The 56,232-nt window shown below is 68.8% G+C and carries 50 protein-coding genes and 1 tRNA gene (2 of these 51 running past the window's edge); 24 read left to right on the forward strand and 27 right to left on the reverse strand.

Going from position 1 to position 56,232, the window contains the following annotated elements:
- Together trhP and FHR96_RS07625 are read left to right on the forward strand one after the other, a co-directional pair.
- On the forward strand, positions 1–157 hold the final stretch of the coding sequence (trhP, locus tag FHR96_RS07620; RefSeq protein ID WP_183387071.1) for a prephenate-dependent tRNA uridine(34) hydroxylase TrhP. The gene continues 1,259 nt to the left of window position 1, outside the view; only the last 157 of its 1,416 coding nucleotides appear in the window; its start codon lies off the left edge, out of view; its stop codon occupies positions 155–157.
- 101 nt (positions 158–258) lie between these two features.
- A complete protein-coding gene (locus FHR96_RS07625) occupies positions 259–669 on the forward strand; it encodes an SRPBCC family protein (protein WP_183387072.1) in 411 nt (136 codons plus the stop codon).
- A 73-nt stretch (positions 670–742) separates the two neighbouring features.
- Here the strand turns inward: FHR96_RS07625 and FHR96_RS07630 are convergent, their stop codons facing one another.
- The 9 genes from FHR96_RS07630 to FHR96_RS07670 all read right to left on the reverse strand — a co-directional run bounded on the left by FHR96_RS07630 (position 743) and on the right by FHR96_RS07670 (position 9,625).
- Complete coding sequence (locus FHR96_RS07630) at positions 743–979, reverse strand: DUF2789 domain-containing protein (protein ID WP_183387073.1); 237 nt, start codon at positions 977–979, stop codon at positions 743–745.
- Between the two features lie 107 nt (positions 980–1,086).
- A complete protein-coding gene (locus tag FHR96_RS07635) occupies positions 1,087–2,139 on the reverse strand; it encodes an asparaginase (protein WP_183387074.1) in 1,053 nt (350 codons plus the stop codon).
- An 83-nt stretch (positions 2,140–2,222) separates the two neighbouring features.
- The gene (locus FHR96_RS07640; protein WP_183387075.1) at positions 2,223–3,449 is read right to left on the reverse strand and encodes an MFS transporter; all 1,227 of its coding nucleotides are present in this window, start codon (positions 3,447–3,449) and stop codon (positions 2,223–2,225) included.
- On the reverse strand, positions 3,436–3,972 hold the full coding sequence (locus tag FHR96_RS07645) for a hypothetical protein (protein ID WP_183387076.1): 537 nt from the start codon (positions 3,970–3,972) through the stop codon (positions 3,436–3,438). The genes FHR96_RS07640 and FHR96_RS07645 overlap by 14 nt, the downstream gene beginning before the upstream one ends.
- 3 nt (positions 3,973–3,975) lie before the next feature.
- A complete protein-coding gene (locus FHR96_RS07650) occupies positions 3,976–4,479 on the reverse strand; it encodes a hypothetical protein (RefSeq protein WP_183387077.1) in 504 nt (167 codons plus the stop codon).
- Between the two features lie 57 nt (positions 4,480–4,536).
- A complete protein-coding gene (locus FHR96_RS07655) occupies positions 4,537–5,832 on the reverse strand; it encodes a DEAD/DEAH box helicase (RefSeq protein WP_183387078.1) in 1,296 nt (431 codons plus the stop codon).
- 174 nt (positions 5,833–6,006) lie between these two features.
- Positions 6,007–6,603: a PqiC family protein gene (locus tag FHR96_RS07660; protein WP_183387079.1), complete on the reverse strand. Its 597-nt coding sequence runs from the start codon at positions 6,601–6,603 to the stop codon at positions 6,007–6,009.
- Complete coding sequence (pqiB, locus tag FHR96_RS07665; RefSeq protein WP_183387080.1) at positions 6,600–8,282, reverse strand: intermembrane transport protein PqiB; 1,683 nt, start codon at positions 8,280–8,282, stop codon at positions 6,600–6,602. The genes FHR96_RS07660 and pqiB overlap by 4 nt, the downstream gene beginning before the upstream one ends.
- Complete coding sequence (locus FHR96_RS07670) at positions 8,279–9,625, reverse strand: PqiA/YebS family transporter subunit (protein WP_183387081.1); 1,347 nt, start codon at positions 9,623–9,625, stop codon at positions 8,279–8,281. Before FHR96_RS07670 ends, pqiB begins: the two co-directional genes overlap by 4 nt.
- A 108-nt stretch (positions 9,626–9,733) precedes the next feature.
- On the opposite strand from FHR96_RS07670, the gene FHR96_RS07675 reads away from it, so the two are divergent.
- The 6 genes from FHR96_RS07675 (at position 9,734) to FHR96_RS07700 (ending at position 17,759) form a co-directional block, all read left to right on the forward strand.
- Positions 9,734–10,720: a calcium/sodium antiporter gene (locus tag FHR96_RS07675; RefSeq protein ID WP_183387082.1), complete on the forward strand. Its 987-nt coding sequence runs from the start codon at positions 9,734–9,736 to the stop codon at positions 10,718–10,720.
- A gap of 205 nt (positions 10,721–10,925) precedes the next feature.
- Entirely contained in the window at positions 10,926–12,335 is a 1,410-nt protein-coding gene (locus tag FHR96_RS07680; protein ID WP_183387083.1) for a cytochrome ubiquinol oxidase subunit I, read from the forward strand.
- Positions 12,336–12,338: 3 nt separating this feature from the next.
- Positions 12,339–13,340, forward strand: a complete 1,002-nt coding sequence (gene cydB / locus FHR96_RS07685; protein WP_183387084.1) for a cytochrome d ubiquinol oxidase subunit II — start codon at positions 12,339–12,341, stop codon at positions 13,338–13,340.
- A 4-nt stretch (positions 13,341–13,344) separates the two neighbouring features.
- Positions 13,345–15,009 carry a thiol reductant ABC exporter subunit CydD gene (cydD, locus tag FHR96_RS07690; protein WP_183387085.1) on the forward strand — a complete coding sequence of 555 codons (1,665 nt, stop codon included), beginning with the start codon at positions 13,345–13,347 and terminating at the stop codon, positions 15,007–15,009.
- Complete coding sequence (gene cydC / locus FHR96_RS07695; protein ID WP_183387086.1) at positions 15,002–16,750, forward strand: thiol reductant ABC exporter subunit CydC; 1,749 nt, start codon at positions 15,002–15,004, stop codon at positions 16,748–16,750. Before cydD ends, cydC begins: the two co-directional genes overlap by 8 nt.
- Before the next feature lie 13 nt (positions 16,751–16,763).
- Positions 16,764–17,759: an adenosine deaminase gene (locus FHR96_RS07700; protein ID WP_183387087.1), complete on the forward strand. Its 996-nt coding sequence runs from the start codon at positions 16,764–16,766 to the stop codon at positions 17,757–17,759.
- A 106-nt stretch (positions 17,760–17,865) separates the two neighbouring features.
- Here the strand turns inward: FHR96_RS07700 and guaD are convergent, their stop codons facing one another.
- From guaD to xdhA, 4 genes are all read right to left on the reverse strand, one after another.
- A complete protein-coding gene (gene guaD, locus FHR96_RS07705) occupies positions 17,866–19,191 on the reverse strand; it encodes a guanine deaminase (RefSeq protein ID WP_183387088.1) in 1,326 nt (441 codons plus the stop codon).
- A gap of 202 nt (positions 19,192–19,393) precedes the next feature.
- On the reverse strand, positions 19,394–20,257 hold the full coding sequence (gene xdhC / locus FHR96_RS07710; protein WP_183387089.1) for a xanthine dehydrogenase accessory protein XdhC: 864 nt from the start codon (positions 20,255–20,257) through the stop codon (positions 19,394–19,396).
- A complete protein-coding gene (gene xdhB, locus FHR96_RS07715) occupies positions 20,244–22,700 on the reverse strand; it encodes a xanthine dehydrogenase molybdopterin binding subunit (protein ID WP_183387090.1) in 2,457 nt (818 codons plus the stop codon). Before xdhB ends, xdhC begins: the two co-directional genes overlap by 14 nt.
- Entirely contained in the window at positions 22,684–24,180 is a 1,497-nt protein-coding gene (xdhA, locus tag FHR96_RS07720; RefSeq protein WP_183387091.1) for a xanthine dehydrogenase small subunit, read from the reverse strand. Before xdhA ends, xdhB begins: the two co-directional genes overlap by 17 nt.
- 179 nt (positions 24,181–24,359) lie before the next feature.
- On the opposite strand from xdhA, the gene FHR96_RS07725 reads away from it, so the two are divergent.
- On the forward strand, positions 24,360–25,046 hold the full coding sequence (locus FHR96_RS07725) for a TetR/AcrR family transcriptional regulator (RefSeq protein ID WP_183387092.1): 687 nt from the start codon (positions 24,360–24,362) through the stop codon (positions 25,044–25,046).
- Here FHR96_RS07725 and FHR96_RS07730 read toward each other — a convergent pair.
- Complete coding sequence (locus FHR96_RS07730; protein WP_183387093.1) at positions 25,033–26,406, reverse strand: NCS2 family permease; 1,374 nt, start codon at positions 26,404–26,406, stop codon at positions 25,033–25,035. The two genes, FHR96_RS07725 and FHR96_RS07730, sit on opposite strands and share 14 nt — an antisense overlap.
- A 192-nt stretch (positions 26,407–26,598) precedes the next feature.
- On the opposite strand from FHR96_RS07730, the gene hrpB reads away from it, so the two are divergent.
- Positions 26,599–29,052: an ATP-dependent helicase HrpB gene (hrpB, locus tag FHR96_RS07735; protein ID WP_246392849.1), complete on the forward strand. Its 2,454-nt coding sequence runs from the start codon at positions 26,599–26,601 to the stop codon at positions 29,050–29,052.
- A 15-nt stretch (positions 29,053–29,067) separates the two neighbouring features.
- Here hrpB and FHR96_RS07740 read toward each other — a convergent pair whose 3' ends face one another.
- Entirely contained in the window at positions 29,068–31,779 is a 2,712-nt protein-coding gene (locus tag FHR96_RS07740) for a cation-translocating P-type ATPase (RefSeq protein ID WP_183387094.1), read from the reverse strand.
- Between the two features lie 122 nt (positions 31,780–31,901).
- On the opposite strand from FHR96_RS07740, the gene FHR96_RS07745 reads away from it, so the two are divergent.
- Positions 31,902–32,357 (forward strand): YchJ family protein, encoded by a 456-nt coding sequence (locus FHR96_RS07745; RefSeq protein ID WP_183387095.1) that lies wholly within the window; start codon positions 31,902–31,904, stop codon positions 32,355–32,357.
- A 119-nt stretch (positions 32,358–32,476) separates the two neighbouring features.
- Here FHR96_RS07745 and FHR96_RS07750 read toward each other — a convergent pair whose 3' ends face one another.
- From FHR96_RS07750 to hutI, 6 genes are all read right to left on the reverse strand, one after another.
- Positions 32,477–33,811, reverse strand: a complete 1,335-nt coding sequence (locus tag FHR96_RS07750) for a Na+/H+ antiporter family protein (protein ID WP_183387096.1) — start codon at positions 33,809–33,811, stop codon at positions 32,477–32,479.
- Positions 33,812–33,931: 120 nt separating this feature from the next.
- A complete protein-coding gene (locus tag FHR96_RS07755) occupies positions 33,932–35,278 on the reverse strand; it encodes a Na+/H+ antiporter family protein (RefSeq protein ID WP_183387097.1) in 1,347 nt (448 codons plus the stop codon).
- 89 nt (positions 35,279–35,367) lie between these two features.
- Positions 35,368–36,900, reverse strand: coding sequence for a histidine ammonia-lyase (hutH, locus tag FHR96_RS07760; protein WP_183387098.1), 1,533 nt, complete (start codon positions 36,898–36,900; stop codon positions 35,368–35,370).
- A 180-nt stretch (positions 36,901–37,080) separates the two neighbouring features.
- Positions 37,081–38,754 (reverse strand): urocanate hydratase, encoded by a 1,674-nt coding sequence (gene hutU / locus FHR96_RS07765; RefSeq protein ID WP_183387099.1) that lies wholly within the window; start codon positions 38,752–38,754, stop codon positions 37,081–37,083.
- A 55-nt stretch (positions 38,755–38,809) separates the two neighbouring features.
- Complete coding sequence (hutG, locus tag FHR96_RS07770) at positions 38,810–39,775, reverse strand: formimidoylglutamase (RefSeq protein WP_246392852.1); 966 nt, start codon at positions 39,773–39,775, stop codon at positions 38,810–38,812.
- 7 nt (positions 39,776–39,782) lie between these two features.
- Complete coding sequence (gene hutI, locus FHR96_RS07775) at positions 39,783–40,994, reverse strand: imidazolonepropionase (protein WP_183387100.1); 1,212 nt, start codon at positions 40,992–40,994, stop codon at positions 39,783–39,785.
- Between the two features lie 297 nt (positions 40,995–41,291).
- On the opposite strand from hutI, the gene FHR96_RS07780 reads away from it, so the two are divergent.
- From FHR96_RS07780 to FHR96_RS07790, 3 genes are all read left to right on the forward strand, one after another.
- The gene (locus FHR96_RS07780; RefSeq protein ID WP_183387101.1) at positions 41,292–42,620 is read left to right on the forward strand and encodes a YjiH family protein; all 1,329 of its coding nucleotides are present in this window, start codon (positions 41,292–41,294) and stop codon (positions 42,618–42,620) included.
- A gap of 211 nt (positions 42,621–42,831) precedes the next feature.
- Entirely contained in the window at positions 42,832–43,893 is a 1,062-nt protein-coding gene (locus FHR96_RS07785; RefSeq protein WP_183387102.1) for an HlyD family secretion protein, read from the forward strand.
- A complete protein-coding gene (locus tag FHR96_RS07790) occupies positions 43,883–45,049 on the forward strand; it encodes a DUF2955 domain-containing protein (protein WP_183387103.1) in 1,167 nt (388 codons plus the stop codon). The genes FHR96_RS07785 and FHR96_RS07790 overlap by 11 nt, the downstream gene beginning before the upstream one ends.
- Positions 45,050–45,061: 12 nt before the next feature.
- Here FHR96_RS07790 and hutC read toward each other — a convergent pair whose 3' ends face one another.
- On the reverse strand, positions 45,062–45,772 hold the full coding sequence (gene hutC / locus FHR96_RS07795; protein WP_183387104.1) for a histidine utilization transcriptional repressor HutC: 711 nt from the start codon (positions 45,770–45,772) through the stop codon (positions 45,062–45,064).
- A 206-nt stretch (positions 45,773–45,978) separates the two neighbouring features.
- On the opposite strand from hutC, the gene FHR96_RS07800 reads away from it, so the two are divergent.
- A complete protein-coding gene (locus tag FHR96_RS07800) occupies positions 45,979–46,599 on the forward strand; it encodes a DUF938 domain-containing protein (protein ID WP_183387105.1) in 621 nt (206 codons plus the stop codon).
- Positions 46,600–46,602: 3 nt separating this feature from the next.
- Here the strand turns inward: FHR96_RS07800 and FHR96_RS07805 are convergent, their stop codons facing one another.
- The 3 genes from FHR96_RS07805 to FHR96_RS07815 form a co-directional block, all read right to left on the reverse strand.
- Positions 46,603–46,797 carry a hypothetical protein gene (locus tag FHR96_RS07805; protein WP_183387106.1) on the reverse strand — a complete coding sequence of 65 codons (195 nt, stop codon included), beginning with the start codon at positions 46,795–46,797 and terminating at the stop codon, positions 46,603–46,605.
- Between the two features lie 32 nt (positions 46,798–46,829).
- The gene (locus FHR96_RS07810; RefSeq protein WP_183387107.1) at positions 46,830–47,078 is read right to left on the reverse strand and encodes a hypothetical protein; all 249 of its coding nucleotides are present in this window, start codon (positions 47,076–47,078) and stop codon (positions 46,830–46,832) included.
- Positions 47,079–48,104: 1,026 nt separating this feature from the next.
- A tRNA-Pro gene (locus tag FHR96_RS07815) sits at positions 48,105–48,181 on the reverse strand.
- Between the two features lie 189 nt (positions 48,182–48,370).
- On the opposite strand from FHR96_RS07815, the gene FHR96_RS07820 reads away from it, so the two are divergent.
- Positions 48,371–48,733, forward strand: coding sequence for a CidA/LrgA family protein (locus FHR96_RS07820; RefSeq protein WP_183387108.1), 363 nt, complete (start codon positions 48,371–48,373; stop codon positions 48,731–48,733).
- Positions 48,730–49,461: an LrgB family protein gene (locus FHR96_RS07825; protein ID WP_183387109.1), complete on the forward strand. Its 732-nt coding sequence runs from the start codon at positions 48,730–48,732 to the stop codon at positions 49,459–49,461. Before FHR96_RS07820 ends, FHR96_RS07825 begins: the two co-directional genes overlap by 4 nt.
- Positions 49,462–49,505: 44 nt before the next feature.
- On the opposite strand, the gene FHR96_RS07830 is transcribed toward FHR96_RS07825, so the two are convergent.
- Positions 49,506–49,865 (reverse strand): hypothetical protein, encoded by a 360-nt coding sequence (locus FHR96_RS07830; RefSeq protein WP_183387110.1) that lies wholly within the window; start codon positions 49,863–49,865, stop codon positions 49,506–49,508.
- Positions 49,866–50,066: 201 nt separating this feature from the next.
- On the opposite strand from FHR96_RS07830, the gene FHR96_RS07835 reads away from it, so the two are divergent.
- From FHR96_RS07835 to FHR96_RS07850, 4 genes are all read left to right on the forward strand, one after another.
- Positions 50,067–50,240, forward strand: coding sequence for a DUF2970 domain-containing protein (locus tag FHR96_RS07835; RefSeq protein WP_183387111.1), 174 nt, complete (start codon positions 50,067–50,069; stop codon positions 50,238–50,240).
- A gap of 125 nt (positions 50,241–50,365) precedes the next feature.
- Positions 50,366–51,484, forward strand: a complete 1,119-nt coding sequence (coxB, locus tag FHR96_RS07840; protein ID WP_183387112.1) for a cytochrome c oxidase subunit II — start codon at positions 50,366–50,368, stop codon at positions 51,482–51,484.
- A gap of 45 nt (positions 51,485–51,529) precedes the next feature.
- On the forward strand, positions 51,530–53,161 hold the full coding sequence (ctaD, locus tag FHR96_RS07845; RefSeq protein WP_183387113.1) for a cytochrome c oxidase subunit I: 1,632 nt from the start codon (positions 51,530–51,532) through the stop codon (positions 53,159–53,161).
- An 88-nt stretch (positions 53,162–53,249) separates the two neighbouring features.
- Complete coding sequence (locus tag FHR96_RS07850) at positions 53,250–54,113, forward strand: cytochrome c oxidase subunit 3 (RefSeq protein ID WP_183387114.1); 864 nt, start codon at positions 53,250–53,252, stop codon at positions 54,111–54,113.
- A gap of 27 nt (positions 54,114–54,140) precedes the next feature.
- Here the strand turns inward: FHR96_RS07850 and FHR96_RS07855 are convergent, their stop codons facing one another.
- Positions 54,141–54,335, reverse strand: a complete 195-nt coding sequence (locus tag FHR96_RS07855; protein WP_183387115.1) for a DUF2909 family protein — start codon at positions 54,333–54,335, stop codon at positions 54,141–54,143.
- Here FHR96_RS07855 and FHR96_RS07860 point away from each other — a divergent pair.
- The 3 genes in view from FHR96_RS07860 to FHR96_RS07870 are tightly spaced (at most 9 nt apart) and all read left to right on the forward strand, a layout consistent with a single transcriptional unit that may run on beyond the window.
- Positions 54,325–55,062, forward strand: coding sequence for an SURF1 family protein (locus FHR96_RS07860; protein ID WP_246392854.1), 738 nt, complete (start codon positions 54,325–54,327; stop codon positions 55,060–55,062). The two genes, FHR96_RS07855 and FHR96_RS07860, sit on opposite strands and share 11 nt — an antisense overlap.
- A gap of 4 nt (positions 55,063–55,066) precedes the next feature.
- A complete protein-coding gene (locus FHR96_RS07865; RefSeq protein ID WP_183387117.1) occupies positions 55,067–55,600 on the forward strand; it encodes a hypothetical protein in 534 nt (177 codons plus the stop codon).
- Between the two features lie 9 nt (positions 55,601–55,609).
- Positions 55,610–56,232 carry the 5' portion of a COX15/CtaA family protein gene (locus FHR96_RS07870; protein ID WP_183387118.1) on the forward strand. The gene runs 433 nt beyond the window's last position, so 623 of the gene's 1,056 nt are visible here — the first part of the coding sequence; the start codon lies at positions 55,610–55,612; the stop codon falls past the right edge of the window.

Genomic DNA, 56,232 nt, shown 5'->3' on the forward strand with positions numbered 1-56,232 from the left:
CAACCGGCGCTTCACCCTCGAGCACATCGAGAACAAGCGCGGCGAGTCGGTGGGTGTCGCACCCGGTTCGGGCCATGTGGTGCGGATCCCGGTGCCGGGCGAGGCCATCGCCCCGGAACGTATCGAGTACGCCTTGCTGATGCGTGACCTGGGCTAGCGTGACGAACCCATGCTCGAGGCTGGACAGGGACCGGGGCCGTCGGGGAAGCTGACACGGCAGCCGTGGCTGCCCCGAGGCCCCCAGCACAAGGAACCGGCATGGCCACCATCGAACATCGCGCTACCCTCGAGGCGCCCCCCGAGCGCGTCTTCGCCTTGCTCGAACGGGTCGAGGACTTCGTGGACTACTCGGACCTGATCGAGTCCATCGAGCCGCTCGGCGACGGGCGATACCGCTGGCACGTGCATGCGGTACGCATGGACTGGACCTTCGAGGTGGAGATCACCGAGTGCCGTCCTCCCGAGGTGCTGGCCTGGGAGTCGCGCAGCGGCGTCAAGAACCGCGGTCGCTACCTTCTGACGCCGGTGCCGGAGGGCACGGAAGTGGCGCTGACCCTTGAGTACGAGATCAAGAACCGTCTGGTGGAGAAGGCCGTCAATCGGGCGGTGACGCCGCTGGTCAACCGGGTCAGCCAGCAGATACTGGATCGCGTGGCTGCGCGGCTGTAGCGAACCGGAAGCGAGAACGCCGCCCATGGGGGCGGCGTTCGCGTTTGGCGGCCTTTTTCCAGGCATCGCCTGGTCAGCCTTTGCGCAGCGAGGCATCCAGATGATCGACTACTTCGGCCCAGTCGGCATCGGCTTCGATCGCTTCGCGCAGGAACTCGGCCTGTCCCTCGTTCCAGCAGGGCGCGTCGGGTAGCTCGATGTCCTCGGGGAGCGGAGCATGGCGCTCGATGAAGCGCTGGATGGCCGCCGGGTCCGAGGCCAGGCCGAGCTGTTCGAAGAGTTCGGTGAAGGGATGATCGGGATGTTCCATGGCGAGAACCTGTGTGATCGGACGTGTGTCTCCACTCTAGCCTGCCGCCGGGCCGATGTGGCGATGGCGCTGTCGTGGTGCGTTCAACGCTCGGCCGCCCGCGTGGTTCAAGGGGCCGCGCGCTCGCCGACCAGCGGCGTGAGGAAGCGTCGTCGCCGCTCGTCCTCTCTCAGCGGCTGGGCCAGCAGGTGGACCAGCTTGGTGGCCGCGGCTTCGGGCGTCATGTCGTCGCCGGCCAGCACGCCGGCATCGGCCAGCGGCCGACCGGCGGCATAGTGGCCGATCGTCACGGCGCCGACGGGACACTGGCTGATGGCGGCGAGCAGCTTGCCCTCACCGCAGGCCTGGGCCAGCACGCCGGCCAGGTCCGGATCGTCCGGGAGGTTGCCGCCGCCCCAGACCTCCAGCAGCGCGCCCTTGACCCGCTCGTCCAGCAGCCAGGCCTCGAGCTGCCAGGCGGCGAGCCCGGGCCAGAGGACGATTCGCGGCACGGCGCCCGCGGCGAGCGGCGCGTAGTCGGGCAGTTCGAAGCGCGGTGCGCCGCGCTGTTGGCGTTCGAGGCCGCGTCCGGGGTAGAGCACGGGGTCGTCGTCGACCCACTCGCCGAGCGTCGGATGGTTGGGGCTGGCGAAGGCGTCCGCGGCCTGGGTCTGCCACTTGCGGCAGCGCACGCCTCTCAACAGGCGGCCGGCGAAGCACACTGCGACTTCCTGCAGCCGTGGGTCGGCGGCGAAGCGTAATGCCGACTCGAGGTTGCCCAGGGCGTCGCTGTTCGGGGCCTCCAGCGGTTGCATGGCGCCGGTGAGAACCACCGGACGGTCCAGCCCCTGCAGCTGGTAGGCAAGGCTGGCCGCGGTCCAGGCCAGGGTATCGGTGCCGTGGATCACCACGATGCCGGCGACGTCGGCGTAGTGCTCGGCGATCAGTCGAGCCAGCCCTTGCCAGTCGCGCGGTGTGGCGGCGCTGGAGTCGATGGGCGTCGGCGTGGCGATGACGCGGAAGTGGGGCAAGTTCGCCAGGCGAGACGGAGGCAGGGTGGCCAGGGCGCGGCGCAGGCGATCCTCGATGTCGTGACTCGGGATCAGGCCGTCGGGACTCTCCACCATGCCCAGGGTGCCGCCGGTGTAGATCACCAGCAGCGATGATGCGGAAGACGTCATGTGGGCTCCGGGCAAGAGGGATGACGTCATGATACGGCGTGCATGCCGGCATGCAAGGAGGCTCGCCGGCATGCCGTCTAGGCCTAGCGGACCACCAGTCGACCGGCCTCATCGTTGATCAGGCGACGGTTGCGCCCGGCCAGCAGGGCGAAGGCCATCGCCGCCGCCACCACGGCCAGCAGGGCCAGCGTGATACCGGTCAGTCCGAGTTCCAGGTCGAGCATCACGCCGATGCCCAGCGGGCCCAGCGAGGCCAGGGCATAGCCGCCGCCCTGGACCATGCCCGACAGCTTGCCGGCCAGGCGGGCGTCGGCGGTGCGCAGCACGATCAGCGACAGCGCCAGGCTGAAGCCGCCGCCCTGGCCCAGCCCCAGCAGCACCACGCCGGCCCAGCGCCACTCGGCGGGTCCCTGCAGCAGGACCCAGAAGCCCGCGCCGATCAGGCTCAGCACCAGGATCAGCGCCGGGCGCTGGTCGCGACCCAGGCGCGCCAGCCAGGGCGCGGCGAGCGCGGAGCCGAGTTGTACCATTACCGATACGCCCATCAGCCAGCCGGCCTCGGCCTCGCCATAGCCGCGTTCCACCAGCAGGGTGGGCAGCCAGCCGAAGACGATATAGGCCAGCGATGACTGGCAGCCCATATACAGGGTCACCTGCCAGGCCAGCGGCTGCGTCAGCAGCGCCCGGGTGTTGCCGCTGCGTGGAGGCGCCGGCGGTCGCTGCGCCGGCGTGGGCATCAGCGCTTGCCAGGCGATCAGACCCAGCGCCGCCAGCGCAGCCCAGCTGGTCAGGGCGACGGGCCAGCCGCCTAGTACGCCGGCCAGTGGGATGCTGAGCCCTGCCCCCAGCGCGCCTCCCAGGCACAGTGCCATGGTGTAGACGCCGGTCATCACGTCGGCACTGGCGGGAAGTTCGCGCTTGACCAGCGCCGGCAACAGGGTGCCGGCGACCCCGATGCCGGCCCCCACCAGCAGGGTGCCGGCGAACAGCCAGGCGGGCGTTGCCAGGCCGCGCAGGCCGAGGCCCAGGGCCAGCACCAGCAGCGCCAGCGACAGGGTCCGCTCGGGGCCGACGCGACGCGACAGCCAGGGGGCCAGAGGGGCGAAGAGCCCCAGGCACAGCACCGGCAGGGTGGTCAGGGCACCGATGGCCAGCAGCGGCATGCCGGTGTCGGCTTCGATGCGAGGCAGCAGCGGGGCCAGCGATGACAGTGCGGGCCGCAGGTTGAGCCCGACCAGGACCATCAAGGCGATGAAGACGACGGGATGCGCTGCGCCATCGCGGCGCACGTCGAGGCTAGGAGTCGTCATGCCGTTGCTCCGGGTCACGGGCGTCGCGGCGCCAGCGCGCGGCGAACTCGGCTTCTCCCTCGAGCTCGTCGGCGGCGCCGAAGCGTGGATCGCCCGTCGACGGGGCGTCCTCGGCGCAGGCGCGGCGGCGGATGCCGCTGACGTCCTCGCTGCTGACCAGGTCGAGGGGGCCCAGGGTCGTCGGCTCAGCCACCAGGCGACCCTCGTAGGTCCAGCAGCGTTGGGGCACCTGGGCGACGCGCCATGAATGTCCTCGCCACTCGGCGTGTCCACTGGCCCCGAGGCTAAGCTCGCCATGCGGTACCAGTGCCGCGAACAGTCGGGCGTTGAGCACCACGCCGTTGTCGGTCATTTCCACCGCGCCCCGGTAGTCGCCACGCCGCAGGGCCGACATGGTGGCCTGCGTGTCCCGCCTGTCCGCCGGCGTGATGCGGCCTTCGCCGCACAGGTGAAGCAGGTCGGGATCGACCTGCTTGATCACCCAGAGGCGAATCGGGGGCTTGCCGAACAGCTTCTTCAACATGGTTCAGCTCATATGTCGACGCAGATCGCCCCGCACGCTGTCGATCAGGGTGATGAAGTGGCTGTCGCCAGAGGCATCGACGCGGTCGACCCGAGCGACGCTGGCCAGGCCGCGATCGACCAGCAGCTGGTCGAAGATTTCCAGCGTCATCGATTCGGCCTGGGCATCGGCGGGGGCCTGAGCGCCAGTGGTCAGCGTGAAGCTGGGCAGCAGGGTGCCGCGAACCCGGGTGGCGCCGCCCTCGGCGATCACCCGGCGCACGAACAGCCATCCCTCGCAGGCAAGCGAGTGGCCGTCGTCGTGCTGGCGCAGGAACAGGGTGCGATAGCAGGCGCCCTGGGCGGCGGCCTTCTCGGCCATGCTGCGATAGGCCTCGGTGGTGCGCTGCGCCGAGACGCCGGCGGATTCCAGCTGCTGCCAGGCCGCCCGGTGTTCGCGGTCGAGGCGTGCCTGATGCTGGAAGCGTAGCCAGCGGTGGTAGTCGTGAATCAGCTCTCGAGATTCCATGGCGTTCCCTTGCTCGTGGTGGGGAGTGTCTCCCGGCTACATTCGCATTTGCAGATATTATTCGCCAGACCGGCGACGCCCGCGGCCGCCGCGGCGGCGACGACGCCCCGGGGACTGGCCATCGCGTTCGCCGGCAGCGGCCTGCTGGCGGGGCGGCGTGTTGCTTCGCCCGCGCCCGCCGCGCCCGCGGCCATTTTCGATGGGCTCGGGCTTGGCGTTGGGATCGGGCTCGAAGCCGGGCTCAACGTGCTTGACCAGCTCACGCTTCATGAGTTTCTCGATGTTGCCGAGCAGGCCATGCTCGTCGACGCACACCAGCGATACCGCCTGGCCGTCGTGCCCGGCACGGCCGGTGCGGCCGATACGGTGCACGTAGTCTTCGGCCACGTTGGGCAGCTCGAAGTTGACCACATGGGGCAGCTCGTCGATGTCGAGGCCGCGGGCGGCGATGTCGGTGGCCACCAGCACCTGCAGATCGCCGGACTTGAAGGCGGACAGTGCCCGGGTGCGGGCCGACTGGCTCTTGTTGCCGTGGATCGCCATGGCCGAGATGTCGCGCTTGTCGAGATGCTCGGCCAGGCGGTTGGCGCCGTGCTTGGTTCGAGTGAAGACCAGCACCTGGAACCATTGCCGGCTGCTGATCAGGTGGGCGAGCAGCTCGCGCTTGCGCTCGCGGTCGACCCGGTAGATGGCCTGGTCCACGGTCTCGGCCGGCGTGTTGCGTCGTGCCACCTCGATCAGTGTCGGTTCATCGAGCAGCTTGTTGGCCAGCGCCTGGATCTCCCGGGAGAAGGTCGCCGAGAACAGCAGGTTCTGGCGGGCCTCGGGCAGCAGCTTGAGCACCTTGCGGATATCGTGGATGAAGCCCATGTCGAGCATGCGGTCGGCCTCGTCCAGCACCAGGATCTCCACGCCGGAGAGATCGACGTGCCCCTGCTGCTGAAGGTCGAGCAGGCGGCCCGGGGTGGCTATCAGGATATCCAGCCCGGGGCGGATGGCGTCCACCTGGGGCTGCTGGCCGACGCCGCCGAAGATCACGTGCGAGGTCAGCGGCAGGTGGCGACCGTAGTCGCGCACGCTCTCGCCCACCTGGGCGGCCAGCTCGCGGGTCGGGGTCAGCACCAGGGCGCGTACGCCGCGCTTGGCCGGTCGCCGGCCGTCCTTGAGGCGCTGCAGCATGGGCAGGGTGAAGCCGGCGGTCTTGCCGGTGCCGGTCTGGGCGCTGCCCAGCAGGTCACCGCCCTCGAGGACGGCGGGAATGGCCTGGCGCTGGATGGGGGTCGGGGTGGTGTAGCCCTGGGCGTCGATGGCGCGCAGCAGTTCGGGGCACAGGCCGAGGTCGGAAAAGGTCATGCGGTCTCCGCGGCGACGTCTCGCCCGGCCTCCGCCAGGAATGGTCGGGGCGAGGCGAGACGTGGGAATGGGGTAAGTCGCGGCGGCGGGGCGGCCGCGAGTGCCGCGCATTATGCCACAGCAGCGCTCGCAGCGCAGCCGACGCGAGCGCCGCTGTGGCTTCGCCGGGGGGAGCTAGTCGGCGCGGCGTTCGGCGCGCCTGACCGCCGCGGCAATCGAGGCGGCGACGTCATCCCAACTGTGCCCCAGGGCGCGTACCAGGGCAGGATAGCCGTCGCTGGCAAGCGGCGTGGCGACGCGAAACGCTGCGGTGTCCAGCAGCGTCTGGTCGGCGGCGAGCAGCTGCCAGCGTCCGGCGGCCACCGCCCGGCCGTCGGGCCGACCCTGGAAGCGTTCCACCGTCACCCGCAGTTGCAGGGGACCGGCCTGTGCGCCGGTCTCGCTGTCAAGCAGCACCCGGGTGTCGGGCAGCGCAGCGGCCAGGCGGTCGCGCAGGCCGCGCTCGAGCTGTCGACCCAGCGGCTCGGCCCAGCGGTGACCGCTGGCCTCGCGCAGGGTGATGTCGTCGAGCTGGACGATGATGCCTTCCGCGTCCAGGAACGGTGCCAGGCGCAGCGGGCGCAGCACCAGCACGTGGCTGGCCTCGGCGCCGGCGACGTCCGCGGCGGCGGCTTCCGGCAGGGCGTAGCGGGTCGCCGGCGTGCCGCCCAGGGCACAGCCGGTGAGCCACAGCAGCAGCATGAGGGAAAGCGGGGCACGCAGGGCGGTCATGGCGAAGTCCTTTCCGTCGGGGCTCTGGGTACGGGATCGCTGGCGTCCAGGCTGTCGAACAGCAGGGCGCCGGGAGTGTCGCCGAGACGGCGGGCCGTCGGCTGGAGATCGCGCAGCAGCCGCTCGAGCTGATCGAGGGTCTCTGTCAGGTCGCGGTAGGCCGGGGCGCCGGGCGAGACGCCTTCGAGGGTGTCTCGCAGCGTGGACAAGGTGGCGTTGAGCTCGCCCGGCAAGGCCCGGGTTTCGGGGTCGTCTAGCAGCGTCTGGACGCCTGCGGTGAGCTGGCGGACCTGCTCCAGGGTAGCCTCGGAGGTGGCAAGGTTGCGCTGCAGGCCGGAGAGGATGGGCTCGAGCTCCAGGTCATTGAGCTTGTCGAGCAGGGCGGTGACCTGGGCCTGGATCTGGGCCAGCCCCCCGGAGGTGGTGGGGAACACGGGCCGCTCGGCGAAGGTCTCGGCCTGGTAGTCGTCGGCGCGCTGCGGGTCCAGCCCGAGGTCGACGAACAGCGCCCCGGTCAGCAGGTTGCCGCTCTTCAGCGAGGCGCGCAGGCCACGCCGGAACAGCCGTTCGAAGCGGGCGCGCCAGGCCTCGAGATCCAGCGTCTGGCTGTCGATGCCGAGGCGCTGGGGCTCGATGCGGATCAGCACCGGAATCGCCAGCCGTGCATCGCGGTCGGGCTGGGGAGCGGTGAAGTTCCATGGCACGCTGGCCACGGTGCCGACCCGCACGCCGCGGAACTCGACCGGAGCGCCGCGGGACAGGCCGCGCACCGTATCCTCGATCAACAGCACGTACTCCAGGTAGCGGTCGAAGGTGCCCTGGCGGGCGCTGTCTTCGTCGGCGTAGAGGGTGAAGGTGGTGTCGGGTTCGGCGGTGACGCCGCGGGGCAGGTCTTCGGGCACGCCGAAGGTGACGCCGCCGCTGAACATCGCTTCCAGCGACTCGAGCTTGACGCGCACGCCCTCGGAGTCCAGCCGCAGGTCGACGCCGCTGGTGGTCCAGAAGCGCGTGTTCTCGGTGACCAGTCGGTGGTAGGGGCTCTCGATGAAGATGCGGTGATGCATGCGTCGGGTCTCGACGTCGAAGTCGGCTTCTTCGACGCGTCCCACCGTGAAGCCCTGGTAGGTGACCGGGTCGCCGACGCTGAGCGAATTACCCACCTGGCTGAGCAGGTTGATGCGCAGACCCTCTGCGCCGGGCGGCGCCACCGGGGGCTGTTCGCTGACCGCGAACTCGCGCGCCTCCTCCTCGCTCTTGCCGGGCTCGAGCTGCAGGTAGGCGCCCGACAGCACGGTGTTGAGGCCGCTGATGCCCTCGCGACCGATGCGCGGCTTGACCACCCAGAAGGTACTGTCTTCGACCAGCATCGGTGCGGCCTCGGGTTTCATGCGGGCGGTGATCACCACCTGGGAGAGGTCTTCCGAGAGATTGACCGATTCCACTTGGCCGATCTCCACGTTGCGGGTCTTGATCAGGGTGCTGCCGGCCTCGATGCCGTCGGCGCTCTGCATGGTCAGGGTGATCAGCGGACCACGCCCGAGGTAGCTGTCATAGACCAGCCAGGCGCCGATCAGCAGCGCCACGATCGGCACGATCCAGATCGGTGATAACGGTGCCTGGCGGGTGGCCCGGGCGCGGTGCTCGTCCTCTGGCGCAGCGTCGCGGGGGGTATCGTTCATGCGGTAGCTTCCTCGTCCGCGGTGGAGTCAGGGTCCGGGCCATCCCAGATCAGTCGGGGGTCGAAGGTCATGGCAGCGAGCATGGTCAGCACCACCACGCTGCCGAAGGCCAGGGCCGCGGGGCCGGGTTCGACCGCCATCAGATTGCCGGCGCGGATCAGCGCCACCAGGATGGCGACCACGAAGATGTCGACCATCGACCAGCGGCCGATGAATTCGGTCAGTCGGTACAGCCGGGTGCGCACCGGCGCCCTGAGTTCGTGGGCGCGCGGGGCCACCAGGCACAGCCAGGCCAGCGCCATCAGCTTGCCCAGCGGCACGATGACGCTGGCGACCAGGATGACCAGGGCCACCGGCCAGGAGCCCATCTCGATCAACTCGACGATGCCACCGACGATGGTGTTGGGGCTAGCTCGCCCCAGGCTGACGGTGGTCATGATCGGGTAGACGTTGGCGGGCACGTACAGGACCGCGGCGGCGGCGAGCAGCGCCCAGGTACGCTGCAGGCTGTGGGGGCGCCGGGCATGCAGCGGCTCGCCGCAGCGTTGGCAGTTGCCATGTCCCTTGTCATCGAGCCGGTTGACCAGGCCGCAGGTATGGCAGCCGGTGAGGCCCTGGGGCGCGGCGGTACGGCCGGTCTGGCTGCCCTCCGGGGCGGGAGGCTCCCCGGCCAGGGCGAACCACAGCCAGTCGCGGTCCACCGACTGGGTGGTGGCGAGCAGCAGCACGGCGAAGGCGCCGAAGGCCCAGAAGGAGGGCCCCAGCTCGACATGGGCCAGGCCGGCGATCTTGATCAGGCTGACCAGGGTGCCGATCAGGAAGACGTCGGCCATCATCCAGGGCTCCAGATGGGTCAGCGCACGGGTCAGGCTGCGGCCCCCCGCGGGTGGCGATCCGCGCAGCAGCCCGATCTGCAGCCACGCCACGCCGAGCAGGTAGAGGGCCGGGAGTACCAGGGTGGTCAGCAACACGGCGATGGCCACCACGGGTTCGTGGTGGCCGATCAGGTCGGTGGCGGTCTGGGTTAGTTCGATGCGATTGCCGACGCCGCGCACGCTGAAACCAAGAAAGGGGAACGCCACCGCCATGGCCAGCGTGGCCAGGGCCGCCAGGGCCAGGGCCAGGCTGCGCTGGGCCGGATAGCGGTGGCGGCGCACCTCGGCATGGCCGCAGCGCGGGCATACCGCCTGCTCACCAGAGTGCAGGGGTGGCAGCGCCATCAGCCAATCGCACTCGTGGCAGGCCCGCAGGCGACGACGGGTACTCCGTGTCTCCGGCGGGGCACGGTCGACGTAGGGAGCCTGGGTGGGCAGGGTGAGATGGCGAAAGGCCGGCCTTGGCACGGCGATGGCGTCCTCCTGACGATCAACGGCATTGTCTGAAGTGTGTCACGTTGACGCGGGGGGCACCATAGTCAACCATGCGTGCCTCAATGTTCTGATGGAGACACCATGATGCTTCCCGCCCTGGCGGTGGTGGCAGGTCTGATCCTGCTGGTCTGGAGCGCCGAGCGCTTCGTCGACGGTGCGGCGGCGACGTCTGCGCGACTCGGTCTTTCCCCCTTGTTGATCGGCATGCTGGTCATTGGCTTCGGCACCTCAGCGCCGGAGCTGGTGGTCTCGGCCATCGCCGCCAGCCAGGGCAATCCCGGGCTGGCGCTGGGCAACGCCTACGGCTCGAACATCGCCAACATCGGCATGATCCTGGGCCTGGTGGCGCTGATCTCGCCGCTGGCGGTGCATTCCAGCGTGATCCGCCGCGAACTGCCGGTGCTGGGTGGGGCGACGCTGCTGTCGGCAGTGCTGATGATCGGCGGCATGATCGGCCGGTTGGAGGGCGTACTGCTGCTGGTCGTGCTGGCGGCCTTCATGGTCTATAGCGTCGTCCAGGGGCTGCGCGACGGCAGCGACCCGCTGTCGTCCGACACCGAGACCGACCTGGCCTCTCACCCCATGTCGCTCAAGGTCGCCCTGGCCTGGACGGCGCTTGGGCTGGTGCTGCTGGTGGCAAGCTCCAGGCTGCTGGTGTGGGGGGCGGTGTCCATCGCCCAGAGCCTGGGCGTCAGTGACCTGGTGATCGGCCTGACCGTGGTGGCGGTAGGCACCTCGCTGCCCGAACTGGCGTCTTCGGTCAGTGCCCTGCGCCGGCGCGAGCATGACCTGGTGCTGGGCAACGTGGTGGGGTCGAACCTGTTCAACACCCTGGGCGTGGTGGGGCTCGCCGCGGTGATCGCGCCCATCGAGGCCGGCCGTGAAGTGCTGCTGCGCGACTGGAGCCTGATGACCGCGATGACGGTCATGATGGTGGTCTTCGCCATGGGCTGGCGTGGCCGTCCGGGGCGCATCAACCGCGTCGAGGGCGGTGCCCTGCTGGCCATGTACGTCGCCTATCTCGGTTTCATGGTCCACCTGGTGGTGACCGGCGCCCCGACGGCCTGAGGAGGCGCTGCGACAACGCGACACAGACGGCGGATCGACCGGGGCGCGCTATGATGGCCTCGGCTGCTTGCCTCGGTCGGAAGGGTATCGGCTAGGCTGATGCAGGCAAGGGAAGAATGCGGCTGGGGTGACCGTGCCTCGTCGACAAGAGCACGTTAGTGCCGACGCATTCAGATCATCGATCCGCAGGAACGAGGTGTGCCTCATGGAGCTGGATCCTCTGCTGCTGTCGCGGCTGCAGTTTGCCTTCGTGGTGTCCTTCCACGCCATTTTCCCGGTCTTCACGATCGGGTTGGCGTCCTATCTGGCCGTGCTCAATGGCCTGTTCTATCGCACCGGCAACCAGGCCTGGGAGCGCCTGGCGATCTTCTGGACCCGGGTATTCGCCGTGGTGTTCGGCATGGGCGTGGTGTCGGGCATCGTGATGTCCTTCCAGTTCGGTACCAACTGGAGCAACTTCGCCCTGGCGGCGTCCAACTTCCTGGGCCCGATGCTCAGCTACGAGGTGGTCACCGCCTTCTTCCTGGAGGCCGCCTTCCTCGGCGTGCTGCTGTTCGGCCGTGGCAAGGTGCCGCAGGGCGTGCATCTCTTCGCCTCGATCATGGTCGCCGTCGGCACCTTCATCTCGGCGTTCTGGATCCTCGCCGCCAACAGTTGGATGCAGACCCCGGCGGGCACGGAACTGATCGATGGGCGTTTCCACGTCACCGACTGGAGCGAGGCGATCTTCAATGCCTCCTTCCCCTATCGATTCGCCCACATGGTCCTGGCGTCCTTCCTGACCGGCGGTTTCGTGGTTGCCGGGGTCAGTGCCTGGTACCTGCTGTTCGGCCGGGATCCCGCCGCCAATCGCAAGGCGTTTTCCATGTGCCTGTGGCTGCTGTTGGTGCTGGCGCCGGCCCAGGCGCTGGTGGGGGATGCCCATGGGCTCAATACCCTGGAACACCAGCCCACCAAGGTGGCGGCCATGGAGGGCAACTGGGAGACTCAGTCCCGCACGCCGCTGCTGCTGTTCGCCTGGCCCGACAAGACCGCTCAGGAGAATCGCCTGGAGCTCGGCATTCCGGGGCTCGCCAGCCTGATTCTGACCCATCACCTGGACGGCGAGGTGCCGGGACTCAGCGAGGTGCCGCCGGAGGAGCAGCCGCCGGTATGGCTGGTGTTCTGGTCGTTCCGAGTCATGGTCGCCATGGGCATGGCGATGATCGCCGCGGCCCTGATCGGACTGTGGCTGCGGGCCAAGGGCCGGCTGTATGACCACCGCGGCTTCCTGCAGTTCATGCGGCTGATGACGGTCGCGCCCTTCCTGGCGGTGCTCGCCGGCTGGTTCGTCACCGAGACCGGCCGTGCGCCCTGGCTGGTGTACGGCATCATGACCCAGGCCGAGGCGGTGACGCCGTCGCTGACCGGCGGCATGGCGCTGTTCAGCCTGATTGGCTACGGGCTGGTCTATGCCGTGGTGTTCTACGCCGGGATTCTCTACCTGACCCGGGTGGTGCGCCAGGGCATGCTGCCCGAGCCACCCCACGACGACGAGGTCGAGCGACCCAAGCGGCCGCTGTCCGCCGCCCACGTGCCCTTCGAGGACGCCGCCAACCAGCCGGGAAGGAGCTGAGACATGGAAATCTTCGATCTGACGCTGATCTGGGCCGGCATCATCGGCTTCGGCGTGATCATGTACGTGCTGATGGACGGCTTCGATCTGGGAGTGGGCATCCTGTTTCCCTTTGCCCCCGACGAGGACAGCCGCGATGTGATGATGAACTCGGTGGCGCCGATCTGGGACGGCAACGAGACCTGGCTGGTGCTCGGCGGGGCCGGGCTTCTGGCGGCTTTCCCGGTGGTCTACTCGGTGTTCCTGCCGGCGCTCTACATCGGGGTCTTCCTGATGCTGGCGGGGCTGATCTTCCGGGGCATCGCTTTCGAGTTCCGCTTCAAGTCGCACCGCAATCGCCACTGGTGGAACCGTGCCTTTTGCTGGGGCTCCACGGTGGCCGCCTTCGCCCAGGGGGCGGTGGTCGGTGCCTACATCCAGGGCTTCGCCGTCGAGGACTTCGTCTACGTGGGCGGCGCCCTGGACTGGCTGACGCCCTTCACCGTGCTCACCGGCCTCGGGCTGGTGGCCGGCTATGCGTTGCTCGGCGTCACCTGGTTGATCATGAAGACCGAGGGCCATATCCAGGAGTGGGCCTATCGGCTGGCGCCGCGCCTGCTGATCGCGGTGCTGGCGGTGTTCGCCATCATCAGCCTGTGGACGCCCTTCGTCGACGAGGCGGTGCGCGAGCGCTGGTTCGGCCATCTGTACCTGATCTGGATCTTCCCTGTGCTGGCGCTGCTCTGCGCCTACTGGCTGTGGCGCTCGGTGCAGGCGCGCCGCGAGGGCCAGCCGTTCATCGCCACCCTCGGAGTGTTCGTGTTCACTTACCTGGGGCTGGTGGTCAGCAAATGGCCGGTGATCGTGCCGCCGAACTACACCCTGTGGGACGTTGCCTCGGCGCCGGAATCGCAGCTCTTCCTGCTGCTCGGCATGCTGTTCGTGATTCCCATCGTGCTGGCCTACACCGCCTGGAGCTACTGGGTGTTCCGCGGCAAGGTCCGCGTGGGCGAGGGGTATCACTGAGACGATGGCGCAGGCATCGACATCGCGCGCCTGGCTTGCCGGCCTGGCGCGCGCCGAAAGAGGGCGGCTGGGCCTGGCCGTCGCCTGCGGCCTGGTCGCCGGCGTCAGCACCATGGCCCAACTGGCCCTGCTGGCCTGGCTGGTCACGGCGTTGCTGGTGGAGGGGAGGGAACTCACCTCGCTGGTGACCCCTTTTGCCGTCCTGGCCGGACTGATGGGGCTGCGCGCCCTGGCCCAGTGGGGGCAGGAAGCGGCCGGGCTCGCCGCCAGCCTGCGGCTTCGCCGGCGGGCCCGCGGCGAGCTGCTCGACCAGCTGGCACGGCTCGGTCCGGTCGGGGTCACCGGTCATCACAGCGCCAGTCTGGCCCATCGCGTGGTGGACCAGGTCGAGGCGCTCGACGGCTACGTGGCGCGCTACCTGCCGCAGCGCTATCTCGCCTTGCTGCTGCCGCTGGTGATCCTGGCGGTGGTGGCCTGGCTCGACTGGCTGGCGGCACTCTTCCTGCTGCTGGCTGCGCCCCTGATCCCGCTGTTCATGGCCCTGGTGGGCATGGGCGCCGAGCGGCTCAACGAGGAACAGTTCAATGCCGTGGCGCGGCTGTCGCGCCACTTCATCGACCGGGTGCGCGGCATCGCCACCCTGCAGCTGTTCGGCCGCACCGCGGCGGCCACCGACGAGGTCCACGCCGCCGCCGACGACTATCGCCGGCGTACCCTGCGCCCGCTGCGCCTGGCTTTTCTCTCCTCGGCGGTGCTCGAGTTCTTCGCTGCCGTGTCGATTGCCGTGGTGGCCATCTACGTGGGCTTCGGCCTGCTCGGTTACATCAGCTACGGCCCCGCCGACCAGCTGACGCTGTTCACCGGGCTGCTGGCGCTGCTGCTGGCGCCGGAATTCTTCCAGCCGCTGCGCAGCCTGGCCCAGCATTACCATGATCGGGCCTCGGCGCTGGGCGCCGCCGAGGGCATGGTGGCACTGCTGGAGGAAACCCCGCGGCGCAGCGGCCGTCCCTCCGCGCCGCCCCGTGCGGCGCGGGCGAGGGTCGAACTCGAGGCGATCACGGTGATGCATCCCGAGCGCGGCCGCGTGCTGGGGCCGCTGGACCTGACGCTGGCGCCTGGGGAAATGCTGGCGATCAGCGGGCCCTCGGGGGCCGGCAAGTCGACCCTGCTGCAGCTGCTGGCGGGGTTCCTCGACCCCGATTCCGGTGAGCGACGAACAGCACAGGGAATGGCCGTGGCGTGGATGGACCAGCGTCCGCTGCTGGTTCACGGCAGCCTGGCCGACAACCTGCGCCTGGCGGCCCCCGAGGCCGACGAGCGGGCGATGCGCCGAGCGCTCGATGCCGCCGGGCTCGGTCAACTGGTGGCCGGCCTGCCGGACGGGATCGAGACCCCGGTCGGCGAGCGCGGCGCGGGGCTATCCGGCGGCCAGGCCCAGCGGTTGGCGCTGGCGCGGATCTTCCTCTCCGAGGCAAGCCTTGTGCTGCTCGACGAGCCCACCGAGAGCCTCGATGCCGACAGCGAGGGACATGTGCTGGAGGCGCTCACGGCGCTGGCCGCCGAAGGGCGCAGCCTGGTCATCGCCAGCCACCGAGCCGCGCCGCTGGCGTATGCCGATCGCCACCTGGCACTGCGCGACGGGCGCCTGGAGGAGGTGGCCGATGGCTGAGCGACGCGGCGTGATCGCCACCCTGGCGCCTTGGCTACGCCTGCTCGGTCGGCGCCGCGGGCGGCTGGCGGCCGGTGCCGGCCTCATGTCGCTGGCCCTGGCCGCGGCGCTCGGCCTGCTGGCGCTGTCGGGCTGGTTTATCACCGCGACCGGCCTGGCGGGGCTGGCCCTGGCGGCGGGGGCCGCGCTGACGCTCGACGTCTATGTGCCGGGCGGCGGCATCCGTGGCTTCGCGGTGACTCGCACCGTGGCGCGCTACCTGGAACGGCTCTACAACCACGACACCATCCTGCGCCTGCTGGCCGACCTGCGCGGGCGCATGTTCGCCGTGCTGGCCGGACTCGACGGTCGCTCGTTGGCGCAGCGTCGGGCCAGCGACTGGCTGAATCGGCTCACTGCCGATATCGACACCCTGGACAGCCTGTTCCTGCGCCTGCTGGCCCCGGCGGCGGTGGCGCTGCTGGCAATCCTCGCGCTGGCCGGGTTCCTGGCGCTGTGGTCGCCGGCGGCGGGGCTGTCGGTGGCGAGCGTGCTCGGCGTTGCCTGGAGTTGGCTGACATGGGGCCAGGCGCGCCTGGGCCTTGCCGCCAGTCGGCGTCGGATCGCCGAACTGGAACGGCTGCGTGGCCGGCTGATTGAGCAGCTCCAGGGGCTCGCCGAGCTGGAGACCTACGGCAGCCTGGCGGCCCGGCGGCGGCATCTCGAGACCATCGAGGCACGCTTGTACGATGACCAGCGCCGATTGGGTCACTTCGCGGCACTGGGCTCGGCGCTGGCCGGGCTGGCCGTGGGACTCGGCTGGCTCTCGGCGCTGTGGCTGGGTGCCCTGGCCTGGCAGGCCGGAGCGCTGTCCGGCCCGCTGATGGTGATGATGCCGCTGGCAGTGATGGCGCTGAGCGAGGCGCTGGCCGCGCTCCCCATGGCCTTTACCCAGTTCGGGGCGACCCTGGCCGCCGCCGAGCGCCTCAATGCGCTGGACGATGCCCGGCGCGACGCCGCGCCCCAGACCGGGACGAGCCTGCCCGACGGGGCGCTGGCGCTATCCCTCGAGGAGGTCTCGCTGCGCTATCCTGGGGCCCTGAGCCCGGTGTTCGATGGCTTTTCCCTGGCCCTGGCACCCGGGGAACGAGTCGCGGTGCACGGCGTGTCGGGCAGCGGCAAGTCGAGCCTGGCGGCGCTGGCCACCGGCCAACTGGTGCCGGACGCGGGAGCCGTGGGGCTGGGCGGCCTGCCGCTGGCGGACATCGCTGCGCAGGATTTGGCCGACCGGGTGGCCTGCCTGACCCAGCACACCGAGCTGTTCGACGACAGCCTGGCCGCCAACCTGCGGCTCGCCGCGCCCGAGGCCGAGACATCCCGGCTGTGGGCCGTGCTCGCCACCGTGGAGTTGGCCGACTGGGCACAGGCCCTGCCTCGAGGACTCGATACCCGGGTGGGTGAGGGCGGTCGTCGCCTCTCCGGCGGCCAGGCGCGACGCCTCGCGCTGGCCCGGCTGCTGCTGCGCGGCCCGGGGCTGGTGATCCTCGACGAGCCGTTCGCCGGCCTCGACTCGGCACTCGCGGCGCGCATCGCCGAGCGGCTCGATGCCTGGCTCGCGGGGCGCAGCGTGCTCTACCTGGTGCACGAGCGTACGACCCAGGCGTGTCTGCCGGGCGTGTGCCGTTGGCAAGCGTTGGCGAACGGCGCCGAACCGGCCTTTGCGCCGCCGCCGGGAATCTTTCAGGATGGTGCAAAGCACTGACACGAGGTGAGCCATGCGGGATTTCCTCAAGGCCCTGCCCAAGGCCGAACTGCACCTGCATATCGAGGGCACCCTGGAGCCTGAACTGATGATGGCGCTGGCCGAGCGCAACGGCGTGCGCCTGCCCTACGCCTCGGTGGAAGAGGTGCGCGCCGCCTACGATTTCAGCGATCTGCAGTCCTTTCTGGACCTCTACTTCCAGGGCATGAGCGTGCTGCGTACCGCCCAGGACTTCGAGGACCTGGCGATGGACTACTTCCGCCGAGCCGCCGACGAGGGCGTGGTCCACGTGGAGCTGCACGTGGACCCTCAGGCGCACCTGGCGCGCGGCGTCGAGCTGGCCACGGTGATGGAGGGGCTGGGGCGTGCCCGGCGGCGCGCCGAACGCGAGCTCGACCTGTCCACGGCGATGATCCTGGCCTTCCTGCGTGACCGGCCCGCCGAGGAAGCGCTGGACCTGCTCGAGCGGGCCGCACCCTATTGGGAGACGCTGGACGCGGTGGGGCTCGACAGCGCCGAGGTCGGCAATCCGCCGGCCAAGTTCGCCGAGGCGTTCCGCCGCGCCAGCGCCCTCGGCCTGGCACGGGTCGCCCACGCCGGCGAGGAGGGCCCTCCGGACTATATCCGCGAGGCGCTGGACGTGCTCGACGTCTGCCGCGTCGACCATGGCGTGCGCTGCCTGGAGGACCCGACCCTGGTCGCCCGGCTGCGTGACGAGGCGATGGTGCTGACCGTCTGCCCGCTTTCCAACCTGCGCCTCAGGGTCGTCGAGCGGCTCGAGGACCATCCGCTGCCGGCGATGCTCGAGGCCGGCCTCAACCTGACCCTCAACTCCGACGATCCCGCCTACTTCGGCGGCGGCATGCTGGACAATTTCCTGGCCTGCCGGCGCGCCTTCGGCTGGTCCCGGGAAGTGTTCCTGGGGCTGGCCAGCAACGCCATCGAAGCCGCCTTCATGAGCGAAGCGCGCCGCGCCGAGCTGCGCGAGCGGCTCGCCGCCTGTCGCTGAGCCCCGCCGCTGGCACGGTGGCTCGCTATCGGGCCCCACGAAAAAGGGGCGGCTCTTGCGAGCCGCCCAAGTGGGTACCACACCCAATGACGAAACAGCGTGGCGGTCAGGCCGCGCGCTGGTGCACCCGTCGGCCGTCGGCCCAGGTGGCGTATACCGTGCGGTCGTCACCCAGCATCATCAGCGCGAACAGCGTCTCGGCGAGTGACTGACAGCGGGCGGTGCGCCGGGCCAGCAGCGGCGTGGCGGCGGGGTCGAGGACCACGATGTCGGCCTCGCCGCCCTCGCGCAGACGACCGATGCGGTCGTCCAGGTGCAGGGCGCGGGCGTTGCCCAGCGTCAGGCGGTAGAAGCCCTGCCAGGCGGTGAGCGGCTGGCCGAGTAGCTGGCCGACCTGGTAGGCGGCCTTGAGGGTCGCCAGCCCCGAGAGATCGGTGCCGGCGCCCACGTCGCTGGCGATGCTGGTGGCGAGGCCCATCTCACGGCAGGCCTGGCGGTCGAACAGCCCGCTGCCGAGGAACAGGTTGGACGTGGGACAGAAGGCGATGCTGGCGCCGGCATCGGCCAGCCGACGGCGCATGCCCTGGTCCAGGTGGATGCCGTGGGCGAAGGTGCTGCGTGGCCCGACGAGCCCGAAGTGCTCGTAGACCCCCAGGTAGTCCTGACACTCCGGGAACAGCTCGGCGACCCAGGCGATCTCGCCCTCGTTCTCGGAAAGGTGAGTCTGCAGGTGCAGGTCCGGGGCATTGCGCAGCACCGCGCCGGTGGCCTCGAGCTGCTCGCGGCTCGAGGTGGGGGCGAAGCGTGGCGTCAGGCTGTAGCCCAGACGGTCCTTGCCGTGCCAGTCGCCGATAAGCCGCTCGCTGTCGCGCAGCCCGCCCAGGGTGTCGTCGACCAGGGCCTCCGGGGCGTGGCGGTCCATCAGTACCTTGCCGGCCAGCATGCGCAGGCCGCGGGCCTTGGCGGCGGTGAAGAAGGCGTCCACCGAGCCGGGATGCGAGGTGCAGAACACCTGGGCGGTGGTGGTACCGGCGCGCAGCGTCTCGTCGAGGAAGGCCTCGGCTACCGACTCGGCGTGGGCGCGCTGGGCGAAGCGGCACTCTTCCGGGAAGGTGTAGTCGTTCAGCCAGTCGAGCAGCTGTCGGCCGTAGGAGGCCATGATGTCGAGCTGCGCATAGTGCACGTGGCTGTCGATGAAGCCCGGCATCATCAGCTTGTCCGAGTAGTCCACCACCTCGATGTCGGAGGGCAGGTGCGGGGCCAGCTCGGCGAAGTCGGCGACGGCGCGGATATGGCCGTCGACCAGCCAGATGGCACCGTCTTCCAGGTGGCGCACGCTGCCCGGCGCCGGGGCGTCGTCCTCGCCCGGGTCGGCGTCGAAGCTCAGCAGCGGGCCGCGCAGCACGCGCATGGGGGTACGGGGGTCGTTCATGAATCTCTCCAATCGGCGCCGGTCCGGCCGACGCAACGCGATGTTGGCTTCAAGGTCATGGATGCCGTGCGCCGGGGACAAGTCGGAGCGAGGGTTTTTTGCCATGCATGGCAAAAGTAGCGCCCATGGATGGGTCTACAGCGCCTCGCGATGCCTTGTCGCCGGCACAGCTCGGCGTCCGGACTCTCGATAACGGTTGTCCTCAGCGGGCTGGCGGGAACGCCTCGCGCAGGCTCTCCGGGGCGATGCCGCGCCGGTCGGGCCGTGCGTCGGCTGGCTTGAGCGTCAGCAGTTCGGCGGCCACCGCCAGGGCGATCTCGTAGGGCCGCTTGCCGTGGGCGCCGGGCACGCCGATCGGGCAGCGCACGCCGGCCAGGGCCGCTTCGTCGTGGCCGGCCTCGATGAGCCTACGGCGGAAGCTCGCCCACTTGCTGTCCGATCCGATCAGGCCGATCGAGGCGCAGTCGCCGCGGCGCAGCAGGGCGTCGACCAGGGCGCGATCCTCGGCGTGATCATGGGTCATCACCAGGGCATGGCAGCCGGCCGGCAGCGAGGCCACGGCAGCGGCCGCCTCGCGGCCCTCGGCGCCCATCACGAAGCGCCGATGGTGCAGGCGCTCGCGGTCGGTGCCGCCGTCGGGAAAGGCGTCCTCACGGCTGTCGAACCACAGCACGCGCCAGGGCAGCGGGGCCAGCACCTCGACCAGCGCCTGGCCGACGTGGCCGGCGCCGAACAGCGCCACGTCCATCTCGGCGCCGGCGAACAGCTCGATCAGCACGTGCACGTAGCCGCCGCAGCACTGGCCGGAACGTCCGCCCAGCGGGAAGGCCTCGAGCCGGGTGTCGGTGCGACCCGCGGCCAGCGCCTCGCGAGCCGCCTCGATGACCTGCAGCTCGAAGGTGCCGCCGCCCAGGGTGTCGTGGACGGCGTCCTCGGTGATCACCATCTTGGCGCCGGGCTCCCGCGGGGTGGAGCCGGCTACCCCCACCACGCTTGCCAGCGCGTGGGGGCGGGCCTGGCGCTGCAGGCGATCGAGCGCCGCGTGCCAGGGCTCAGGCCGGTTCATGGTCGGATCTCGCGGCGAGCGTCGGCTCGGCCTGGCGCAGGGCCTCGGCGGCCATCATCACCCGCTCCGGCGTGGCCGGGGTGTCCAGTGCCGGGCTGACCCGGTAGTCGGCCAGGCTCGCCAGGGCATCGCGCAGCGCCGACCATACCGAGATGCCGAGCATGAAGGGCGGCTCGCCGACGGCCTTGGAGCGGTAGATGCTGGCCTGGGAGTTGGGGTGGCCCTGCAGCAGCGAGACGTTGAAGGTCTCGGGCAGGTCGCCGAAGGCCGGGATCTTGTAGGTGGCCGGGCCATCGGAAACCAGCCTGCCGGCGTCGTTCCACTTGAGTTCCTCGCTGGTCATCCAGCCCATGCCCTGGATGAAGCCGCCCTCGATCTGGCCGATGTCGATGGCCGGGTTCAGGGACTCGCCGACGTCGTGGAGGATGTCGGCGCGGCTGACCCGGTACTCGCCGGACAGGGTGTCGACCTCCACCTCGGCCACGGCGGCGCCGTGGGCGTAGTAGTAGAAGGGGCGGCCGCGGCCGGTGGCGCGGTCGTAGTGGATAAGCGGGGTGGCGTAGAAGCCCTTCTCGGACAGCGAGACCCGCGCCATGTAGGCCTCCTGGACCAGCTCGCCCCAGGGGATGCGCGTCTCGGCCTCGCCGATGCCGGCCACCAGGTGACCGTCTTCCAGGCGCATGGCCTCGCGGTCGAGCCCGCCGGCCTCGCGGTCGAAGTGTGAGGCGGCGAAGTCGAACAGCCGCTCGCGCAGCTTGCTGGCGGCGTCGCGGGCGGCCTGGCCGTTGAGGTCGGCGCCGCTGGAGGCGGCGGTGGGCGAGGTGTTGGGCACCTTGTCGGTGCGGGTGGCGCTGATGCGCACCCGTTCGAGGTCGAGGCCCAGCTCGCGGGCCACCACCTGGCAGACCTTGGTGTGCAGGCCCTGGCCCATCTCGGTGCCGCCGTGGTTGATCATCACGCTGCCGTCGGTATAGACGAGCAGCAGGGCGCCGGCCTGGTTGAGGTGCTGGACGGTGAACGAGATGCCGAACTTCACCGGCGTCAGCGCCAGGCCCTTCTTGACGATCGGGCTCTTGGCGTTGAAGGCGGCGATCTCGCGGCGGCGATTCCAGTAGTCGCTGCTGGCCTCGAGCTGGCCGATCAGGTCGTGGAGCAGCGACAGCTGCTCGACCCGCTGCCCATAGTGGGTGATGTCGCGTGGCTTGCCGTTCGGATCCTTGGCGCGATAGAGGTTACGCTTGCGGATGGTCAGCGGGTCCTCGCCGAGGTGACGAGCGATGTCGTCCATGGCCCGCTCGATGATCATCATGCCCTGGGGGCCGCCGAAGCCGCGGAAGGCGGTGTTGGAGGCCTTGTGGGTCTTGGCCCGCTGGCCGGTCACTCGCGCGTCGCCCAGCGAGTAGGCGTTGTCGGCGTGGAACATGGCGCGGTCGACGATGGCGTCGGACAGGTCCGGCGAGTAGCCGCAGTCGCCGATCACGGTGATCTCGCCGCCGGCCAGCACGCCCTGGTCGTCGAAGCCCAGCCGATAGCGGTTATGGAACGGGTGGCGCTTGCCGGTGGCCCGGGAATCCTCGGCGCGGGGCAGGCGAAGCTTGGCGGCCCGGCCGGTGCGCCGGGCAATCAGCGCGGCGATGCACGCCCAGGGCGAGGCCTGGGTCTCCTTGCCGCCGAAGCCGCCACCCATGCGGCGCATCTCCATGGTCACCGCATGGAAGGGGATGTCGAGCACCTCGGCGACCAGCTTCTGGGTCTCGCTCGGGTGCTGGTTGGAGGTGTAGACCATCACCCCCTCGTCCTCGGTGGGCTGGACCAGGCAGGCCTGGCCCTCCAGGTAGAAGTGTTCCTGGCCGCCGACGAACTGCTCGCCCTCCAGCACGTGCGAGGCGTCCTGCAGGGCCTGGCGCCAGTCGCCGCGCTCGTGGGTGTGGGTGGGGCGCACGAAGTCGCCGCGCTCGGCCGCGGCCACCGGATCCAGCGAGGCCGGCTGCTCGTCGATCTCGACCACAGCTTCCTTGACCGCCAGGCGGGCGGCCCGATGGCTCTCCGCGGCGACCGCGAACAGGCACTGGCCGACGTAGCTGATCTCGTCGCTGGCGAAGATCGGGTCGCCCGGGAACACCGGGCCGATGTCGGTATGGCCGGGCACGTCGGCCAGGGTGATGACGTCTACCACGCCCGGGGCGGACCTGACCTTGTCCAGGTCCAGGCGGGTCAGGCGGCCGTGGGCCACCGGCGACAGGCCGAGGGCCACGTGCAGGGTGTCGGCCGGGCTCGGGATGTCGTCGATGTAGGCGGCGCGGCCGGTGACGTGCTTGACGGCGCTCTCGTGGGCACGGGAGCTGCCGGCGCCGCCCCGGGGATCGACGGTCTCGCGGGCCAGGGGGGCGTCGCCCTGGTTGCGCCGGGAGGTGTCTTGGGCAATGTCAGTGAGCGTACGCATCGAGAGTCACCTTGGTCGCAGAATCGTGGCTGTCGCTGTTGTTGTTGGCGGCCTGGCCGCCCTCGGCGGCGATCATCAGGCGCAGGCGTTCGAGCAGGTTGCCGGCGGCGACGCGGCGATATTCGGCGCTGCCGCGAACGTCGCTCATCGGGGTCAGTTCCTCGGCGAGCGCGGCGCGGGCGGCGGCGAAGGCCTCGGCGTCCGGAGCGCGACCCTCGAGGGCCGCCTCGGCGGCGGGGGCGCGGCGGGGAATCGCCGCCATGCCGCCGAAGGCCAGGTGAACGTCGCGCATCACGCCGTCTTCCAGTGTCCAGGCGAAGGCGGCCAGCACCGCAGAAATATCGTCCTCGCGCCGCTTGGACAGCTTCCATACCTTGAGATTAGCCCCCGCGGCCGGACGCGGCAGGAAGATCGCGGCGATGAACTCGTCGTCGGCCAGCGCCGTGCGCTTGTAGTCGAGGAAGAAGTCGGCCAGCGGCAGCTCTCGGACGCCGCGGGGCCCGTCGAGACGAACCCGAGCGTCGATGGCCAGCAGTACCGGCGGGGTATCGCCGATCGGTGAGGCGTTGGCAATGTTGCCGCCCAGGGTCGCCCGGTTGCGGATCTGCGATGAGGCAAAACGGTGCATCAGATGCTCGAAGGCCGGATAGGACTCGGCGAGCAGCGGCGTCAGCCGGGCCAGGGTGACGGCGGCGCCGATCCACCAGCCGTCGGCGGTCTCCTCGATGGCGTTCATTTCGGTGACCTGGCGCACGTCGATGATATCGGCGAGCGGCTTGAGCTGCTGGGTGGTTTCCAGCCACAGGTCGGTGCCGCCGGCCACCAGTCGCGCGGTGGGACGCTTGGCCTTGAGGGCGCGCAGGGCCTTGATGTCCTGGGGAGCCACGTAGTGACCCTCGGCGGCCGGCTCGCCGCTGCGCGGGCGGCGCAGCCAGGCGACGTTGCCGGCGAGTCCGGCATCCTCGGCCCAGGCCGGGTCGGCCGCCGGATAGTCGCCCATGCTGAGCGCCGCGTCACGAATCGGCCGATAGCCGGTGCAGCGGCACAGGTTGCCGCCCAGGGCCTCTTCCAGCCGTGCCTGGGTCAGCGGGGCAGGGTGGCGTCGCTGGTTCTCGTAGAGGGTGAACAGCGACATCACGATGCCGGGCGTGCAGAAGCCGCACTGGCTGCCATGACAGTCGACCATGGCGGCCTGGGCCGGGTGGAGGCGCTCGCCGGAGGCCAGGCCCTCCACGGTGACCAGATGGCAGCCGTCCAGCTGATGGGCCGGCGTGATGCAGGCGTTGGCGTTGTGGTAGACCAGCTCGCCGCCGGCGTCGGGCTCGCCGATCGCCACGGTGCAGGCGCCGCAGTCGCCGGAGGCGCAGCCTTCCTTGGTGCCGGTCTGGCCGATCCGGGTACGCAGCAGCTCGAGGATGCTGGTGTCGGCGGTCACGTCGCTGCAGCGCTGCCGCCTGCCGTTGAGATAGAAGTCGATCATGGTCGGCTCCGATTGTGGTTGTGTAGGCCGGTGGTCACGGGTTGAGTTGATTCTTGACCATGTGGTCAGCTTTGGCAAGTTCCTGCGGCAATTTTTTCGTTCCCGAGGCATCGAATTGCCTTGCTGCCGGCCTCTCAGGCACTCTTTGGCACCAGGATCGGTTCGAACAGCGAGGGCCCATGGCCAAGATAGACAGCAGTAGCGAGCAGGAAGGGGGCGCCATCCGGCGGCGCAACGAGCGGGCGATCCTGGCGGCGGCGGAGCGGGTCTTCGCCCGCCATGGCTATCGCGGTGCCAGCGTGCAGGAGATCGCCGAACAGGCGGGGCTGCCCAAGTCCAACGTGCTGTATTACATGGGCAGCAAGCGCAAGCTCTACGTGCGTCTGCTGGAACGGATGATGGAACGCTGGAACGCCATGCTCGACGACATTTCGGCGGAGGATGACCCGGCCGAGGTGCTGTCGGCCTTCATTCGCTCCAAGATGTTGATGTCGCGGCGCCATCCCGAGGGATCCCGGCTATTCGCCAGCGAGATCCTCGGCGGCGCCCCCTTCCTGCAAGAGTACCTGAGCGGGGAACTGCGCGACTGGGTGCAGAGCCGTGCGGCGGTGTTCCGCGAATGGGCCGAGCGGGGCCTGATGGACCCGGTCGACCCGGTGTGGCTGATCTTCCTGATCTGGTCCTCGACCCAGCACTATGCCGACTTCGAAGCCCAGGTGCTGGGCATCACTGGCCGCGAGGCGCTCTCCGACGAGGACCTGGAGCGAATCACCGAGTTCCTGACCCAGGTGGTGATCAAGGGCTGCGGGGTGAAGCACCCCGCAGCCCAGGCGCCGTCGGAACGGACCTCGCTTACTGAGCGGTGACCAGCAGTACCACCGCCAGTGCCGCGGAGACCCACATCGCGGGCTTGATCTCCTCGAGGCGTCCGGTGGCGGCCTTGATCAGCACGAAGCTCATGAAGCCGAAGGCGATGCCCAGGGTGATCGAGTAGGTCAGCGGCATCAGGATGATGGCCAGGAAGGCCGGAAAGGCCTGATCGAAGCGCTGCCAGTCGATCTTCGACACCGGTGCCATCATGAACAGCCCGACCAGCACCAGCGCCGGGGCGGTGGCGATGCTCGGTACCAGCGACAGCAGCGGCGACAGGAACAGGAACGGCAGGAACAGCAGCGCGATGACCACCGCCACCAGGCCGGTGCGCCCGCCCTGGGCCACGCCGGCTCCGGACTCGATGAAGGTCTGGGCGGCGCTGGTGCCAAGCGGTGCGGCGATCATCGAGGCGAAGGCATCCACCGTCATCGAGCGCTTCAGATTGCGCGGATTGCCGTCTTCATCCTTGAGGTTCGCCGACTCCGACAGCGCCATGAAGCAGGACAGGGCGTCGAAGAAGTTGGTGAACAGCATCACGAAGATGAACGGCAGGTAGGCGACCTTCAGCGCACCGAGGATGTCGACCTGCATGACGGCACCGAAATCCGGCCAGGCGGCCAGGCCGTTCCAGGCCACCATCACCTCGTCGCCCCACAACCGGCCCATGGGGGCGGCCATCAGGGTGGTCAGGGCGATACCCATGATCAGTGCGCCGTTGAAGCGCAGGATCACGAAGACCGCCGTGGCCACCAGGCCGAGGAAGAAGGTCGCCAGGTGCGCGTCCATGGTGCCCAGCGACACCAGGGTAGCGTTGCTGCCGACGATGAAGCCGGCGTTCTGCAGCCCGATGAAGGTGATGAACAGCCCGATGCCGCAGGTGATGGCGTAGCGCAGCGACGGCGGGATGGCGTCGATGATCGCGCGGCGCACGTTGAACACCGCGAGCACCGCGAACATCACCCCTGACCAGAAGACGCAGCCCAGCGCCACCTGCCAGGTCAGGCCCGCGCCGAGCACCAGGGTGTAGGTGAACAGCGCGTTCATGCCCATGCCCGGAGCGACCAGGATGGGGTTACGTGCGTAGAGGCCCATGGCCAGGCTGCTCATGAAGCTGATCAGTACCGTGGCGGAGAGGGCGGCGGAGAAGGGGATGCCGGCGTCGGAGAGCACGGCGGGGTTGACCACGATGATGTACATCCCGGCCAGGAAGGTGGCGATTCCGGCCAGGATTTCGGTTTTCAGCGTCGAGCCGCGTCGGGTGACGCCGAACCATCGGTCGAGGAGCGGCAGATCCTCCTGCTGAGAGGTGTCCGCGCGAAGCTCCCCGACGGGGCGGGTGGATGTCTGTTGCATGCCGATACCCTGTTGTTGTTGTGGGTGGTTGGAAGAAAATGTCATTTCCTGACCTTTTGGTCAAGATGCCGAGAGCCAAGGCTAGTCATCGCGTCACGGCGGGGCAAGCGCTGGTCATGCATCGGCATTCAACGAAGCAGAGTGGCCCCGATATTCGCAAAATGCGCGGTATCGCGGGCCCTGGAAGCGAAGATGAGCATGAAGCAAAGCGTTGACGAGCCCACCCTTGAAAGCTTGCCGATCGAGCCGCGACTGGCCGAAATCCGCGCCGCCATGGCGGCCCACCCTCGCGCCCTGCTGGTGGCGGAGCCGGGGGCGGGCAAGACCACCCGGGTGCCGCTGGCGCTGCTCGAGGCCGACTGGTGTCGCGGGCAACGGCTGCTGTTGCTCGAGCCCCGCCGGGTGGCCGCCCGGCTGGCGGCGGGGCACATGGCGGCGTCGCTGGGCGAGAAGGTGGGGCAGACGGTGGGCTACCGCATGCGCGGCGAATCCCGGGTCGGCCCCGCAACGCGCCTCGAGGTGGTCACTCAGGGCGTGCTGACCCGCATGCTTCAGGACGACCCGCTGCTCGAGGGCGTGGCCGGCGTGATCTTCGACGAGTTCCACGAGCGCAGCCTGGAGGCCGATCTGGGCCTGGCGTTGACCCTGGACACCCAGTCGGTGCGCGACGACCTGCGTCTGCTGGTGATGTCGGCGACCCTGGATGTGGCCTCGCTTACTGCGACACTCGGCGAGGCGACCCCGGTGATCGACTGCGAAGGGCGCCAGTTCCCGGTCACGACCCACCATCGGCCTGCCCGGCCTCGAGACGATGCGGTGCGCCATCAGGCGACAGTCGTCGCCGAGGCCCTGGCGTCGAACGGTGGCGACGCCCTGGTGATCCTGCCCGGGGTCGGCGAGATCCGTCGCCTGGCGAGGGCGCTTTGCGAGCGGTTTCCCGATGTTGCGGTTCACGAGCTCCATGGCCGCTTGCCGCTGGATGCCCAGCGTCGGGCGCTCACCGCGGATCCCGATGGGCGCCGCCGGGTGGTGCTGGCCACCGCCATCGCCGAATCGAGCGTCACCGTGCCGGGCGTGCGCATCGTGATCGACGCCGGCCGGGAGCGGCTGCCGGTGTTCCAGCCGCGCACCGGCCTGACGCGCCTCGAGACCCGGCGGGTCAATCGCGCCAGTGCCGACCAGCGTCGTGGGCGTGCCGGCCGGCAGGGGCCCGGGGCTTGCTACCGGCTGTGGGCCGAGGAGCAGCCGCTCTCCCCCGATCGCGAGCCGGAGATTCGTCAGGCCGATCTGGCGCCGCTGGCCTTCGAACTGGCGCGCTGGGGCATTACCGAGCCACGGTCGCTGACCTGGATCACGCCGCCGCCAAGTGGGGCGCTCGCCGCCGGGCGCGAGCTGCTGCGAGGGCTCGGAATGCTGGACGACGGACATCGGCTGACGGCGCTGGGTCGCGCCTGCGCTCGTTGGCCGACCCACCCACGACTGGCGGTGATGCTGGAGCGTGCCGGCGATCTCGATGCCCGGGGGCTGGCGTGCGGTCTTGCGGCGCTGCTCGAAGGGCGCGGCGCCGACGACGAGCGCGACCTGGCCGCCGCTCTCGAACGACGCATCGCGAACCCCGGCGAGGATCCTGCCTGGCGGCACGATGCCAAGCGCCTGTCGGAACGCATGGGATGCCGGCTCGCGGCGCCCAGCCTCGAGCCACTGGGCGAGCTGCTGGCATTGGCCTGGCCCGAGCGCATTGCCCAGCGGCTGGCGCCGGGGCGCTTCCGGCTGGCCGGCGGCGGGCAGGGCACCCTGCCCGAGTCCCACCCGCTGGCCCATGCCGAGCTGCTGGTGGCGGTGGCCCTGGACGGCGAGGGGGGCGGCGGGCGGATCTTCCGCGCCGCGGCCCTCGACGAGGCGAGGCTGACCGCGCTGCATCCGGAGGCTGGCCAGTGGCGGGATCGCCTCGAATGGTCCGAGGAGCGCGGGCGTCTGGTCGGCGAGCGCCGTCGCGGTCTCGGCGCGGTGGTGCTCGAGCGTCGGCCCCTCGAGGCCTTGCCGCCCGAGGCCGCCCAACGGGCGCTGCTCGAGGCGGTGCGCCGCCGCGGCCTGCCGTTTGACGCGGCCACCGAGCAGCTGCGCGCCCGGATCGCGCTGCTGCGTCGCGAGCTGGGTGATGCCTGGCCGGACTGGTCCGACGAGGCGCTGCTCGACGGTCTGGATACCTGGCTCGGCCCTTATCTGGCTGGGCTTTCCCGCCTCGGCGAGGTCGAGGCGCTGCCGTTCGCACGTATCCTGCGCGACGGCCTGGCCGGTGGCCAGTCGGCGCGGCTCGATGCGCTGGCGCCGACCCACCTGACGGTGCCTAGCGGCTCGCGAATCGCGCTGGACTATCGCCACGAAACGCCGGTGCTGGCGGTCAAGTTGCAGGAGGTGTTCGGCTGGCAGGCGGCACCGCGGCTGGTCGACGGCCGGGTCGCGCCGCTGCTGCACCTGCTGTCGCCGGCGCGGCGCCCGCTGCAGGTCACCGCGGACCTGGCGAGCTTCTGGGCCAATGGTTACCCGGAGGTGCGCAAGGACATGCGCGGTCGCTACCCCAAGCACCCCTGGCCGGAGGATCCGTGGAGCGCGGAAGCCACCGCGCGCACCAAGCGGCGTGGCTGAGGCGATGCAGGATGATCAGCCACGTCGGCGCAGCAGCGCCTTCTCCGCCTCGACGATCAGCAGCAGCAGCACGGCGCTGGCCAGGATCGCGGCCCAGTGGCCGAGGCCAAGCGGTCCGGCGCCGAACAGCCGCTGAAGGAGCGGCAGGTAGGTCCAGGCGAGCTGGATCGCGGCCACCAGGCCGATGGTCACCCAGACCGCCCGGCTGCCGAACAGGCCGCGGCGCGAGAGGATGCCGCGGGTCAGGCGGCGGCTGTTGATCAGGTAGGCGGCGCAGCCGGCCACCAGCATGTTGACGGCACCGGCGCGGGCCACGGTGATGTCGGCCGCCTGGAGGCCATGGATCCAGGCGAAGATGCCGTAGGTCGCCAGCAGCAGCAGGGCGGCGACGAAGCCCACCCGCCACAGCAGGAAGAGGTCGAGCAGGGCGGCGTCGGGGCGGCGCGGCGGACGCTGCATCAGGTCGGCCTCGCCGGGCTCGAAGGCCAGCGCCAGGCCCAGGGTCGCCGCCACCACCATGTTGACCCACAGTGCCTGGAGCGGCGTGACCGGCAGCAGCGAGCCCGACAGCACCGCCAGCATGATCGCCAGCCCCTGGGCGCCGTTGGTGGGCAGCAGGAAGGTGAGCGTCTTGCGGATGTTGTCGTGGACCTTTCGTCCCTCGCGCACCGCGGCGACGATGGTGGCGAAGTTGTCGTCGGCGAGCACTACCTCGGCCGCCTCCCGTGCTGCGGCGGTCCCCTGACGACCCATGGCCACGCCCACGTCGGCGCGCCTGAGTGCCGGGCCGTCGTTGACCCCGTCGCCGGTCATGGCGCAGATCTCGCCGTGGGATTGCTGGGCCTCGACCAGGCGCAGCTTGTGCTCGGGGCTGGTGCGGGCGAACACGTCGATCCGTCGCACGGCCTCGGCCAGGTCCGCCGCGGACATGGCGTCCAGCTCATGGCCGCTCAGCGCCCGGTCGGGTCGCGCGAAGCCCAGCTGCTTGGCGACGGCACGGGCCGTATCGGCGTGATCGCCGGTCACCATCACCGGGCGAATGCCGGCCGCCCGGCACTCCGCGACCGCGGTGATGGCCTCCTCACGGGGCGGGTCGAGCAGCCCTACCAGACCGAGCAACACGAGTCCCCGCTCGGCATGCGCTTCGCTCAGCTCCCCTGGATCGTGCACCGGCTTCTCGGCCAGGGCCAGGACCCTAAGGCCCCGGGATGACAAGGCCCTCAGGCGTGCCTCCCAGAGTGGTCGATCCAGTTCGACCTCGCCCGATTCGGCTCGCACCCGTTGGCACATCGTCAGCAGCCGGTCCGGGGCACCCTTGACCAGCAGCCAGGGGGCGCCGTCGATGCGGTGGAGGGTCGCCATGTAGCGTCGCTCCGAGGCGAAGGGGATGGCATCGTGACGATCGTGCTCGTCGCGTATTCCGCCCACCGTCAGGCCAGCCTTGGCGGCGGCCACCACCAGGGCGCCCTCGGTGGGGTCGCCGTGGATGCGCCATTCGCCGGCGTCCTCTACCAGCTCGGCGTCGTTGCACAGCACGCCGACCCTGAGGAAATGGCGCAGCGTCGGGTGATCGTCGACCCGCAATGGCTCGAGTAGCGAGTCGTCATCCGCGACCGCATGCAGCGCGCCGTGCGGTGCATAGCCCACGCCGTGGAGGCGAATTTCCCCTTCCGGGAGCCAGATCGTGCGCGCGGTCATCTCGTTGCGGGTCAGGGTGCCGGTCTTGTCGGTGAAGATGGTCGAGACCGCGCCGAGGGTCTCCACCGCCGGCAGGCGACGGACGATGGCATGGCAGCGGGCCATGGCCTGGACGCCCAGGGCCAGGCCGATGGTGACGATGGCGGGGAGCCCCTCGGGAATGGCGGCCACCGCCAACCCCACTGCGGCCATGAACATCTCCGGCCAGGGGCTGTCGTGGATCAGGATGCCCGCGAGTGCCGTGGCCACCGCGCTGGCCAGGATCACCCCGGCCAGCACCCGACCGGCGCGGTCGAGCTGGCGCAGCAGCGGCGTGCGCAGCTTCTCGACGCCGCCGAGCAGGGTCGAGATGCGGCCCAGTTCGGTGGCCGTCCCCGTGGCCACGACCACGCCCCGGGCGCTGCCCTGGGCCACCAGGGTGCCGGCATAGGCCATGCTGGCACGGTCGCCGAGCTCGGCATCCGTCGCCACCGGTGCGATGTCCTTGTCCACCGCCACGGACTCGCCGGTGAGGGCGGCTTCCTGGTGGCGCAGGCGCCGGGCTTCCAGCAGGCGCAGGTCGGCGGGCACCCGGTCGCCGCTCTCCAGCAGCACGATGTCCCCCGGGACCAGCATTTCGGCGTCGATCTCGGTGCGCCTACCGTCGCGTAACACCTGGGCGCGGGGGGAGAGCATGTCGTGGATGCGGGCCAGGGCCTGCTCTGCCCGGCCCTCCTGGAGGAAGCCGATCAGCGCGATGATGGTCACCACGCCGACAATGGCCAGGGTATCCAGGGTCTCGCCCAGGGCCAGGCTGATCGCGGCGGCGGTCAGCAGGATCGCCACCAGCAGGTTGGCGAGCTGGGCGAGCAGCCGCCGCCAGGCTGGGCGCGGGCGGGCCCGGGGCAGGGCATTGGGACCGACCCGGGCCAGGCGCGCCCTGGCCTCGGTGTCGGCGAGGCCGCTGGAAGAGGTCTGCAGGCGCGTTAGCGCCTGCTCGGCGGGCAAGGCATGCCAGTCGGGGTGAGTGGGGTGACGACCGACGTCCATGCGCCGTGCCTCCCGGAGCCGGGGCGTTGGCAATGACTATGCGGCGGCACCGTGTCGACGGCAAGATCGGGGCGAGATCCGCTATCATCGGCGGGACCATGCTTGAACGGGATCACTATCAGATGACCGACGCCAAATCCTGCCCCTGCGGCAGCGGCCGGACGCTCGACGACTGCTGCGGCCTCCATCATCAAGGGCTGCCGGCCCCGACGCCCGAGGCGCTGATGCGATCTCGCTACAGCGCCTTCGCCCTGGGCCTCGTCGACTACCTGTTGAAGAGCTGGGCGGCCGAGACGCGGCCGGCGTCTCTCCCGGATGACGACCCGACGCAGTGGATGCGCCTGGAGATCCTCGATCACGGCGAGTCGGGTGACGAGGGCACCGTGCACTTTCGCGCCACCTTTCGCGAGGGCCGGCGTTGGGGTGCGCTGGAGGAGCGCTCGCGCTTTCGCCGCGAGCAAGGCCGCTGGGTCTACGTGGACGGCGAGCCCTCGGTGACGCGCCTCAAGCCGGGACGCAACGAGCCCTGCCCGTGCGGCAGCGGCAAGAAGGGCAAGGCCTGCTGCGTGCGCGGCTAAAGCCCTTTTTGGCCGGACCGCCGGCATGAAACAAAGCAGCCCCGCCGGTATTGCCGGCGGGGCTGTCTCTTCTTACAGCTTCAAGCTCATGGCTTAAAGCTCCCGGGCGAAGCCCGGGCTCAGAGTGTCATGGCGGCGAGCCAGCCGAAGGCGATCAGCGGGATGTTGTAGTGCAGGAAGGTGGGCACCACGCTGTCCCAGATATGGTCGTGCTGGCCGTCGGCGTTGAGGCCGGCGGTGGGGCCGAGGGTCGAATCCGAGGCCGGGGAGCCGGCGTCGCCCAGGGCGGCGGCGGTACCGACCAGGGCGATGGTGGCCATCGGCGAGAAGCCGAAGTTGATGGCCAACGGCACGTAGAGCGAGGCAATGATCGGGATGGTCGAGAACGACGAGCCGATGCCCATGGTGATGAACAGGCCGACCAGCAGCATGATCAGCGCGGCCAGGCCCTTGTTGTCGCCGATCAGGGCGGCGGAGCTCTCGACCAGGGTCTCCACCTGGCCGCTGGCCTGCATGACGCTGGCGAAGCCGGCCGCCGAGATCATGATGAAGCCGACCAGCGCCATCATGCGCATGCCTTCGGTGAAGATGTCGTCCTGCTCGTGCCAGTGGAAGACGCCGCTGACCGAGAGTACGGCGAAGCCGAACAGGCCGCCCAGCACCATGGACCCGCTCATCAGCTGTACCACCACGGTGCCGACCAGGGACAGGCCGAGCACCGCCATCTGCCAGGGCTTGAGGTGGCCGGCGGCCTCGGCGGGCGTCTCGTCGCCGTGGGCCAGGTCGCGGTCTTCGTAGTCGCGACGGCGGCGGTAGCTGAGCAGGATCGCCACCACCAGGCCGATCGCCATGCCGCCGATCGGCACGATCATCGCCATGGGCACCATGGCGGCGGTGACGTCCAGGCCGTTGTCGTTGAGGTTGGTCAGCAGGATGTCGTGGAGGAAGATCGAGCCGAAGCCCACCGGCAGCAGCATGTAGGGCGCGGTGATGCCGAAGGTGATCACGCAGGCCACGGCGCGTCGGTCGAGCTTCAGGTGGTTCATCAGCTTGAGCAGCGGCGGCACCAGCACCGGGATGAAGGCGATGTGCACCGGGATCAGGTTCTGGGAACTGATCGCAAAGGCCAGCAGCACGCCGAGCAGGGTGAAGACGATGGTGCGGCGGTGGGGAATGCCCTCGTCCAGGTGCAGGCCGGCGATGGCTTTCTGGGACAGCAGCTGTGTGATGCCGGAGCGCGACAGGGCCACGGCGAAGGCGCCGAGCACGGCGTAGGAGATGGCCACGGTAGCGCCGTTGCCCAGGCCGTCGTTGAAGGCGTCCATGATCTCGCCGATCGGCATGCCGGCGTAGAGGCCGCCGACCAGGGTGGCGGCGATCAGCGCGAAGACCACGGACACCCGCATCAGGCTCAGGGTGACCATGACCAGGATGGCAAGCACGATGGCGTTCATGAGGTTTCCTTGCGGGAGTGTCGAGGGTATGGGCGGAAAACGAAGCGCCCATTGTAGTCATCTGATCCCTCGACGCCAGGAAACCGGGGCCGCCGGCCCGTTGCGAGCCGGCGGCGGGGCTCACAGCGTCATGGCAGCGAGCCAGCCGAAGGCGATCAGCGGGATGTTGTAGTGCAGGAAGGTGGGCACCACGCTGTCCCAGATGTGGTCGTGCTGGCCGTCGGCGTTGAGGCCGGCGGTGGGGCCAAGGGTCGAATCCGAGGCCGGGGAGCCGGCGTCGCCCAGGGCGGCGGCGGTACCGACCAGCGCAACGGTGGCCATCGGCGAGAAGCCGAAGTTGATGGCCAACGGCACGTAGAGCGAGGCGATGATCGGGATGGTCGAGAACGACGAGCCGATGCCCATGGTGATGAACAGCCCGACCAGCAGCATGATCAGCGCCGCCAGGCCCCTGTTGTCGCCGATCAGCGCCGTGGAGGTGGTGACCAGGCTTTCCACCTCGCCGCTGGCCTGCATGACGCTGGCGAAGCCCGACGCCGAGATCATGATGAAGCCGACCAGCGCCATCATGCGCATGCCTTCGGTGAAGATGCCGTCCTGCTCGTGCCAGCGAAACACGCCGCTGACCGAGAGCACGGCGAAGCCGAAGATGCCGCCCAGCACCATGGAACCGGTGACCAGTTGGGTGGCTACGGTGCCGCCCAGGGCGATGGCCAGCACGCCGAGCTGCCAGGGCTTTAGGTGGCCGGCGGCCTGGACCTGGCTCTCGTCGCCGTGAGCCAGGTCCAGGTCGCGATACTCGCGCTTGCCGCGGTAGCTGAACAGCACCGCGGTGGCCAGGCCCAGCGCCATGCCGCCGATCGGCACGATCATCGCCGTGGGCACCATGCCCGGCGTCACCGACAGGCCCAGCGAGGCGCCAGCCTCGTTGAGGTTGGCCAGCAGGATGTCGTGGAGGAAGATCGAGCCGAAGCCCACCGGCAGCAGCATGTAGGGCGCGGTGATGCCGAAGGTGATGACGCAGGCCACGGCGCGGCGGTCGAGCTTCAGGTGGTTCATCAGCTTGAGCAGCGGCGGCACCAGCACCGGGATGAAGGCGATGTGCACCGGGATCAGGTTCTGGGAACTGATCGAGAAGGCCAGCAGCGCGCCGAGCAGGGTGAGGGCGATCGTCTTGCGATGAGGGATGCCCTCGTCGAGCTTGAGCCTGCCGATGGCCCTGGCGGAGAGCAGCTCGGTGACGCCGGAGCGTGACAGGGCCACGGCGAAGGCGCCGAGCACGGCGTAGGAGATGGCCACGGTGGCGCCGTTGCCCAGGCCGTCGTTGAAGGCGCTCATGATCTCGCCGATCGGCATGCCGGCGTAGAGGCCACCGACCAGGGACGCGGCAATCAGGGCGAAGACCACGGAAACGCGGGCGAGACTGAGCACGACCATCACCAGGATGGCCAGGACGACTGCATTCATGGAAGGTCCTTGTGGAGCGGATTGTTGTTGGAAGAGCGAGCCGCCCGCCCTCCCGCCGTGGTCGGGAGGGCGAGCGGTCGAGCGCCAGCTTAGTGGCTGGGCAACAGCTCGGCGGGCACCAGGTGGCTCAGGGTGCGGGCCGCCAAAAGCTCCCCTGCGGCCTCGATGTCGGGGCCGAAGAAGCGGTCACGGTCGTAGTAGGCAACGCGTTCGCGCAGCGCGTGGCGGGCTTCCTCCAGGGGGGCGGTGGTCGCCAGGCCCCGGCGGAAGTCGAGCCCCTGGCAGGCGGCCAGCCATTCGATGGCCAGGATGCCGCGCACGTTGTCGGCCATCTCCCACAGGCGCTTGCCGGCGGCCGGGGCCATGGAGACGTGGTCTTCCTGGTTGGCCGAGGTGGGCAGGCTGTCGACGCTGTGCGGATGGGCCAGGGCCTTGTTCTCGCTGGCCAGGGCGGCGGCGGTGACCTGGGCGATCATGAAGCCCGAGTTGACCCCGCCGTTCTCCACCAGGAAGGGCGGCAGCTGGGACATGTGCTTGTCCATCATCAGCGACACGCGGCGCTCGGTGAGCGAGCCGATCTCGGCGATGGCCAGCGCCAGGTTGTCGGCGGCCATGGCCACCGGCTCGGCGTGGAAATTGCCGCCGGAGATGATGTCGCCCTGTTCGGCGAACACCAGCGGATTGTCGGAGACCGCATTGACCTCGATGGCCAGCACCTCGGCCGCCTGGCGGATCTGGGTCAGGGCGGCGCCCATCACCTGGGGCTGGCAGCGCAGCGAGTAGGGGTCCTGGACCTTGCCGCAGTCGGCATGGGAGTCGCTGAGCTCACTGCGGCTGCCCAGCAGGTGGCGATAGGTCGCGGCGGTATCGATCTGGCCTCGCTGGCCGCGAACCTCGTGGATGCGGGCATCGAAGGGCGAGCGCGAGCTCAAGGTCGCCTCCACGGTGAGCGAGCCGCAAACCGTGGCCGCCGCGAACAGGTCCTCGGCCTCGAACAGGCCCTTGAGGGCGTAGGCGGTGGACACCTGGGTGCCGTTGAGCAGGGCGAGGCCCTCCTTGGGCGCCAGGGCCAGCGGCTCGAGGCCGGCCTTGGCCAGGGCCTCCCGGGCCGGCAGCCAGTCGCCGTCATGGCGGGCCTTGCCCTCGCCGAGCAGCACCACGCTCATATGGGCCAAGGGGGCCAGGTCGCCGGAGGCCCCCACCGAGCCCTTGAGCGGAATATGCGGGTAGACCTCGGCGTTGATCAGCGCGACCAGGGCGTCCAGCACCTCGCGGCGAATGCCGGAGAAGCCGCGGGCCAGGCTGTTGACCTTGAGTACCATGATCAGCCGCACCAGGTCGTCGCTCATGGCTTCGCCGACGCCGGTGGCGTGCGACAGCACCAGCGAGCGCTGCAGGTCTTCGAGCTGGTCCTTCTCGATGCGGGTCTGGGCCAGCAGGCCGAAGCCGGTGTTGATGCCGTAGACGGTGCGGTCCTCGGCGATCACGCGATTGACGCAGTCGACGGCGCGGCCGATCTCGGCGTCGGCGCTGGCGGGCAGATCGACGGTCATGGGGGCCTGGAAGACCTGGCGCGCCTGGGCCAGGGTCATCTTGCCGGGTTGGATCTCGAGATGGTTCATCTGACGTTACCTTGGATAGCCATGTTCGGAGGTTAGGTGGGAAGCGCTGATTCATGTCGCGAGCGAAGACAGGCTGGTTACCGCCGGAACGGAAAAGCCGGAGTTTACACGGCAGTAAATGAGGACTTTGAGTACCGCCGGGGACCAGCCTGTCGAGCGCAGCAATGAATCGGTGTTTCCCTAGACCATCGGCAGGTCCAGGCCATTTTCCCGCGCACATTCCTTGGCGATGTCGTAGCCGGCATCGGCGTGGCGCATCACGCCGGTGCCCGGGTCGTTGCGCAGCACCCGGCCCAGGCGGGCGTGGGCATCATCGCTGCCGTCGGCAACGATCACCACGCCGGCATGCTGCGAGTAGCCCATGCCCACGCCGCCGCCGTGGTGCAGCGACACCCAGGTGGCGCCGCCGGCGGTGTTGAGCAGGGCGTTGAGCAGCGGCCAGTCGGAGACGGCGTCGGAGCCGTCCTGCATGGCCTCGGTCTCGCGGTTGGGGCTGGCCACCGAACCGGAGTCCAGGTGGTCGCGGCCGATCACCACCGGTGCCTTGAGCTCGCCGTTGGCGACCATCTCGTTGAAGGCCTGGCCGAGGCGCGCGCGGTCCTTGAGGCCGACCCAGCAGATGCGCGCCGGCAGGCCCTGGAAGGAGATCCGCTCGCGGGCCATGTCGAGCCAGTTGTGCAGGTGCGGGTCGTCCGGGATCAGCTCCTTGACCTTCTGGTCGGTCTTGTAGATGTCCTCGGGGTCGCCGGACAGCGCCGCCCAGCGGAACGGGCCGATGCCCTGGCAGAACAGCGGGCGAATATAGGCCGGCACGAAGCCGGGGAAGTCGAAGGCGTTGTCGACCCCTTCCTCCTGGGCCATCTGGCGGATGTTGTTGCCGTAGTCGAAGGTAGGCACGCCCATGGCCTGGAAGTCGAGCATGGCCTGCACGTGCACCGCCATGGAGCGCTTGGCGGCCTTGACGGTGGCCTCGGGCTCGGCCTTGCCGCGTTCGACGTACTCGTCCCAGGTCCAGCCGGCCGGCAGGTAGCCGTGCAGCGGGTCGTGGGCGCTGGTCTGGTCGGTGACCATGTCCGGTTTCACCCCGCGCTTGACCAGTTCGGGCAGTACGTCGGCGGCGTTGGCGCACAGGCCGATGGAGATCGCCTTGCCCTCGGCGGTGTAGCGCTCGATGCGGGCCAGGGCGTCGTCCAGGTCGTCGGCCTGCTCGTCCAGGTAGCGGGTGCGCAGGCGGAAGTCGAGGCTCGACTGCTGGCATTCGATGTTCAGCGAGCAGGCGCCGGCCAGCGTGGCGGCCAGCGGCTGGGCGCCGCCCATGCCGCCGAGGCCGGCGGTGAGGATCCAGCGGCCGGCGAGCTCGCCGTCGTAGTGCTGGCGCCCGGCCTCGACGAAGGTCTCGTAGGTGCCCTGGACGATGCCCTGGGAGCCGATGTAGATCCACGAGCCGGCGGTCATCTGGCCGTACATCATCAGGCCCTTGCGATCCAGCTCGTTGAAGTGCTCCCAGTTGGCCCAGGCCGGCACCAGGTTGGAGTTGGCGATCAGCACGCGGGGCGCGTCCTTGTGGGTCTCGAACACGCCCACCGGCTTGCCGGACTGGATCAGCAGCGACTGGGTGTCCTCCAGGCGCTGGAGAGTCTCGACGATCTTGTCGTAGCACTCCCAGTCGCGGGCGGCGCGGCCGATGCCGCCGTAGACCACCAGGTCCTCGGGGCGCTCGGCGACGTCCGGGTGCAGGTTGTTCATCAGCATGCGCAGCGGCGCTTCGGTGAGCCAGCTCTTGCAGGACAGCTCGGTCCCGGTGGGGGCGGCAATCTGGCGGCTCGGGTCGTGACGCTTGTCGGTATCGGACATGCTCTTGTTCCTCGCAGGGTCTCGCGGTAAGGGGGCTGGCGGCCGGGGTGGCGGTTCAGCCGTTCAGGGTCAGTAGATGGACGAGCCGGGCCGCCGCCTTGGCGGTGCGGGCGTCCAGGTCATAGTCGGGGTTCAGCTCGGCCAGGTCGGCCAGGCGCAGCTTGCCGCTGTCGCGGATCGCCTCGAGCAGCGGCTCGAGCAGGGCCAGCGACACGCCGCGGGCGGCGGGGGCGCTGACGCCCGGGGCCTCGGCGGCGGGCAGCACGTCCAGGTCGATGGTCAGGTAGACGTGATCGCAGCGGGCGATGAAGCGCGCCAGGTCGCGTTGGAGGGCGTCGAGCCGGCGCGCATCGATGTCACGATCCTCGCGAACCAGCACGTCGAGCGACTCGGCGCGGGCGAACAGCGCACGGGTGTTGGCGGCGCGGCTGACGCCCAGGCAGGCGTAGCGGAAGGGCCAGCCCCGTTGCTGGCACTGCTCGGCGATCTGGGCGAAGGGCGTGCCGGAAGAGCGCACATGGGCCGGGTCGCGCAGGTCGAAGTGGGCATCGAAGTTGATGATGCCGATCCGTGGCCTGGCCTCTCGCGCCTCGAGGTGGCGGGCCAGGCCCGACCAGCTGGCGTAGGCCACCTCGTGGCCGCCGCCGAGCACGATGGGCAGGTGGCCGGCCTCGAGCAGCGGGGCCAGGCGCGCGGCGAGAGCGTCCTGGGCGGCCTCGAGGGCGTCGCCCTCGCAGCTCACGTCGCCGGCGTCATGGACCGGTCCTCGGCGGTGCCAGGCCAACGGCGCCAGGGCGCGACGAATGGCGGTGGGCCCGGCGGCGGCGCCGGTGCGTCCCTGGTTGCGGGCCACGCCGGCGTCGCTGGCGAAGCCGACCAGCACGGCGCCGGGCATGGCATCGGCATCGAGTGGACGCACGCGCTGGTGCCAGCGATCGCTGTCGGGCTCCGGGTCGGTGCGGCCCTGCCAGACGCGCATGTCGATGTCGGCGCCGTGGGGCATCTCGGTTCGAGGTTTCATGATCGCATCACTCCTGGCACTGGCCGGCGAAGACCCGCTGGCGCAGCCGACCCGGCTGGACGGCATAGGCGAGTTCGGCGGGCGAGTCGATGTCCCACACGCAGAGATCGGCGGGTGCGCCCTCGTACAGCCGTCCCAGGTCGCGACGGCCCAGGGCGGCGGCGCCGTGGGCGGTCATGCCGGACAGGGCCTCGCGCGGCGTGAGCCGGAACAGGGTGCAGGCCAGGTTGAGCATCAGCGTCGGCATGAACAGCGGCGAGCTGCCCGGATTGGCGTCGGTGGCCACGGCCATGGGGACGCCCGCCTCGCGCAGGGCGGCGATGGGTGGCAGTTGCGTCTCGCGCAGGGTATGGAAGGCACCGGGCAGGATCACCGCCACGCTGCCTGCCTCGCGCAGGGCGTCGACGCCGGCCTGGTCCAGGTACTCGATGTGGTCGGCGGACAGCGCGCCGTGGCGCGCCGCCATGGCGCTGCCGCCGAGGTTGGAAAGCTGCTCGGCGTGGGCCTTGATGGGCAGGCCATGGGCCTCGGCCGCCTGGAAGACCCGTTCGCACTGGGCCACCGAGAAGGCGATCGTCTCGCAGAACACGTCCACCGCGTCGGCCAGTCCCTCGGCGGCCGCGGCCGGGATCATCTCGTCGCAGACCAGGTCGATATAGGCATCGCTGTCGTGGCGATATTCCGGCGGCAGGGCGTGGGCGCCGAGCAGGGTGGTGACGATACGCACCGGCAGGGCCTCGCCGAGGCGGCGCGCCACGCGCAACATCTTCAGCTCGCCTTCGACGCTGAGGCCATAGCCCGACTTGATTTCCACCGTGGTGGCACCGTCGGCGATCATCGCCGTCAGCCGGGGCAGGGCGGCGGCGAACAGCGTCTCTTCGTCGGCATCCCGGGTGGCGTTGACGGTGCTCAGGATGCCGCCGCCGCGCCGGGCGATCTCCTCGTAGCTCGCGCCCTCGAGGCGCGCTTCGAACTCGTCGGCGCGGCCGCCGCCGAAGACGAGGTGGGTATGGCAGTCCACCAGGCCGGGGGTCATCACCCCGCCGCGGCCCATCTCGCGACAGCCGGCGGCTCGTGCCGCGTCGAGCGCGCGCATTGGCGTCAATTCGGCGATGCGCTCACCCTCGACGATGACCGCCATCGGCTCGGGGCAGGTGGCCAGCCCGTCGAAGACGGTGACGTCGCGCCACAGCAGGCGAGTCGGCGTGTCTAGGGTCATGGGAGGACCTCTGTGTGAGTTTGTATATACAAATGCTAGCCGATCCTTGTCGTTCCGTCACCCCTCTCCGGTCATCTTGAAAGTCATCGGCGGCTCTATGAGGGGTTTTAAAAAAAATATTTAAAATCATGTTGTTAAATTGATTTAAGCGATGTTGTTCGAGGTCGGGAAGCTAGGCTTATACCAAAGTATAAGCGAAAGAGGGGGCGGCGGATTGGCGTCACTAGGTCGGCATAATGTATATACATTGCATGGCGGCGACGCGTCGTCATCACAACGACAACCCAGGAGTGCAACATGGCTACCCCTCCCTCCGCTTCGACGCCGACGCGGCACCATTCGCCGGCCGTCGCGCTGAAACTTTTCGTTCCCAGCCTGCTGGGCGTGCTGATCTTCTTCGTGCCGCTGAGCCTGGGTGGCAAGACCACCATCCCGCTGGATCACATGGTCACCGGCGCCCGGTCGCTGCTCGGCGAGGCCAGCGGCTTCTATGCACTGGCGCTGATCGTGGCGGGCGCCATTTATCCGCTGTGGAAGGGCACTTGGCGACGCAGTGCGACCGACCTGGTGTTCACCGTGTTGAAGCTCGCCGGGATCGTCACGGCGGTGCTGGCGCTGACCGGCTGGGGGCCGGCCTTCCTGCACACGCCGGACATGCTGCCGTTCCTGTTCGACAAGCTGGTGATTCCGGTGGGGCTGATCGTGCCGATCGGTGCCATCTTCCTGGCGCTGCTGATCGGCTTCGGACTGCTCGAGCTGATCGGCGTGCTGGTCCAGCCGGTGATGCGGCCGATCTGGCGCACCCCGGGCCGCAGCGCCATCGATGCGGTGGCGTCCTTCGTCGGCAGTTACTCGATCGGCCTGCTGATCACCAACCGGGTCTATCGGGCCGGCGAGTACTCGGCCCGTGAGGCGGCGATCATCGCCACCGGTTTCTCCACCGTCTCGGCGACCTTCATGATCATCGTCGCCAAGACCCTGGACCTGATGAACGTGTGGAACGCCTACTTCTGGCTGACGCTGGGCATCACCTTCCTGGTCACCGCCATCACCGTGCGGCTGCCGCCGCTGGCCGGCATGGACGATACCAAGAGCGATCCCGAGCCCGAGGCGGAGTCCGGCAAGCGGTTCGCCACCGCCTGGCAGACCGGCCTCGACGTGGCCGCCAAGGCGCCGAGCCTGCCGGCCAGCGTGGCGCTGAACTTTCGCGAGGGGCTGGTGATGGCCATCAGCATCCTGCCGTCGATCATGTCGGTCGGGCTGGCGGGGCTGCTGCTCGCCAAGTACACCCCGGTGTTCGAGTGGCTGGGCTGGGTGTTCTACCCGTTCGTCGCCGTGTGGGGCGTGCAGGAGGCGGCCGAGCTGGCGCAGGCTGCGGCGGCGGGGCTCGCCGAGATGTTCCTGCCGGCGCTGTTGATGGGCGAAGCAGACTTCGTGGCGCGCTTCGCCACCGGCGTGGTCTCGGTGTCGGCGGTGCTGTTCTTCTCCGCCTCGATTCCCTGCATCCTGTCCACCAGTATCCCGCTGTCGGTGGGACGCATCGTGGTGGTGTGGTTCCTGCGCGTGGCGCTGAGCCTGCTGCTGGCGGTCCCGACCGGTTACCTGGTGCAGGGCCTGGGCGGATAGCTCGCCGGGGCCGCATGGCCCGGACAGGGAGGTCGTTGACGGCCGGGGGCGTGCGAGCGTCCCCGGCCGTTTGCTTGTCGGTGCACCCGGCGATATCGCGAACGTGCGGATTATTCTTTTAGCATGCTAAATAGTTTGCTATGATCGGCGGCCTTTTGTCGCGCCGCCGGCGCCGTCGGCGGCATTGAGTGATGTGTCAGGAAGCTTGTCGATGTCTCCCGATCAGAGTTTTGCGCGCTGGGTTCGAGTCGCGCTGGTGGTCTTCTGCGTGCTGTTCGTGTATTTCGTGGTGGCCGATACCTATATGCCGATGACGCCCCAGGCGAGGGTGCTGCGGCCCGTGGTGCGCGTTGCCCCGGAGGTCTCGGGGCGTGTCGGGGCGGTGGCGGTCACCAACAACCAGCGGGTAAAGCGCGGCGATGTGCTGTTCTCGCTGGACCGCGAGCCCTTCGATCTGGCGCTTCGCGAGGCGCGCCTGGCCCGAGAAGGCGTGGAGCGGGACAACGCGCTGATCGAGGCCGACCTTGCCGGGGCGCGGGCCGATCTCGAGGCGGCACGCGCGTCGGCCGAGGAACTGGCCGGCGAGCGCCGCCGTGCCGAGTCGCTGCTGGCGCGCCAGGGCATCTCCCGGCAGCGCGTCGACAGTATCGTGGCCCAGGAGCGCCAGGCCAGGGCGTCGGTGGACGCGGCCCTGGCGCGGGTCCGCCAGTTGGAAGTGAAGCTCGGCGACAGAGGTGATGGCAACCTGCAGCTGCGCCAGGCGAACAACGCCATCGAACAGGCGCAGTTGGATCTGGCGCATACCCTGGTACGCGCCGAGCGTGATGGGGTGGTGACCAATCTGCAGCTGCGCGAAGGCGACTACGCGTCCCGCGGACAGCCGGCCCTGGCGCTGGTCGGAGAGCGGCTCGACCTGGTCGCCGACCTGCGCGAGAAGAGCCTGCGCCATGTGCGCGAGGGCGAATCCGCGCGGGTGGTGTTCGATGCCCTGCCGGGGCGGGTATTCGAGGCCCGGGTGGCCTCGCGGGATGCCGGGGTCCGCGCCGGGCAGCTGGCCGCGGATGGCCAGTTGGCGGACATTCCGACCACCGATCGCTGGGTGCGCGACGCCCAGCGCGTGCGTCTGCATCTCGAGGTGCAGGATCCGCCCGCGTCGCTGCCCGTCAGCGGCGCGCGGGCCACCGTGCAGTTGCTGCCGGAGGCCAACCCTCTGGGGGCGCTGTTCGGCGGACTTCAGATCCGCCTGATGTCGTGGCTGCACTATGTCTACTGAGCAGGCAGCTACCGAGGGTGAACGTACCGGTGCCTCGCTCGCCGGGCTCGGTCACGGCGTGCGACGGCTGCTGGCGCGCACGCTGGGCCCGGTGCTGCCCCACCGCGGCACCGGCCAGCAGGAGACAGAGCCCGGCGAGTCGCGCTTCTCGGCCAACGACCTGCGCCAGTGTCTGCGCATCGCCTGCGGTGCCGGGCTTGGTTTCGTCGTCAGTCACCTGATGGGCTGGAACTACGGCGTCTTCTATACCGTCTTCCCGATGTTCCTGCTGGGCATGATCCCGGCGCTCAACGCCCATGTGATCCGCCAGTTCCTCGGCAACGTGTTCCTCAACCTGGTCGAGGTGACCCTGGTGGTCGGGCTGACCCAGCACCTGCCGGTGGTAATGACCGGGCTGGTGTTCCTGCTGTTCGCCACCCGCTTTCGATTGATGGCCAAGGGGCCGCTGTTCCTGTTCGGTGCCAACGGGGTGCTGACGCTGAGCATCCTGCTGCACTTCGCCAGCTACCCGTCCGTCGATCTCCTGGATCTGCTGGCCAATCACGTGACGGCCAGCGTGCTGGCGGTGGTCATCGCTGCGATGATGCATCTGGCGTTTCCCGACACGGCGGAGCGCCCGCGCCCGGCGGGCGCAGAGAAGTCGGCGGCCCTGGTGCGCCATCAGACGCTGATCGGCGCCTGCACGGCCACGCTGTCGTTCGTGGTGTTCCAGACGCTGGATCTGCGCGATTCGCTGTCGGCCCAGATGGCCACCATCCTGATTCTCTTCGCGCTGGGCTATCCCGGTGCCCGGCTGTCCGCGGTCAAGCGGGCCGTGGGTGCTCTGCTGGGCTGCAACCTGGCGATCCTGCTGCAGCTGATGCTGTTCACCCAGAGCGATCACCTGCTGCTGGTGCTGTTCAGCTACTGGATCGGGCTGATGCTCTTCGCGCGGATCCACCTGCTCGAGGGCGGGGGTTCGGGCGTCGGGTTCGGCGGCCTGACCACCCTGGGCATCCTGTTCGGCCAGTACCTGGGGCCGAACCAGGACTTTTTCTACGATGCTCTCTATCGCTTCAGCTCCATGAGCGTGGCGATGGCCATCACTCTGGGGGTAATGGCGGTGCTGCATCGCCTGCTCAATGCCTCGGCGATGACGAGGGCTCATGAGCCTTGAAGAGGCCAGGCGTCAGGCGGTATGCAGCGAGGAACGCAGCTTGTAGCGGTCGCCAGGGTGCAGAAGGCGGGCATAGCTGACCAGATGGTCGCCGGACCAGGTGCGCCGGATCATGCGCAGGCAGGGCTGGTCGGGGGCGATCTCGAGACGTTCGGCGGTGTCCGTATCGACCAGCACCGCTTCGACGACGTGTTCGACGTCGCTGATCGGGCAGGCCGCCTCCAGCACCTCGTTGGGGGTGTGGCGGGCGAAGTCGGTGTCGAGATAGTGGGGCACCCGGCGGGGATTGACGTAGCGGTCCTCCAATTGGATCGGTACGCCATTTTCACGATGGATGATCAGGGTGTGAAACACCCGCGTGCCGAGCCGCACGCCGAGTCGCATTGACACCTCGTCGCCGGCGTCCAGGGCCTCGGCGGTGAGCACCTGGCTGCTGTAGTCGTGTCCGCGGCTGGCCACTTCGGTGGCGATATTGTGGACTTCCACCAGCGAGGATTCCGCCTTGTGGTCGGTGACGAAGGTGCCGACACCGGGCTGACGGGTCAGGTAGCCCTGCTGGACCAGGTCGCGAATGGCCTTGTTGGCGGTCATTCGGCTGACCCCGAAATCCTTGGCCAACTGCTCCTCGGGGGGGATCTGGTGATGGGGGGCCCATTCGCCACTGCGAATCTTGTCGAGCAGGTGCTGCTGGATCCTGAGGTAGAGCGGGAGAGTGCTGCCCATGGTCGGCCGTGAGTCCTTCACTGGTGGGTCGGTAGTGCCAGACGCCGCCGGCCTGCTGGTCGGTCGAGTCGGTCGGGCGCCTGGACGTCAGTCTACCCGTGAGCGCGGCGCGAGGCATCCCGATGACGGCCGGCCTGGTGAGGCCGCGGTCCGGGACGCTATCATCGTGTGCCCATTCCATCATCGTCCCCGCCAGGAGCTCCGCCATGACCGACGCACGACTGCAAAGCCCCGCCGCGGCGCGTAACCGAGAGCCGATTCTCGAAGTGCTCGAGGCAGCGCTGCCGGGGCCGGCACGCGTCCTCGAACTGGCCGCAGGGAGCGGCGAACATGCCTGCCACTTCGCGGCCGCTCGAGCGGACTGGCAGTGGCAGCCCAGCGACCCGGCGCCAATGGCTCGTGCCTCGATCGATGCCTGGCGTCTGTCGACCGAGCTGCCGAACCTGGCCGCGCCACTGGCCCTGGATGCTACGGGGGACTGGCCGGCGGGGCCCTATGACGCGATCGTCGCCATCAACCTGTTGCATATCTCGCCCTGGGAGGTAACCGAGGCGCTGATGGCCCGGGCAGGGGAGCGGTTGGTGCCCGGTGGCGTGCTGTTCCTCTATGGCCCCTATCGGCGGGCTGAGTGCCCGACCGCCGCCAGCAACCTGGCCTTCGATGCCGACCTGCGTGCGCGAGATCCCCGCTGGGGCCTACGTGACCTGGCGGAGGTCACGGCGGTGGCCGAGCGGCACGGTCTGCGCCTGGAGCGGCTGGTGGAAATGCCGGCCAACAACCTCAGTCTGGTCTGGCGGCGGGATCCGGGCGATGAGGCCACTGGCTGAGCCTCACTCGGGCACTTCGCCCGGCTGGCGGTACTGCACGCCTTCGGCGCGCCGCTGCTCGTCGCTCTTGGTGTCATCCTGGGCCGGCACGCCCCAGACCGTCTCGCGATGGCCGTCGGGCCAGGTGTAGGTGGTGCAGCCAGCGAGGGTTGCCAGCAGGATAAGGCAGAGCAGGGTGGTCGGGGTGCGGCGTGACATGTCGGGCTCCAGTCGGTGGATGGCCCAGCCTATCAGACATGCTCCGGATCGTGGGTCCAGACAGAGACGCCGCTTTCTTCGCCGGGAATGCGCACCGAAAATTCGCCTGGGGCGAGGTACTCCACCTCGTGGCCGTCACGGGTCTTGAACAGGGTCAGGCCGCGGCTGATGGCACCGCCGTGCTGCAGGCCGTCGAGATCGGGGATGTCGCGATATTCGTCGATGACGAATTCGTTGCCCCGGTCGTCGAAGGCGATGTGAGTCCTCTCGTAGTGGCGCACGTCGTCACCTCGTCGATGATGTTTCCCCTTCAGTATCGTCACGGCCTAGCCGAAAGGCGAATGGTGTCGGAGCGGCATCGTCGGTAGCGTATGGTTCGATACAAACGTTTGAAACTGGAGACGACCATGCCCACTTCCCTGACCCCGGAGGTCCTCGCTCACTGGATCGCCGTTGCCGAGGCCAAGTTCGAGGCAGAGCAGGCCATCGCCCGCTATATCGGCTGAGGCCGTGGCCTGCCGTATTCTGCCGTCCGGGAGCCCTTGTGGCTCCCGGTTCGCTTTGGTGGTGACGCCTCGGGTTGCCTGGCCTTTCGTGCCGTGATGACACGGTCAGGGCCGATAGCGGGGGCGCTCAAGGACCGGCAGGCACTGCCTCCCGGGCATCCACGTCAGGCATCAACGCTTCGGGCCATCATCGGAGCGCCTGCGACCATGGCCCGAGCGGGCCCAGGCCATGGCGGCGATGGCCCGTTTGCCCGACTCGTCGGCATCGTCATGGTCCCTCTGGGCACGGTGAATCAATCTGTCGAGGGTTTCCAGGATCCTGGAGCGTGGCGCCGTTAGTTCCCCGTCAGGTTTCATGTGGTAAACCGATGAGTGGCTGCAGTGCAAGCAGACCAGGTGATACCGGTGCCGGCGGATTTCCGTCACCCGGAATTCATGCCACTCGCTCGTGGATGCCGCCCGCATCTCCGTCGTGCCGCACGGACACATCATTATCCAGCCCCCGGAGCATGGCTCCGGCGTCATCACGATTTCCTCCATGGACCTGCCCCCTGCGTGTGGTGTTGTTATCATATTGATGAGCAGAATAGGGTTGAAATCCAGTCTTTGCTGTAGGAAAAAGCTGACATGAATTTCCGAGTTTTCTAATCCTGTGCCGAGTCGATCATCGCTAGACTGTTTCGGCCTGCAAGTGCTACGGACCTCATCGCTCCGACGTCGAACCTGACCGACGCGTTTTTTGACACAACGAAAAACCGCCACCCGGCATGACCCGTAAGTGGCGGTTTCTCTTGATGTTCATGGTCGGAGCGACAGGATTCGAACCTGCGACCTTTGCAACCCCATTGCAACGCGCTACCAAGCTGCGCCACGCTCCGACGTTCTCGTTTTGGCGCTTCGCCGTGGGGCGTGACCCCCGAGAACGAGGCGTATACTAGCGCGTTCCCCGTGAAATGAAAACCCCTTTTTGCGCTTTCGTTTCAGAAACTTGGCCTCATGCGCCGAGTACTGCCGCGGTGCCTCTCGTTTTGCCAGAATGAAGGGCGACGCATTCAGGGAGAACGACGATGCCACTGATCTTGGGCATGAGCATGCTGCTGGCCTGCCAGATGCTGGGTGAGATGCTGGCGAGAGGGCTGACGTTACCGATCCCCGGGCCGGTGATCGGCATGGTGATCCTGCTCGCGGCGCTGATAGTGCGCGGCAAGGTGCCGGAGAGCCTGAGGGTCTCCGGCGAGGGACTGCTGCGCTACCTGACGCTGCTGTTCGTGCCTGCCGGTGTCGGATTGATGGTGCACGGTGCGCTGATCGGTCGCGATGTCCTGCCGATCCTGGTGACGCTGATCGTGTCCACCGCGCTGACGCTTGGCGTGACGGCCTGGGTGCTGTCACGTCTCCAGGGGCGCCTCGGCAAGGGTGATCGCTCATGAATGTCGCGCGGCTGGATCAGCTGTGGGTGTATCTGTCGGGCAATCCGCTGCTGTCGCTGTTGATGACGCTGCTGGCCTTCACGCTGGCGGTCCGGCTCAACAGGGCATTGGGGGGAACGCCGCTGTTGCATCCGGTGATGTTGGCCATTGCCCTGCTGATCGGCAGCCTGCTGCTGCTCGACATGGACTATGCCACCTATTTCGAGGGTGCCCAATTCATCCATTTCCTGCTGGGGCCGGCCACGGTGGCGCTGGCCATTCCGCTCTACGACCATCGCGAGCGAGTGCGTCGCCTGCTGGGCCCCCTGTTGCTGGCCTGCGTGACCGGCATCCTGACCGCCGTGGCCAGCACCCTGGGGTTGGCGCTGTTGCTGGGGGCGAAGCATGAAACGCTGATGTCGCTCGCACCCCGCTCGGTCACCTCGCCGATCGCCATGGGGATCGCCGAGCAGATCGGCGGCATCCCCTCCCTGGCGGCGGGGTTGGTGCTGCTGACAGGCGCCATCGGCTGTGCGCTGGGGCCGGCGATCTTCCGCCTGCTGCGCATCCAGGACCCGGCGGTCCAGGGCTTCACCATGGGTCTGGCGGCACATGGCTTCGGTACCGCCCAGGCGTTTGCCCGTCTGGGCGCCGTGGCGGGTGCCTTCTCGGGCCTGGCCATGGGCGTTACCGGCTTGCTTACGGCTTTCCTGCTGCCGTTGATCACGCATCTGCTGGGGTGGGGGTAGGGCACCGGGGGATACCCGGTGCCCGAACGACCTTGCGCCGGGAATCAGAGCTCTTCCCAGATGCGCTTGCGGAAATCCTCGGATAGCTCGGCTACCTTGCCCAACCGCTGAAGATGGGTGTGGGTGACGTCCCGGATGAGCTGATGATAGCGCTCGTGAAGTTCACGCGGATGCTTGGCCGGGTCCGTGCCATAGCCGCCGGTCATTCGTTCGCCGCTCTCGGCGAGGGCATGCAGGCATTGCGCCTCGAACTGCATGGCGTCCGCCAGACTTTCCATCCAGGCGAGCTGGATGCGGGCCATGGGAAGATTTCCCTGAAGCCATTGCTGGTTCCACCACTTGAGCATGGCGTCATTGGCTGGCGTTAGGGGCTCGCCGGGCACCCCCTCTTGCTGGGTCATCATGGGCCTCCTGTATCGCGCGGTGACAGGACGAGCGACGCCGACCGCGCGGGTCGCGTCGCCCACGAAGTATAGGTGTCCGCCTCGTTCCTGGCGTTGAGAATCGTTGCTGCCAACCGATTCCGTGACGCGGGTCAAGCCGGGTCGGGCGAGCCGAGGCGGCCTGGTCTAGGGTCATGGGTAGTCGGAGGGTGGAGAAACAGTATGTGGAACGTCATCAAGTCGGTGCTGGCGGCCTTCTTCGGTGTTCAGAAGGAGTCCCGGCGCCGCGAGGATTTCACCAGCGGGCGAGTGATGCCCTTCATCATCGCGGGCGTGCTGATGGCGCTGGTGTTGGTCGTGCTGATTGCCGTGGTGGCCTCTCTGGCGGCACGCTGATTCGGTCGACTAGCGTTGACAAAGCCGTTGGGGGAGGGTGATTGCCTCTTCAGGTCGACCAACGAACGGCTTCTATACTCGATCCAGGCAAGGCTAATACAACAGCGACGTTCAAGGAGGGGGCGATGCGCATGCGGCTCGTTCGGACGGCGGTAGGGATGGCCCTGACGGGGCCGTTCGAGGTTGTGTTGGCTAACGGCTGGAACATGCCGGTCGGCGTCACCGACCTGAGTCGCGACATCCACACCCTGCACATGGTGATCTTCTGGATCTGCGTGGTCATCGGGATCGTCGTGTTCGGCGCCATCTTCTACTCGCTGTTTCGCTATCGTCGCTCGCGCGGCGCCAAGGCTTCGCACTTCCACGAGCACACTACCGTCGAGGTCATCTGGACGGTCATCCCCCTGCTGATCCTGGTGGCGATGGCGATACCCGCGACGGCGACGCTGCGAGACATGTACGACGCCTCGGAAGCCGACATGGACGTGCTGATCACCGGTCAACAGTGGCGCTGGCGCTACGAATATCGGGGCGAGGACGTTGCCTTCATCTCGAGCCTGGCTACGCCGCGCGAGCAGATCGAGGGTCAGGCCGCCAAGGGCGAGCACTATCTGCGTGAGGTCGACCAGCCGCTGGTATTGCCGGTCGACCGCAAGGTGCGCCTGCTGATGACGTCCGATGACGTGATTCATTCCTGGTGGGTGCCCGACCTGGGCGTCAAGCAGGATGCCATGCCGGGGTACATCAACGAGAACTGGGTACGCATCAACGAGCCAGGCACCTATCGCGGCCAATGCGCCGAGCTGTGTGGGCGTGACCACGCGTTCATGCCGGTGGTCGTCGAGGCCGTGGAGCCCGAGCAGTTCGACAGCTGGCTGGCCGAGCGCAAGGCCGCCGCCGCCGAGGCCGCCATGGGGCTCGATCGCGAGTGGGGACTGGATGAGCTGATGGAACGCGGCGAGCAAGTCTACGGCACGATCTGCGCCTCCTGCCACCAGCCCGACGGTGGCGGCAGCCCGCCGACGTTCCCCGCTCTGGCGGGCAACCAGGCGCTGATGGACGATCGCGAGCGCCATATCGAGACCGTGATCAACGGCGTGTCCGGTGCCCCCATGCCGGCCTTCCGCAACACGCTCGACCCGGTGGAGATCGCCGCCGTGATCACCTACGAGCGCAATGCCTGGGGCAACGAGACAGGCGACAGCGTTCAGCCTTCGGCGATCGCCGAGCGGATAGCCGACTAGCCGCCGACCGGCGCGAGTACGAGACGCTAACCAGGGAGTATGACCATGGCTTCGCATCTGCCTCCCAAGTCCACCACGCAGCACAGCCAGCCCGCGACCGCCGGCGTGGCGAGCCAGGCGCATGCGACGCCGCGAGGTATCAAGCGCTGGCTGCTGACCACCAATCACAAGGAGATCGGCACCCTCTATCTGGTGCTGTCGCTGACGATGTTCTTCGTCGGCGGCCTCTTCGCCATGGTCATTCGTGCCGAACTCTTCCAGCCCGGGTTGCAGCTCGTCGAGCCCGAGTTCTTCAACCAGATGACCACCATGCATGGCCTGATCATGATCTTCGGGGCGGTGATGCCAGCCTTCGTCGGGCTCGCCAACTGGATGGTACCGCTGCAGGTCGGTGCCCCGGACATGGCCCTGCCGCGGCTCAACAACTTCAGTTTCTGGCTGCTGCCGGTGGCCTTCACGCTGCTGCTGTCGACCTTCTTCATGCCGGGAGGGGCACCCAATTTCGGCTGGACCTCCTACGCGCCGCTGTCGACCACCTATTCTCCGCCTTCCACCACCTTCTTCATCTTCTCACTGCACCTGGCGGGCATCAGCTCGATCCTCGGGGCCATCAACATCATCGCCACCATCCTCAACCTGCGGGCCCCGGGCATGCGGTTGATGGACATGCCGCTGTTCGTGTGGACCTGGCTGATCACCGCTTTCCTGCTGATCGCGGTGATGCCGATACTCGCCGGGGTGATCACCATGATGCTGCTGGACATCAATTTCGGCACCAGCTTCTTCAGTGCCGCCGGCGGTGGCGACCCGGTGCTGTTCCAGCACCTGTTCTGGTTCTTCGGCCATCCGGAGGTCTACATCATGATCCTCCCGGCCTTCGGTATCGTCTCGGTGATCATTCCCACCTTCGCGCGCAAGCCGCTGTTCGGCTATGCCTCCATGGTCTACGCCACCGCCTCCATTGCCATCCTGTCGTTCCTGGTCTGGGCGCACCACATGTTCACGGTCGGCTTGCCGCTGGTGGCCGAGCTGTTCTTCATGTACAGCACCATGCTGATCGCGGTGCCCACCGGGGTGAAGGTCTTCAACTGGGTGACCACGCTGTTTCGCGGCTCGATCACCTTCGAGCCGCCGATGCTGTTCGCCCTGGCCTTCGTGGTGCTGTTCACCATCGGCGGTTTTTCGGGGCTGATGCTGGCCATCTCTCCGGCCGACTTCCAGTACCACGATACCTATTTCGTGGTCGCCCACTTCCACTACGTGCTGGTGCCCGGCGCGGTCTTCGCGATCATGGCCGGCGTCTACTACTGGCTGCCCAAGTGGACCGGCCACTACCCGAACCTGCGGCTGGGCCAGTGGCACTTCTGGCTGTCGGTGATCGGCGTCAACCTGACCTTCTTCCCCATGCACTTCGCCGGGCTCGCCGGCATGCCGCGGCGCATTCCCGACTACGCGCTGCAGTTCGCCGACTTCAACATGGTGACGAGCCTCGGCGCCTTCATGTTCGGGGCCTCCCAGCTGCTGTTCGTGGCGGTGATCGTGATGTGCATCCGGGGCGGCGAGAAGGCGCCGGCCAAGGCCTGGGAGGGAGGCGAGGATCTCGAGTGGACGGTGCCGAGCCCGGCGCCGCTGCACACCTTCGAGACGCCTCCCGATTTCCAGCCCCGGCAGCACTGAGGTCGGCGCCTGAGGGGCGTCGGCACAAGGGGCGAACATGAGCGGTGGCAGATGGCGTGGGCCGGTGACCCGCTAAAGGAGGTGGAGCATGAGCGGTGGCAGCTACTATGTCCCCGTTTCCAGCAAGTGGCCGGTGCTGGCCTCGCTGGCAATGGGCGCGATCATGGCCGGTGCCGGCACGCTGCTGGTGTTCGGACGCGCCGGGGTGCCGGTGATGGTGATCGGCCTGCTGGCGGTGCTGGCAGTGATGACACTGTGGTTTCGCGACGTCATACACGAGTCGCGCAGCGGGCTCTACGATGCACGCATGGATCGCTCCTTCCGCTGGGGCATGGGCTGGTTCATCTTCTCTGAGGTGATGTTCTTCGCCGCTTTCTTCGGCACGCTCTTCTACGTGCGTACCTTCGCCCTGCCATGGCTTGACGGCGAGGGCGCCAAGGGCGTGGCGGCCCTGCTGTGGCCAGATTTCACCGCGTCGTGGCCGCTGCTGGAACCGCCGGACAAGGCCATACAAGGTCCCCACGAGACCTTCTCCCCCTGGCACCTGCCTCTGGTCAATACCCTGATCCTGGTCAGCTCGAGCATCACCCTGACGGTCGCTCACGAGGGGCTCAAGGAGGGCTACCGCACCACGGCTCGGCACTGGTTGACCGGCACGGTGCTGCTCGGGACCTGCTTCATAGCCATCCAGGGGTTCGAGTACCACGAGGCCTACACCCACTACGGCATCACCCTGCAGGCGGGCATCTACGGCGCCACCTTCTTCCTGATGACCGGCTTCCACGGCCTCCACGTGATCATCGGCACCATCATCCTCATCTCGATCCTGGGACGGGTGATACGTGGTCATTTCTCCCGCGACGATCACTTCGCCTTCGAGGCGGCGGCCTGGTACTGGCACTTCGTGGACGTGGTATGGATCGGCTTGTTCACCTTCGTCTACGTCTTCTGAGTGGCTTCGTGCCGTTGGCCAAGCCTCTCAGCCACCCAGGTTGCCGATATAGAAGCCGTACAGCAGCAGTGCCAGCAGCAGCGTCGCCAGCGCGACACGCAGCTTGAGGGAGATGAGGACGCGCCGCGAGCGTCCCCCGTCCTTGATCAGGAAGCCGGCGCCGGCGGCGAGGCTCGCCACCATGGCCAGGAAAACGAGGGCAATCAAGGTCTTGAGTAGCATCACACACTCCGTGAAAGGGGCCGCCGCAAGACGTGGGAGCGGCCGTCGCCTGGGGCTCTGGATCCTGTGCTGGAGCCTGGTGGTAGCGCTCGGCATCGGTCTAGGACTATGGCAGTGGCAGCGTGCCGCCGACAAGCGCGAGCTGCTGGCACGATACGCCGAGGCGCCGCGCCTGGAGGATCCCGTCACGATGCCACCCGAGGGGACGCGATTGACCCTGCATGGCAAGTACCTCGGCGAAGAAACCCTGTTTCTCGACAATCGTACGCATGACGGCCAGCTGGGCGTTGCCGCCCTGACGCCGCTGCGCGGTGATGACGGTCGCCTGTGGCTGGTCGAGCGGGGCTTCATGGCGACGGGGCCCCGTCGGACGACGCCGACCGTCGATACGCCCCGAGGGCCGGTGACCGTGTTCGGGCGTTGGCAGGTCGCCGGAGAGACGGCCCCGGTGTTCGGCCCCAATCGCGAAGGGCAACGCCTGCAGCGCATCGCCCTGGAGGCCTGGCCCGGGCTCGGCGGTTTCGCCCATGCCGGCTGGATGCACCTCGAGTCCGGTCCCGGCCATCTCGAGCCCTGGTGGACCCCCAATGTGCTGCCGCCTTCACGACATCTTGCCTATGCCTTCCAGTGGTGGGGCCTGGCCCTCGCCGCGGTGGTGGTGATGATCCTGGGCGGTCGGCGGTTGGCCCGCGATCGTCATGCGTCGTCTTCTGGTCAAGAGGAGTGAGCCCATGCCCGTCAACTCTCCCGCCTCGTCGCGTTTGAAGCTGCTCGCGCTGTTTGCGGTGTTCCTGCTGCCCATGGCGGTGGCCTGGGGCATGGTCGAGTGGCGGTGGGGCATCCCTGAGGGTCGTACCGCACATGGACGCCTGACGCCCGATCTGCCGCCGCTTGCCGACTGGCCGCTCAGCGGCGTCGCCAAGCAGGGCGAGGACGACTGGCTGCTGGCCTTCGACTGCCCAGCGCCTTGCGGCGAGCAGGCCGACCGCTGGTGGCGCCTGCACCGTGCCCTGGGACGGGATGCCCACCGTGTCAGTCGGCTGCGGCTCGGTGGCCCCGGCGCGGCCTTGCCCGGCGCGGCGACGGCTGAATGGACGGAAGAGGCGACGTGGCGGGCGCCGGGGCGCCTGTGGGTGTTCGACCCCCGAGGCAAGCCGGTGCTCGAATACGCGTCCGAGGTCGAGACGTCACTGGTTCTCGAGGATCTCGAGCGCCTTCTCAAGCGTAACCCCGCGCCCCCTGATGCGCGCCTGCACCGGGAATGAGGAGGGTCGATGATGCGAGACGACACGCTGCGCCGGGAACTGCGCCCCGTGCTGTGGCTGAGCCTGGCGGGGGCGGGGTTCTGCGCCCTGGTGGTAATGGCCGGGGCCGCGACCCGGCTGATGGATGCCGGCCTCGGCTGCCCGGACTGGCCGGGATGCTACGGCGCGCCGCTGGTACCGGATGCCGAGGGAGCCTTGGCCCACAGTCCGGGGGTTCCGCTCGAGGCGACCAAGGCCTGGATGGAGATGATGCACCGCTACCTGGCAGCGGCGCTGATCGCCATGGCGCTGCTGCTGATGGCGCTGGGACGGCGGCTGCGCCAGCGCTGGACAGGCTATCCATGGCGCCCGACCCTGGGGCTATTGGCACTGCTGATGGTACAGGGCGCCTTCGGCGCCTTCACGGTAACCTTCAAGCTGTGGCCCCAGGTGGTGACGTTGCACCTGCTGGGCGGTCTCTCGGTCATGGTGCTGTTCCTGTGGCTGCACCTTCGCCTGCGCCGACTGGCCTCGGGAGCGCCTGCCGTCATGCGGCCTCGTCGCCTCACGCTGCTATGGCAGGTCACGCTGCTCGCGCTGGTGCTCCAGTTGGCGCTGGGCGGCTGGACGTCGAGCAACTATGCCGGCATTGC

Origin of the sequence: Halomonas organivorans, from assembly GCF_014192055.1 — a bacterium.
Taxonomy (GTDB): Bacteria; Pseudomonadota; Gammaproteobacteria; order Pseudomonadales; family Halomonadaceae; genus Halomonas; species Halomonas organivorans.

Coding starts and splice junctions, on each gene's coding strand:
- FHR96_RS07625 (WP_183387072.1), top strand. CDS start 259: ATGGCCACCATCGAACATCGCGCTACCCTCGAGGCGCCCCCCGAGCGC.
- FHR96_RS07630 (WP_183387073.1), bottom strand. CDS start 979: ATGGAACATCCCGATCATCCCTTCACCGAACTCTTCGAACAGCTCGGC.
- FHR96_RS07635 (WP_183387074.1), bottom strand. CDS start 2,139: ATGACGTCTTCCGCATCATCGCTGCTGGTGATCTACACCGGCGGCACC.
- FHR96_RS07640 (WP_183387075.1), bottom strand. CDS start 3,449: ATGACGACTCCTAGCCTCGACGTGCGCCGCGATGGCGCAGCGCATCCC.
- FHR96_RS07645 (WP_183387076.1), bottom strand. CDS start 3,972: ATGTTGAAGAAGCTGTTCGGCAAGCCCCCGATTCGCCTCTGGGTGATC.
- FHR96_RS07650 (WP_183387077.1), bottom strand. CDS start 4,479: ATGGAATCTCGAGAGCTGATTCACGACTACCACCGCTGGCTACGCTTC.
- FHR96_RS07655 (WP_183387078.1), bottom strand. CDS start 5,832: ATGACCTTTTCCGACCTCGGCCTGTGCCCCGAACTGCTGCGCGCCATC.
- FHR96_RS07660 (WP_183387079.1), bottom strand. CDS start 6,603: ATGACCGCCCTGCGTGCCCCGCTTTCCCTCATGCTGCTGCTGTGGCTC.
- pqiB (WP_183387080.1), bottom strand. CDS start 8,282: ATGAACGATACCCCCCGCGACGCTGCGCCAGAGGACGAGCACCGCGCC.
- FHR96_RS07675 (WP_183387082.1), top strand. CDS start 9,734: ATGATGCTTCCCGCCCTGGCGGTGGTGGCAGGTCTGATCCTGCTGGTC.
- FHR96_RS07680 (WP_183387083.1), top strand. CDS start 10,926: ATGGAGCTGGATCCTCTGCTGCTGTCGCGGCTGCAGTTTGCCTTCGTG.
- cydB (WP_183387084.1), top strand. CDS start 12,339: ATGGAAATCTTCGATCTGACGCTGATCTGGGCCGGCATCATCGGCTTC.
- cydD (WP_183387085.1), top strand. CDS start 13,345: ATGGCGCAGGCATCGACATCGCGCGCCTGGCTTGCCGGCCTGGCGCGC.
- cydC (WP_183387086.1), top strand. CDS start 15,002: ATGGCTGAGCGACGCGGCGTGATCGCCACCCTGGCGCCTTGGCTACGC.
- FHR96_RS07700 (WP_183387087.1), top strand. CDS start 16,764: ATGCGGGATTTCCTCAAGGCCCTGCCCAAGGCCGAACTGCACCTGCAT.
- guaD (WP_183387088.1), bottom strand. CDS start 19,191: ATGAACGACCCCCGTACCCCCATGCGCGTGCTGCGCGGCCCGCTGCTG.
- xdhC (WP_183387089.1), bottom strand. CDS start 20,257: ATGAACCGGCCTGAGCCCTGGCACGCGGCGCTCGATCGCCTGCAGCGC.
- xdhB (WP_183387090.1), bottom strand. CDS start 22,700: ATGCGTACGCTCACTGACATTGCCCAAGACACCTCCCGGCGCAACCAG.
- xdhA (WP_183387091.1), bottom strand. CDS start 24,180: ATGATCGACTTCTATCTCAACGGCAGGCGGCAGCGCTGCAGCGACGTG.
- FHR96_RS07725 (WP_183387092.1), top strand. CDS start 24,360: ATGGCCAAGATAGACAGCAGTAGCGAGCAGGAAGGGGGCGCCATCCGG.
- FHR96_RS07730 (WP_183387093.1), bottom strand. CDS start 26,406: ATGCAACAGACATCCACCCGCCCCGTCGGGGAGCTTCGCGCGGACACC.
- hrpB (WP_246392849.1), top strand. CDS start 26,599: ATGAGCATGAAGCAAAGCGTTGACGAGCCCACCCTTGAAAGCTTGCCG.
- FHR96_RS07740 (WP_183387094.1), bottom strand. CDS start 31,779: ATGGACGTCGGTCGTCACCCCACTCACCCCGACTGGCATGCCTTGCCC.
- FHR96_RS07745 (WP_183387095.1), top strand. CDS start 31,902: ATGACCGACGCCAAATCCTGCCCCTGCGGCAGCGGCCGGACGCTCGAC.
- FHR96_RS07750 (WP_183387096.1), bottom strand. CDS start 33,811: ATGAACGCCATCGTGCTTGCCATCCTGGTCATGGTCACCCTGAGCCTG.
- FHR96_RS07755 (WP_183387097.1), bottom strand. CDS start 35,278: ATGAATGCAGTCGTCCTGGCCATCCTGGTGATGGTCGTGCTCAGTCTC.
- hutH (WP_183387098.1), bottom strand. CDS start 36,900: ATGAACCATCTCGAGATCCAACCCGGCAAGATGACCCTGGCCCAGGCG.
- hutU (WP_183387099.1), bottom strand. CDS start 38,754: ATGTCCGATACCGACAAGCGTCACGACCCGAGCCGCCAGATTGCCGCC.
- hutG (WP_246392852.1), bottom strand. CDS start 39,775: ATGAAACCTCGAACCGAGATGCCCCACGGCGCCGACATCGACATGCGC.
- hutI (WP_183387100.1), bottom strand. CDS start 40,994: ATGACCCTAGACACGCCGACTCGCCTGCTGTGGCGCGACGTCACCGTC.
- FHR96_RS07780 (WP_183387101.1), top strand. CDS start 41,292: ATGGCTACCCCTCCCTCCGCTTCGACGCCGACGCGGCACCATTCGCCG.
- FHR96_RS07785 (WP_183387102.1), top strand. CDS start 42,832: ATGTCTCCCGATCAGAGTTTTGCGCGCTGGGTTCGAGTCGCGCTGGTG.
- FHR96_RS07790 (WP_183387103.1), top strand. CDS start 43,883: ATGTCTACTGAGCAGGCAGCTACCGAGGGTGAACGTACCGGTGCCTCG.
- hutC (WP_183387104.1), bottom strand. CDS start 45,772: ATGGGCAGCACTCTCCCGCTCTACCTCAGGATCCAGCAGCACCTGCTC.
- FHR96_RS07800 (WP_183387105.1), top strand. CDS start 45,979: ATGACCGACGCACGACTGCAAAGCCCCGCCGCGGCGCGTAACCGAGAG.
- FHR96_RS07805 (WP_183387106.1), bottom strand. CDS start 46,797: ATGTCACGCCGCACCCCGACCACCCTGCTCTGCCTTATCCTGCTGGCA.
- FHR96_RS07820 (WP_183387108.1), top strand. CDS start 48,371: ATGCCACTGATCTTGGGCATGAGCATGCTGCTGGCCTGCCAGATGCTG.
- FHR96_RS07825 (WP_183387109.1), top strand. CDS start 48,730: ATGAATGTCGCGCGGCTGGATCAGCTGTGGGTGTATCTGTCGGGCAAT.
- FHR96_RS07830 (WP_183387110.1), bottom strand. CDS start 49,865: ATGATGACCCAGCAAGAGGGGGTGCCCGGCGAGCCCCTAACGCCAGCC.
- FHR96_RS07835 (WP_183387111.1), top strand. CDS start 50,067: ATGTGGAACGTCATCAAGTCGGTGCTGGCGGCCTTCTTCGGTGTTCAG.
- coxB (WP_183387112.1), top strand. CDS start 50,366: ATGCGCATGCGGCTCGTTCGGACGGCGGTAGGGATGGCCCTGACGGGG.
- ctaD (WP_183387113.1), top strand. CDS start 51,530: ATGGCTTCGCATCTGCCTCCCAAGTCCACCACGCAGCACAGCCAGCCC.
- FHR96_RS07850 (WP_183387114.1), top strand. CDS start 53,250: ATGAGCGGTGGCAGCTACTATGTCCCCGTTTCCAGCAAGTGGCCGGTG.
- FHR96_RS07855 (WP_183387115.1), bottom strand. CDS start 54,335: ATGCTACTCAAGACCTTGATTGCCCTCGTTTTCCTGGCCATGGTGGCG.
- FHR96_RS07865 (WP_183387117.1), top strand. CDS start 55,067: ATGCCCGTCAACTCTCCCGCCTCGTCGCGTTTGAAGCTGCTCGCGCTG.